At 60.7% G+C, this 57,671-nt stretch carries 48 protein-coding genes and 2 pseudogenes; 25 read left to right on the forward strand and 25 right to left on the reverse strand.

Annotation, left to right across the window (positions count from 1 at the left end; genetic code table 11):
* The first annotated feature begins 98 nt into the window (after nt 1-98).
* On the forward strand, nt 99-1,763 hold the full coding sequence (locus tag QQL24_RS18305) for a flavin monoamine oxidase family protein (RefSeq protein WP_284313733.1): 1,665 nt from the start codon (nt 99-101) through the stop codon (nt 1,761-1,763).
* Nucleotides 1,764-2,014: 251 nt separating this feature from the next.
* On the forward strand, nt 2,015-3,448 hold the full coding sequence (locus tag QQL24_RS18310) for a DHA2 family efflux MFS transporter permease subunit (protein ID WP_348536468.1): 1,434 nt from the start codon (nt 2,015-2,017) through the stop codon (nt 3,446-3,448).
* A gap of 92 nt (nt 3,449-3,540) precedes the next feature.
* Here the strand turns inward: QQL24_RS18310 and QQL24_RS18315 are convergent, their stop codons facing one another.
* Both QQL24_RS18315 and QQL24_RS18320 read right to left on the reverse strand, forming a co-directional pair.
* Nucleotides 3,541-4,437 (reverse strand): hypothetical protein, encoded by an 897-nt coding sequence (locus QQL24_RS18315; protein WP_284313735.1) that lies wholly within the window; start codon nt 4,435-4,437, stop codon nt 3,541-3,543.
* A gap of 207 nt (nt 4,438-4,644) precedes the next feature.
* On the reverse strand, nt 4,645-5,064 hold the full coding sequence (locus QQL24_RS18320) for a DUF983 domain-containing protein (protein ID WP_284313736.1): 420 nt from the start codon (nt 5,062-5,064) through the stop codon (nt 4,645-4,647).
* 161 nt (nt 5,065-5,225) lie between these two features.
* Between QQL24_RS18320 and QQL24_RS18325 the strand changes: the two genes are divergently transcribed.
* From QQL24_RS18325 to QQL24_RS18335, 3 genes are all read left to right on the forward strand, one after another.
* On the forward strand, nt 5,226-6,650 hold the full coding sequence (locus QQL24_RS18325) for an aminotransferase-like domain-containing protein (protein WP_284313737.1): 1,425 nt from the start codon (nt 5,226-5,228) through the stop codon (nt 6,648-6,650).
* Between the two features lie 83 nt (nt 6,651-6,733).
* The gene (locus QQL24_RS18330; RefSeq protein WP_284313738.1) at nt 6,734-7,228 is read left to right on the forward strand and encodes a hypothetical protein; all 495 of its coding nucleotides are present in this window, start codon (nt 6,734-6,736) and stop codon (nt 7,226-7,228) included.
* 157 nt (nt 7,229-7,385) lie between these two features.
* On the forward strand, nt 7,386-7,691 hold the full coding sequence (locus tag QQL24_RS18335; protein WP_284313739.1) for a hypothetical protein: 306 nt from the start codon (nt 7,386-7,388) through the stop codon (nt 7,689-7,691).
* Between the two features lie 16 nt (nt 7,692-7,707).
* Here the strand turns inward: QQL24_RS18335 and QQL24_RS18340 are convergent, their stop codons facing one another.
* Nucleotides 7,708-8,550, reverse strand: a complete 843-nt coding sequence (locus QQL24_RS18340; RefSeq protein ID WP_284313740.1) for an oxidoreductase — start codon at nt 8,548-8,550, stop codon at nt 7,708-7,710.
* A gap of 136 nt (nt 8,551-8,686) precedes the next feature.
* On the opposite strand from QQL24_RS18340, the gene QQL24_RS18345 reads away from it, so the two are divergent.
* Complete coding sequence (locus QQL24_RS18345) at nt 8,687-9,589, forward strand: LysR family transcriptional regulator (RefSeq protein WP_284313741.1); 903 nt, start codon at nt 8,687-8,689, stop codon at nt 9,587-9,589.
* Between the two features lie 12 nt (nt 9,590-9,601).
* Here the strand turns inward: QQL24_RS18345 and QQL24_RS18350 are convergent, their stop codons facing one another.
* The gene (locus QQL24_RS18350) at nt 9,602-10,381 is read right to left on the reverse strand and encodes an SDR family oxidoreductase (RefSeq protein WP_284313742.1); all 780 of its coding nucleotides are present in this window, start codon (nt 10,379-10,381) and stop codon (nt 9,602-9,604) included.
* A 375-nt stretch (nt 10,382-10,756) separates the two neighbouring features.
* On the opposite strand from QQL24_RS18350, the gene QQL24_RS18355 reads away from it, so the two are divergent.
* The gene (locus QQL24_RS18355; protein ID WP_284313743.1) at nt 10,757-11,935 is read left to right on the forward strand and encodes a tlde1 domain-containing protein; all 1,179 of its coding nucleotides are present in this window, start codon (nt 10,757-10,759) and stop codon (nt 11,933-11,935) included.
* 193 nt (nt 11,936-12,128) lie between these two features.
* Here the strand turns inward: QQL24_RS18355 and QQL24_RS18360 are convergent, their stop codons facing one another.
* From QQL24_RS18360 to QQL24_RS18385, 6 genes are all read right to left on the reverse strand, one after another.
* Nucleotides 12,129-12,575: a DoxX family protein gene (locus tag QQL24_RS18360; protein WP_284313744.1), complete on the reverse strand. Its 447-nt coding sequence runs from the start codon at nt 12,573-12,575 to the stop codon at nt 12,129-12,131.
* 749 nt (nt 12,576-13,324) lie between these two features.
* The gene (locus QQL24_RS18365; RefSeq protein WP_284313745.1) at nt 13,325-16,489 is read right to left on the reverse strand and encodes an efflux RND transporter permease subunit; all 3,165 of its coding nucleotides are present in this window, start codon (nt 16,487-16,489) and stop codon (nt 13,325-13,327) included.
* Nucleotides 16,486-17,901, reverse strand: coding sequence for an efflux RND transporter periplasmic adaptor subunit (locus tag QQL24_RS18370; RefSeq protein ID WP_284313746.1), 1,416 nt, complete (start codon nt 17,899-17,901; stop codon nt 16,486-16,488). The genes QQL24_RS18365 and QQL24_RS18370 overlap by 4 nt, the downstream gene beginning before the upstream one ends.
* Entirely contained in the window at nt 17,898-18,305 is a 408-nt protein-coding gene (locus QQL24_RS18375) for a FixH family protein (RefSeq protein ID WP_284313747.1), read from the reverse strand. The genes QQL24_RS18370 and QQL24_RS18375 overlap by 4 nt, the downstream gene beginning before the upstream one ends.
* Before the next feature lie 834 nt (nt 18,306-19,139).
* Entirely contained in the window at nt 19,140-19,847 is a 708-nt protein-coding gene (locus tag QQL24_RS18380; RefSeq protein WP_284313748.1) for an IS6 family transposase, read from the reverse strand.
* A gap of 309 nt (nt 19,848-20,156) precedes the next feature.
* Entirely contained in the window at nt 20,157-20,492 is a 336-nt protein-coding gene (locus QQL24_RS18385) for a hypothetical protein (protein ID WP_284313749.1), read from the reverse strand.
* Between the two features lie 194 nt (nt 20,493-20,686).
* Between QQL24_RS18385 and QQL24_RS18390 the strand changes: the two are divergent.
* The 13 genes and pseudogenes from QQL24_RS18390 to QQL24_RS18450 all read left to right on the forward strand — a co-directional run.
* A pseudogene (locus QQL24_RS18390) lies at nt 20,687-20,878 on the forward strand (haloacid dehalogenase-like hydrolase); the annotation flags it as partial.
* Between the two features lie 72 nt (nt 20,879-20,950).
* Complete coding sequence (locus tag QQL24_RS18395; protein ID WP_284313750.1) at nt 20,951-21,310, forward strand: HdeA/HdeB family chaperone; 360 nt, start codon at nt 20,951-20,953, stop codon at nt 21,308-21,310.
* Between the two features lie 299 nt (nt 21,311-21,609).
* Nucleotides 21,610-21,957, forward strand: a complete 348-nt coding sequence (locus QQL24_RS18400) for a cysteine rich repeat-containing protein (RefSeq protein WP_284313751.1) — start codon at nt 21,610-21,612, stop codon at nt 21,955-21,957.
* Between the two features lie 35 nt (nt 21,958-21,992).
* Nucleotides 21,993-22,601, forward strand: coding sequence for an OmpA family protein (locus tag QQL24_RS18405; RefSeq protein ID WP_284313752.1), 609 nt, complete (start codon nt 21,993-21,995; stop codon nt 22,599-22,601).
* Nucleotides 22,602-22,693: 92 nt separating this feature from the next.
* A complete protein-coding gene (locus QQL24_RS18410) occupies nt 22,694-23,449 on the forward strand; it encodes a hypothetical protein (RefSeq protein WP_431310713.1) in 756 nt (251 codons plus the stop codon).
* 146 nt (nt 23,450-23,595) lie between these two features.
* Entirely contained in the window at nt 23,596-23,805 is a 210-nt protein-coding gene (locus tag QQL24_RS18415; protein WP_284313754.1) for a hypothetical protein, read from the forward strand.
* 152 nt (nt 23,806-23,957) lie between these two features.
* Entirely contained in the window at nt 23,958-24,101 is a 144-nt protein-coding gene (locus QQL24_RS18420) for a hypothetical protein (RefSeq protein ID WP_284313755.1), read from the forward strand.
* Nucleotides 24,102-24,313: 212 nt separating this feature from the next.
* Complete coding sequence (locus tag QQL24_RS18425) at nt 24,314-24,814, forward strand: hypothetical protein (RefSeq protein WP_348536469.1); 501 nt, start codon at nt 24,314-24,316, stop codon at nt 24,812-24,814.
* 95 nt (nt 24,815-24,909) lie between these two features.
* Nucleotides 24,910-26,142 (forward strand): paraquat-inducible protein A, encoded by a 1,233-nt coding sequence (locus QQL24_RS18430; protein ID WP_284313756.1) that lies wholly within the window; start codon nt 24,910-24,912, stop codon nt 26,140-26,142.
* A complete protein-coding gene (locus QQL24_RS18435) occupies nt 26,139-27,839 on the forward strand; it encodes a PqiB family protein (RefSeq protein WP_284313757.1) in 1,701 nt (566 codons plus the stop codon). The genes QQL24_RS18430 and QQL24_RS18435 overlap by 4 nt, the downstream gene beginning before the upstream one ends.
* 99 nt (nt 27,840-27,938) lie before the next feature.
* Nucleotides 27,939-28,421 (forward strand): PqiC family protein, encoded by a 483-nt coding sequence (locus QQL24_RS18440; RefSeq protein ID WP_284313758.1) that lies wholly within the window; start codon nt 27,939-27,941, stop codon nt 28,419-28,421.
* 87 nt (nt 28,422-28,508) lie between these two features.
* The gene (locus tag QQL24_RS18445) at nt 28,509-28,940 is read left to right on the forward strand and encodes a DUF2721 domain-containing protein (protein WP_284313759.1); all 432 of its coding nucleotides are present in this window, start codon (nt 28,509-28,511) and stop codon (nt 28,938-28,940) included.
* Between the two features lie 687 nt (nt 28,941-29,627).
* Entirely contained in the window at nt 29,628-31,394 is a 1,767-nt protein-coding gene (locus QQL24_RS18450; protein WP_284313792.1) for a B12-binding domain-containing radical SAM protein, read from the forward strand.
* A 303-nt stretch (nt 31,395-31,697) separates the two neighbouring features.
* On the opposite strand, the gene QQL24_RS18455 is transcribed toward QQL24_RS18450, so the two are convergent.
* The 5 genes and pseudogenes from QQL24_RS18455 to QQL24_RS18470 form a co-directional block, all read right to left on the reverse strand.
* Nucleotides 31,698-31,841: a transposase domain-containing protein gene (locus tag QQL24_RS18455; protein WP_284313760.1), complete on the reverse strand. Its 144-nt coding sequence runs from the start codon at nt 31,839-31,841 to the stop codon at nt 31,698-31,700.
* A 130-nt stretch (nt 31,842-31,971) separates the two neighbouring features.
* Nucleotides 31,972-32,325 (reverse strand): IS66 family insertion sequence element accessory protein TnpB, encoded by a 354-nt coding sequence (gene tnpB / locus QQL24_RS18460; protein ID WP_284313761.1) that lies wholly within the window; start codon nt 32,323-32,325, stop codon nt 31,972-31,974.
* Nucleotides 32,322-32,735, reverse strand: a complete 414-nt coding sequence (locus QQL24_RS18465; RefSeq protein WP_284313762.1) for a transposase — start codon at nt 32,733-32,735, stop codon at nt 32,322-32,324. Before QQL24_RS18465 ends, tnpB begins: the two co-directional genes overlap by 4 nt.
* A 709-nt stretch (nt 32,736-33,444) precedes the next feature.
* Nucleotides 33,445-33,528 (reverse strand): annotated as a pseudogene (locus tag QQL24_RS36710) (hypothetical protein); the annotation flags it as partial.
* A gap of 80 nt (nt 33,529-33,608) precedes the next feature.
* Nucleotides 33,609-35,495: an adenylate/guanylate cyclase domain-containing protein gene (locus QQL24_RS18470; protein ID WP_348536470.1), complete on the reverse strand. Its 1,887-nt coding sequence runs from the start codon at nt 35,493-35,495 to the stop codon at nt 33,609-33,611.
* A gap of 380 nt (nt 35,496-35,875) precedes the next feature.
* Here QQL24_RS18470 and QQL24_RS18475 point away from each other — a divergent pair, with 380 nt between their 5' ends.
* The 4 genes from QQL24_RS18475 (at nt 35,876) to QQL24_RS18490 (ending at nt 38,432) form a co-directional block, all read left to right on the forward strand.
* Nucleotides 35,876-36,757 carry an NmrA family NAD(P)-binding protein gene (locus QQL24_RS18475; RefSeq protein WP_284313764.1) on the forward strand — a complete coding sequence of 294 codons (882 nt, stop codon included), beginning with the start codon at nt 35,876-35,878 and terminating at the stop codon, nt 36,755-36,757.
* Nucleotides 36,758-36,789: 32 nt separating this feature from the next.
* Nucleotides 36,790-37,164: a hypothetical protein gene (locus tag QQL24_RS18480; RefSeq protein ID WP_284313765.1), complete on the forward strand. Its 375-nt coding sequence runs from the start codon at nt 36,790-36,792 to the stop codon at nt 37,162-37,164.
* A 69-nt stretch (nt 37,165-37,233) separates the two neighbouring features.
* Nucleotides 37,234-37,950, forward strand: a complete 717-nt coding sequence (locus QQL24_RS18485; RefSeq protein WP_284313766.1) for an SDR family oxidoreductase — start codon at nt 37,234-37,236, stop codon at nt 37,948-37,950.
* A 20-nt stretch (nt 37,951-37,970) separates the two neighbouring features.
* Entirely contained in the window at nt 37,971-38,432 is a 462-nt protein-coding gene (locus tag QQL24_RS18490; RefSeq protein WP_284313767.1) for a MarR family winged helix-turn-helix transcriptional regulator, read from the forward strand.
* A 308-nt stretch (nt 38,433-38,740) separates the two neighbouring features.
* On the opposite strand, the gene QQL24_RS18495 is transcribed toward QQL24_RS18490, so the two are convergent.
* The 4 genes from QQL24_RS18495 to QQL24_RS18510 form a co-directional block, all read right to left on the reverse strand.
* Nucleotides 38,741-39,328: a hypothetical protein gene (locus QQL24_RS18495; protein ID WP_284313768.1), complete on the reverse strand. Its 588-nt coding sequence runs from the start codon at nt 39,326-39,328 to the stop codon at nt 38,741-38,743.
* Complete coding sequence (locus QQL24_RS18500) at nt 39,316-40,167, reverse strand: recombinase family protein (protein WP_284313769.1); 852 nt, start codon at nt 40,165-40,167, stop codon at nt 39,316-39,318. Before QQL24_RS18500 ends, QQL24_RS18495 begins: the two co-directional genes overlap by 13 nt.
* Nucleotides 40,168-40,184: 17 nt before the next feature.
* Nucleotides 40,185-40,694: a hypothetical protein gene (locus tag QQL24_RS18505; protein ID WP_284313770.1), complete on the reverse strand. Its 510-nt coding sequence runs from the start codon at nt 40,692-40,694 to the stop codon at nt 40,185-40,187.
* Between the two features lie 209 nt (nt 40,695-40,903).
* Nucleotides 40,904-41,641 (reverse strand): hypothetical protein, encoded by a 738-nt coding sequence (locus tag QQL24_RS18510; protein ID WP_284313771.1) that lies wholly within the window; start codon nt 41,639-41,641, stop codon nt 40,904-40,906.
* 138 nt (nt 41,642-41,779) lie between these two features.
* On the opposite strand from QQL24_RS18510, the gene QQL24_RS18515 reads away from it, so the two are divergent.
* A complete protein-coding gene (locus tag QQL24_RS18515; protein ID WP_284313772.1) occupies nt 41,780-42,031 on the forward strand; it encodes a helix-turn-helix domain-containing protein in 252 nt (83 codons plus the stop codon).
* 717 nt (nt 42,032-42,748) lie between these two features.
* Here QQL24_RS18515 and QQL24_RS18520 read toward each other — a convergent pair.
* The 6 genes from QQL24_RS18520 to QQL24_RS18545 all read right to left on the reverse strand — a co-directional run bounded on the left by QQL24_RS18520 (nt 42,749) and on the right by QQL24_RS18545 (nt 57,439).
* Complete coding sequence (locus QQL24_RS18520) at nt 42,749-43,255, reverse strand: hypothetical protein (protein ID WP_284313773.1); 507 nt, start codon at nt 43,253-43,255, stop codon at nt 42,749-42,751.
* Nucleotides 43,256-43,293: 38 nt separating this feature from the next.
* On the reverse strand, nt 43,294-44,754 hold the full coding sequence (locus QQL24_RS18525; RefSeq protein ID WP_284313774.1) for an HlyD family type I secretion periplasmic adaptor subunit: 1,461 nt from the start codon (nt 44,752-44,754) through the stop codon (nt 43,294-43,296).
* Nucleotides 44,751-46,916, reverse strand: a complete 2,166-nt coding sequence (locus QQL24_RS18530) for a type I secretion system permease/ATPase (protein WP_284313775.1) — start codon at nt 46,914-46,916, stop codon at nt 44,751-44,753. The genes QQL24_RS18525 and QQL24_RS18530 overlap by 4 nt, the downstream gene beginning before the upstream one ends.
* Nucleotides 46,917-46,967: 51 nt before the next feature.
* Nucleotides 46,968-47,372, reverse strand: a complete 405-nt coding sequence (locus QQL24_RS18535; RefSeq protein ID WP_284313776.1) for a hypothetical protein — start codon at nt 47,370-47,372, stop codon at nt 46,968-46,970.
* A gap of 107 nt (nt 47,373-47,479) precedes the next feature.
* On the reverse strand, nt 47,480-55,816 hold the full coding sequence (locus QQL24_RS18540; protein ID WP_431310711.1) for a DUF4214 domain-containing protein: 8,337 nt from the start codon (nt 55,814-55,816) through the stop codon (nt 47,480-47,482).
* A 1,416-nt stretch (nt 55,817-57,232) separates the two neighbouring features.
* Nucleotides 57,233-57,439 (reverse strand): helix-turn-helix transcriptional regulator, encoded by a 207-nt coding sequence (locus tag QQL24_RS18545; protein ID WP_284313778.1) that lies wholly within the window; start codon nt 57,437-57,439, stop codon nt 57,233-57,235.
* Nucleotides 57,440-57,671 lie beyond the last annotated feature (232 nt).

Genomic DNA, 57,671 nt, shown 5'->3' on the forward strand with positions numbered 1-57,671 from the left:
AACCCCCTCCCCCGAATCGCCGCACTTGCCTATCCCCTCCCTCACGCATGATGGTGCATGCCCCTTCGGCGCCGATCATGCCCAGCGGGGAAACAGCCATGCCCAACGACGAAAGCGATGCCATCAGCGCCTTCGGGCCGGATTTTCCGTTTGCCTATGACGATTGGCTGGCCCATCCCGCCGGGCTCGGTGCGGTGCCGGCCGAGAAGCATGGCGCGCGCGTTGCCATTATCGGCGCCGGGGCGGCCGGGCTGGTGGCGGGCTATGAGCTGATGCGGCTCGGCCTCAGGCCGGTGCTCTACGAATCGGCCCGGCTCGGCGGGCGACTGCGCTCGCAGCGCTTCGAGGGCACGGAGGGCATCGTGGCCGAGCTCGGCGGCATGCGCTTTCCGGTGTCCTCGCGCGGCTTTTATCATTATGTCGACCTGCTCGGCCTGGAAACGCGGCCCTTTCCCAATCCACTCACACCGGCCGCCGGCTCTACGGTGATCGATCTCGAGGGCGAGACCCTCTACGCCCGCACGCTGGACGACCTGCCGCCGCTCTACCGGGAGGTCGCCGCCGCCTATCACCAGGCCCTGGAGGACGGCGCTCAGTTCTCCGCCCTGCAAGCGGCGATGCGGGCGCGCGACGCCCAGCGCATCAAGGCGATCTGGGATCCGATCGTCCAGGCGTGGGACGAGCGCACCTTCTATGATTTCGTGGTGTCCTCGCAGGCTTTCCGCAAGCTCTCCTTCCGCCATCGCGAGGTGTTCGGGCAGGTGGGCTTCGGCACCGGCGGCTGGGATTCCGATTTCCCCAATTCGATGCTTGAGATTCTCCGGGTCAATCTCGGCGGCTTCGACGATGAGCAGCGCTATGTGGTCGGCGGCGTCGAGCAGGTCGCCCAGGGCATCTGGCGACAAGCGCCAGAGAAGCTGACGTATTGGCCCGCCGGCACCACGCTGGCCGGGCTCAATGCCGGTGCCACCAGGGGCCGGGCGCAGGCGATCGCCCATAACGGCAAGGGCGGCTTTGCGGTGATGGACCAGTGGGGGAACCGCGACGACTATGAAGCCGTGGTCGTCACCTGCCAGAGCCATCTGCTCACCACCTCGATCGACGCCGAGGAGAGCCTGTTCGATCAGAAGCTCTGGATGGCGCTCGACCGCACGCGCTACATGCAGGCCGCCAAGACCTTCGTGATGGTCGACCGTCCCTTCTGGAAGGACAAGGATCCGGATACCGGCCGCGACCGGATGTCGATGACGCTAACCGACCGCATCACGCGGGGCACCTATCTGTTCGACAATGGCGACGACAGGCCGGGCGTGATCTGCCTGTCCTATTCCTGGATGACCGACGCGCTGAAGGTGCTGCCACTGCCGGCCGAGCGGCGGGTGGAGCTCGCCCTCTCGGCCTTGTCGAAGATCTATCCGGGGCTGGACATCGCCGGCCACATCATCGGAAGCCCGATCTGCGTAAGCTGGGAGGCGGACGAGAATTTCCTCGGCGCCTTCAAGGGCGCGCTGCCGGGGCATTACCGCTACAACCACCGCATGTACGGCCATTTCATGCAGGCCGACCTGCCGGAAAGCCAGCGTGGTATCTTCATGGCCGGTGACGGCGTGAGCTGGACGCCGGCCTGGGTAGAGGGCGCGGTGCAGACCGCGCTCAACGCGGTATGGGGCGTGATGACCCATCTCGGCGGACGCTCGCCCGACGGCAATCCCGGTCCAGGTGACCTCTATCCCGCGCTGAAGCCGGTCGATCTGGTGGATTGAGCGGGAAGCGCTGCGGGCGTCTTTATGTTTCAGCTTTTGCGGAAGGGTGTGCGGTGCTGACCTGCCCGTCAGTCACTTCCCAATTTTTTGTCTGCCACCCTAATTTCGCCATTTCCTCAGGCCAAAAGCGGGCCTATAACGATTTATCCATCCTTCCCGAACTAGAATCGGACCGTTTCCTTCAAGGCCTGCCGCTTGGGCAGGTCGCTGCACGAATTGTCATTTCCATGTCGGAGTTAGCCTTCGGTGCCATGCCTCAGATGGCTCGGCCCAATTTCAGAACAACCGCGCTGATCATTGCCAGCGCCATGTTCATGGAGCAGCTAGACGCCACGGTCCTGGCGACCGCGCTGCCCACCATGGCAAAATCCTTTCAGGTCTCGCCGGCGCATATGAGCATTGCGCTGACCTCCTATCTCCTCAGCCTCGCCGTGCTCATCCCCGCCAGCGGCAAGATTGCGGACCGTTATGGCGCGCGCACGGTGTTTGCCTCGTCCGTCGTCATCTTCATGCTCGGCTCGATCCTCTGCGCCCTGGCGCCGAGCCTCTCGATGCTGGTGGCGGCGCGCGTGCTGCAGGGCGCAGGCGGGGCGATGATGGTGCCGGTGGGGCGCCTCATCCTGCTGCGCACGGTGGACAAGCGCGACCTCGTCTCCGCCATGAGCTGGTTGCTGGTGCCGGCCCTGATCGGCCCGATCCTCGGGCCGCCGGTGGGCGGCTTCATCGTCAGCTATTTCGACTGGCGCTGGATCTTCTACATCAACATCCCGATTGGCTTCATCGGCCTGATCTTCATCCAGCTCTTCATCCCCAACACCAAAGAGGGCCGGCGCGAGCGCTTCGACATGGCCGGCTTCGTGCTCTCGGGCCTGTCGCTCGCCTGCCTCCTGTTCGGCTTCGAGATGACCAGCCGCGGCACGCTGGAGGAAGCGCCGATGGCGGTGGCGCTGCTCCTCATCGGCGTTGTGAGCGGGGCTGGTTATATCGTCTATGCTCGCCGACCGCACCGGTTTGAGCCGATCCTCGACCTCACGCTCATGCGGATCCGGAGCTTCCGCATCTCGGTGGTGGCGGGCTCGCTCTCCCGCATCACCCAGGGTGCACAGCCCTTCCTGCTGCCGCTGATGCTGCAGATCGGCTTCGGCCTGTCGCCGGTGGCGAGCGGGCTGATGACCTTCGCGACCGCCTGCGGCTCGATGCTGATGAAGGCCGCCGCCAGGCCCATCCTGAAGCGCTGGGGCTTTCGCGCCACGCTGATCTGGAATTCGGTGTTCTCCAGCCTGCTCTATGCCACTTGCGCCCTGTTCCGGCCGGATTGGCCGCATTGGGGCATCTTCGTGGTGCTGATGGTCTGCGGCTTCTCGATGTCGCTGCAGTTCACCGCCTACAACACCATCGCCTATGACGACATCCCGCCGAACCGCACCTCGTCGGCCAATAGCTTCTACACCACCTTCCAGCAACTGATGCTCTCCTTCGGTATCTGCACCGGCGCGCTGGTACTCACGGGCTCGCGCCTCGCCTTCGGCCATGCCGGCACCACGCTCGCCGATTTCTCGGTGGCGTTCCTGGTGGTGACGGCGGTCTCGCTGCTGGCGGCACCCGTCTCGGCCAGGCTGCCACAGGGGGCAGGGGATGCGATGAGCGGGCATCGGGCGCGGCGCGAGGCGACGGGAGAGGCGTAGGACCGCTTGTCAACGGGCGCTTTTGGTGTGCCGGTCTTCAGACCGGCATGGAAACGAGACAACGGCGGAAAAAGCGCCAGCCCCTCCTCCCCTCACCCCCGCCGATACGGCTCCAACTCCCTCCACCCCAGCAGCGCCGTCAGCTTCTCGCCGTCACTGGCGCGGCGGAACAGGCCGGGTGCCATCCACGGCGCGTGGCCGTCGACATTCGGCGCGCCGCGGCCCGCTCGCACATCTTCGATCCAGAGCGTGCGCGTCTCCAGCGAGATGCGCGTCAGGCCGGTGGTGTTGCCGACGCCGGCATGGGCATGGGCGGAGGAGAAGGCGATGACCTCGCCGGGCTCGATCACCACCGGTTCCACCCGGCCGACATCGACAGCCTCGGCGAGATGTGGAATGGCGTCGTCGGCGCCCAGCGAATGGCGCCCTTCCGTCCTGGCACGCGCCAGCAGGGCCTCGAGGTCGAAGCTTGCGCTGGTGTTGGGCACGGCCTGCGTCCACAGGTCCGGATAGAGCGCGAAAGTGCGCCCTTCGGTGATCGGATAGACCGGCGTCCACCAATTGGTCTGGGCGTACAGGTTGGAGCCCCAGGTGTCACGATGGAAGGCGACGGTCGAGGTGTTGCGCGAGCGCGGCAGCCCGGCGGCGGGATCCTGATGCGGCTGGAAGCGCAGATGCAGGCGGTCGCGTACGAGCAGCGTGGGGTCGAGCCCGGCAGCCTCGAACACCCCGGCCCACAGCCGCTTCACCGTATCGGAGCGCGCGAAGTTCTTCTCGATCTCGGCGAAGACTTCGACCTGCCTGTCGTGTGGGAGATGGCGGTGGATCTCCACGGGCGCATGCGGCGCGAAGACCTCCTCCAGCATGCCGCGCGTAAAGGCCACCAGATCGCGCATCGGCGCGAGATCCGCAAAGCGGGCCACCTTGCCCTGGTAGATCCGGTCATGGAAATCGCGCGGGGAGACCGGCACGGCAGGGGACGAATACATGAGTCGGACCAGCCTGAAACGCAGGACGAAAAGATCGCGCGAGCCTATGAGCCCAGACTAAAATTCGCAACACAGTGGAAGGAGTCGCAGATTTTGTCCTGCCCGGGCTTGACCCGGGCATCCAGCCGTCGCGCCTCCCTGGATCGCCGGGACAAGCCCGGCGATGACAAGAAGTCGAGGTTCTCATAACTTCTCGATCGAGTCTGGTCAGCTTCGTCCCGCCAGTTGAACCCGCGCGGGCGGCGTCTCGTCCGGCTGGACAAGGCGCCCCTCCTCCGCCTTGTTGATATATTGGCTTGCGACCAGCACGCCCTTGATCGGCCGGAGGATGGGGATGCAGGAAAGCAGCAGGAAGGGCAATGTGGTGACGAAATGCACCCAGAGCGGAGGGTCGTAGCTCAGCTCGATCCACATGCCGAAGCCGGTGGCCGGGAAGGCCATGGTCATCATCACGAAGAAGGCCGGGCCGTCGGCCGGATCGGCGAAGGAATAGTCGAGCCCGCAGGCATTGCATTTCGGCGCGAGCTTGAGAAATCCGTTGAAGAGCTTGCCGCGGCCACAACGGGGACAGCGGCCGCGAATGCCGACGCGCCAGATGGATTGTTCGGCTGCTGATTGTTCGGTCATGGCGAGGCTCCCTTGCCCTGCACGCGTCAAATGTATGGATTGATATTCCATACAAATACCACTATCTTGCATTGAGATTCGTTTGTTGGTGTCAGAAACGGCTTGATTGCCCGCCGACCGCCACCAATCGATGCCACTTATGTATTATTGTAGGCATACAAATGCAAGACAATTCTGTTGCGGCATTCTGGCTGCCCTCTGCCCTCGCCCGCGACGCACCGAAATATCTCGCCATCGCGCAGGCATTGTCCGCGGACATAAAGGCCGGCCGTCTCGCGCCCGGCACGCAGTTGCCGCCGCAGCGCCAGCTCGCCAAGGCGCTCGGCGTCGACCTCACCACGGTGACGCGCGCCTTCAACGAGATTCGCCGCGAGGGCCTGGTGGAGGGCAACACCAAGCGCGGCACCTTCGTCAGCGCCCCGAGAGCGCCGCGCCATGAACCTCCGGCGCGCTATGAGCCGCCAGGCCCCGACGCCTCGCCCCTCATCGATCTCAGCATGAACATGCCGCCCCAGCCAGCAGACGCTCTGCTGCGCGAGGCCATCCGCGACGGTATCGGCACCGTGCTGGCCTCCCCGCATGCCCTGCTGCAGCTGCATTACCAGGACAATGCCGGCGCCCCGGCCGACAGGGCCGCCGGCGCACTCTTCCTCGAGCCACGTCTCGGCCTCGTCGATCTCAATCGGCTGGTCGTTACCTCGGGGTCGCAGGCGGCCCTGTTCGCGGTGGTCTCCACCCTGATGGCGCCCGGCGCCGTGCTGGCGGCCCCGACGGTGACCTATCCCGGCCTGCGCTCGGTCGCCGCGCGCTGCGGCGTGCGCCTGGTGCCGGTGGCTGCGGACGAGGACGGGCTGATCCCCGACGAGTTCGAACGCCTGTGCCGGATCGTACCGCCCGCGGCACTTTATTGCGTGCCGACGCTCGACAATCCCACCACGGCAACCCTGCCCCGCGAGCGCCGCGAGGCCCTCGCCGCCATCGTCAGGCGCTACGACGTCGCCCTCATCGAGGACGATGCCTATGGCGCCCTGCCCGAGGCGGCGCCGGCGCCGATTGCCGCGATCGCGCCCGAGCGCACCTGGCACATCGCCACCCTCTCGAAATGCGCCACGCCGGCCCTGCGCCTCGCTTATGTCATGGCTCCGAGCCTGGCCGGCGCCCTGCAGGTAACGGCGCAGACCCGCGTCACCAATTTGATGGCGCCGCCCTTGATGGCCGGCCTCGCCTCCATCTGGATCAAGGACGGTACCATGGCGCGGCTCACCGCCTCGATCCGCCGCGAGAACCGGGCACGCCAGGCCATCGCCGCCGAAGCCTTGCGCGGCTTCAGTTTTCGCGCCGATCCCAACGCCCACCATCTCTGGCTCAGCCTGCCCAGGGCCTGGGCCGAGGCCGATTTCAGTGCCGACGCCCGCAAGGCGGGCCTTGCCATCGTCGGCAGCGAAGCCTTCGCCGTGGCCGCGCCGCCGCCGGCCCTGCGCATCTCCCTCGGCGCCGCCCCCAGCCAGGAAGCTCTGCGCCAGGGCCTCAACACCCTCGCCGCCATCCTCTCGGTGCCACCGCGCGGGGTGCCGGCGATCGTTTGAAAGAGTCTCACGTCGGCGTATCGATATCAGGAAAGCAGCGAATATCTATTTCGCAAGCATGACCGCCAGCCTACAATCCTCCCATGGTCGATGAGGCGCAGCTTATCCGCATTGCCGGCGCGGTCCGGCGGTTTCTGGAGCCGGCCTGGCTGGAATGGCACAGGGCCTGGGGCGAGATGCCGGCGGTGCCCTCGCGCTGGACCGACACGCGCTCGAGCGTCTTCCTGCAGAAGGTGATGCGGGAGGATTTCGGGCTGCCGGCGACGTGGCGCTCCGGCACGCCGCGGCTGCTGCCCGACGGACCCGATGACTGCCCCTATGGCTTCCAGACCACGCAAGGCTGGGAAGCGCATGCCTGGGTCGAGGTTGGCGGCTGGATCGTCGATGTGACGCTGGACCAGCATGGCGGTGCGCCTGTGGTCGTCGCGCCGGCTTCCGATCCGCGCTACAGCGCGGGCGAAGGCCCCTCCGCCCTTCCCGAGTTCAGCGCCGGCCGCAGCCAGGCGATCGAGGAACTCTGGCCGAAATGGCAGGCCTCCGAGGAGAGGCAAGATCTCATCGGTGCGCCCGCGCGTTGAACGCACGCACCAGCGCCACGAAGACCCCGCCGCGAGATAATGGAAGAGGCCTATATCGTCTTCATGCGAGCGCATTTCGTGCAAAATCCGTAAGCTGACTGGACAAGACAGCCCTTTCGCGGCTAATCGGCGTTACCTGCCGATAGGGAATCGTGTCTTGCCAGCCATTTCAGGCTCCAAACGCCTCATCCTGGGACGCGAGCACGACGAAGCCCTGAGAGCCGGGGTCCTCGCAGTGCTGCGCGGGCACAAGGCGCAGACGCGCGCCAGCTCCTGGGACATCGGCGGCTGCCAGGAGGTCTCCACCCTCCGCTTCACGATCGAGGGACAGGAGGTTACCCTCACCTCCGGCACCAATGCGGGTCTGGCCCTCGAAGGCCCGGCCGCCTTGGTCGACAGGATCCGGATGGAGGTCGGAGCGTCGCTGTCTCTGGACATGATGCCTGACAGCCGACAGCCCTGAACGCGGTATCAGGAACTCAGTTGGAGGAGTCAGGATCGAAATCGGTGGAGAGACTAAGAGACCGCCAGGCCTCGTCCGCCTCGCGGCGCGTGCGCTCGGCTTCCGTCACCGCGCGATAGGCATCGCTGCCGAGAAGCAGGCGCAGGGGCGGCTCGTCCAAGGCAGCGATCTCGATGATCGCCCGGGCGGCCTTGGCGGGATCGCCCGGCTGGGCGCCGTTGAAGCTGCGCTGGAAGCGGACGGCAGCGCCGACGGTTGTGTCGTAATCGGGATGGCCTTCATGGAGCTGCGTCGATGCACCGGCAAAGTCGGTGCGGAAGCCGCCGGGCTCGATGATCGTGACCTTCACGCCAAGTGGGCCAGCCTCCTTGGCGAGCACTTCCGAGAAGCCCTCGACGGCCCATTTGGCGGCGGAATAGGGGGCGCGGCCCACGGCGCCGATACGCCCGCCCACGGAGGAAAATTGGATGATATGCCCCGCTCTCTGCCGGCGCATGATAGGGAGCGCGGCCTTGGTCATGATGATGGTGCCAAAAAGATTGGTCTCGATCTGGGTGCGGAACTCGGCAAGGCTGGTGTCCTCGGTGGGCGCGACATTGCCGTAGCCGGCGTTGTTGACGAGGACATCGAGCCGGCCGAAGCTTTCGAGCGCCAGTGCAACTGCTTTTGCTGCGCCCTGCTCGTCGGTGACGTCGAGCGCCGCGAGACGGACACGGTCGCCATGGCGTTCGGCGAGATCGTGAAGCTGGCCGGGATCGCGTGCCGTCGCGACGAGCCGGTCGCCAGCGGCCAGAACTGCTTCGGCGAGGGCACGCCCGAGGCCGCGGGAACTGCCGGTTATCAGCCAGACCGTCGACATGATGGACTCCTAAGCTGCGGGATTTGCCCCGCGATTGGCGCGCCGACCTCGGGGCCGGCATGCCGCTGATCTAAGCTTCTAGGATTAATCCGATAAGCGGGATAAACCTGCATTGCGTCATGCAGGAATCGGGACAATGCACAAAAGCGGCTTGGTGGAGCTTGAGGCCGTTGCGGCGGTGGCCCGTTACGGCAATTTCCGGGCCGCGGCCGAGGAACTCGGCATGTCCGCCTCCGCCCTCAGCCACGCCGTGGCCGGCCTGGAGGCCCGGCTCGGCGTGCGCCTGTTCAACCGGACCACGCGCAGCGTCTCGCTCTCGGCGGCAGGCGAGCAGTTCGTCGAGACCATCATGCCCGCGCTGGCCGAAATCCGCCGCGCGATGGAAGGCGTCAACACGCACCGCGCCAAGCCGATGGGTATTCTGCGCCTCAACAGCTCCGTGAACGCGGCGCGCCAGATCCTCACGCCGATTGTGCTCGAATATCTGAAGCGTTATCCGGATATGACGGTCGATATCGTCACCGAAGCCCGGCTGGTCGACATCGTCGGCAGCGGCTTCGACGCCGGTATCCGCATGGCCGATTCCGTTCCCGGCGACATGATCGCCGTCCCGCTCGGCGGCAACCTCAACTTCGCCGTGGTGGCTTCGCCCAATTATTTCAGGAACAGGCCCAAGCCCACGGTCCCTCCCGACCTGCTGGGCCATCGCTGCATCCGTGCGCGCTGGCCAAGCGGAGTCCTCTATCGCTGGGAGTTCGAACGGCAGGGCGAGAGCTACACGCTCGACGTGCCGGGTTCCCTCATCCTCGACGAATCCGGCCTGATGCGGGAAGCCGCGCTCACCGGTGCCGGCCTTGCTTATCTGTCGGAATGGTCGGTGAAGGACGACCTGGCCGCTGGCCGCCTCATACAGGTGCTGGCGGAGTGGACCCCGGCGGGGCCCGGCCTCAGCCTCTACTTCCCAGGCCGCCGCCTCGTGCCGGCAGGCCTGCGCGCCTTCATCGATCTCATTCGCGAGGTAAATGGGCGTCGGGGGTAGCGCCTAGCGTGCTCACAGCGATTCCACATTGCCGTCCACGCCTAGCGACTGGCCGGAGATGTTGATGCCGGCCGGCGAGAGCAGGAAGAGCACCATGGCGGCGACATCCTCGGGCCCGGTCATGCGGCGCAGCGAGATGCGGTTGAGATATTCCTGTTCCATCGCCTCATAGCTCTCGCCGACCTGCCCGGCGCGAGCCCGGATGACGCCCACCATGCGCGGCCCGCGGATGACGCCGGGCAGGATGGCGTTGACGCGGATGCCGGAAGGTCCCAGTTCCTTGGCCAAGCTCTGGGTGAAGCCGATCACGCCCCATTTCGCCGCCGAATAGGGTGTGCGGAAGGCATAGCCATGGCGCCCCGCCGCCGAGGACAGGTTGACGATGGCGCCATTGCCGGCCTGCTTGAGCAGGGGCACGGCGTGGTGCGTGCAGAGGAACTGCCCGGTGAGGCAGACATCGATGGTGCGGCGCCAGTCGGCTGGCGCGATGTCCTCGACACCGCCCGTCGGCCCGGCGATGCCGGCATTGTTGATGAGGGCGTCGAGGCCGCCGAGCCCCTTGCGCACCTCGTCGAACAGCTTCCCCACGGCCGCCTCATCGGAGACGTCGCAGATGCTGGCGCCGTGCCCGGGATGAGCGGCGCGGAAATCGGCGAGGTGATGTTCGGCGACATCGCAGACATGCACCCTCGTCCCGTTCTCGATCAGGAGATCGGCGATCGAACGGCCGATGCCGGAGGCACCCGCTGTGACGAGAACGCGCAGGCCTGGGTTCAAGGCGATGCCGGGCATGAAATTTCCTCGAATGGTTAATTCTGTCGTTTGGGCAAGGAAGGATTAGCCAAACCTTGCGCCATCCAGCCCTCCTGTCCAGCGTCCGCGGCGAGAGGTTACCGGGATATTGCCCTCGCGCCCCAAACTCGCACGCAACGTAAAGGGTTTGGTTACCAAGATTGGGCACACTTCCCCAAGTCGGCTAAGGGCCGATCGTGACTGGAATTTCGCTGGCCGCGCGCAAAACCGCCTTTCGCAGCAGCCGACCTTGACGCTCAGCCGATGGTTTCACGGGGCGAACACCCTCGTGAGACTGTCCCGGAAATCAGTTCTATGACCTATGTTCGTGCGTCCCGCCACGTCGCTTCTTCTGATGGTCGTGTGCCGCGCCGAATGAGGTTCCGCTGGCTGCTCATCGGCGGCATTAGCTTTGGCGCAGTTGCGACGGCCTGGACGACGATCACGTTGGTTGCCCCCTCCGTGGTGGCCACCTCGCTGTCTGCAAGCCCGAACCTGCGTGTCGCCGACCCCTTCGCACCCAAGATGGTGATGGTGTCCAACCGGCTGCCGGAGTCAGCACTGGTGGCCGACGATCCCGCCCGCATCATCGCCGAGGAGACCGTGGCGGCGAACCAGAACGACAATGCCGCCACGCCCGGCCCGATGGCGAGCGCCGATGGCAGCATGCCGGCCGTGGTCCGAAACGGCATGGAGATCGCGCCCGGCGTACCCGTGCGGCGGGCCGACGAGCTCACGCCTTCGCTGGGACCGGTGCTGGCGAGCCTGACGCCTTATGCCAATGACTCCGACCTGGCAACGCCCACCATCCAAACGGTGACGGCGGTAAACGCCAATCCGGCGCCCCCGGAGACACAGGCGCCTCAAGCGCCGGCGGACGCCGAAGCTGATGATCCCACCGTAACAGGCAGCCTTCCCGATACCATTCCCCTGCCCCCAGTGCGCGATGTGACGCTGGCGGAGGCCGAACCGCCGGCAGCCCCGGTGCCGTTGCCGCCGGCGAGCCCGGTCCGGCGTCCCGGCCCCGTACTCGCCTCGCTGGATCCAGCCGAGAGGCGCCAGGCGCCGGCCCCGCCTTCCGCACCCGCCATCTCCCTGCCGAGCTTCGGCAACCGCACGGCTGTCTATGACATCGCCGCCCATACGGTCTACCTGCCGAATGGCGAGAAGCTGGAAGCCCATTCGGGGCTGGGCGGCCTGCTGGACGACCCCGGCTCCGTCCATATGAAGAATCGCGGCGCGACACCGCCACACACCTATGATCTCTCGCCGCGCGAGCAACTGTTCCATGGCGTCGCGGCGCTGCGGCTGACACCTGCGGACGGGGCTAATGTCTATGGCCGCGTCGGCCTGCTCGCCCATACCTATATGCTTGGGCCGCGCGGCGATTCGAATGGCTGCGTCTCCTTCAAGGACTACAGCCGCTTTCTGCGCGCCTACCGCAACGGCGAGGTCAACAAGCTCGCCGTGGTGCCGAGCCTGTCGCGCTCAGGAAGCCAACTTGCCTCGCGCAGCAAGCGCAGTTGGTGGTGGTTCGCCTCCAGCACGGATTGAGCGCATCGGCCCCGGCTTCCAATCCGGGACCTACGCCACCGAGTTCTAGAGCAAAATGCGTTCAGGTAGGAGCAAATTTCGAAATTAACTTGCTGGTATCAAGCGCATTTTGCGAATCTTGGTGATTCGATCTGAAAGTAAAACGCTCTATCGCTTTTTTTGAAGGCGAACGCCTGTTCCGCCTGATGCCTCTTCAGGCCGTCTGCTCCTCGTCGCCCCTGCCGATCAGGCCAAACCGCAGAGCGAGCACACGTCCCGGCCCATGCACGGCGGCGAAAAGCAGGCCGGCGATGAAAGTGAAGTGATCGACGAAGAAGCCGAACTCCGCCTGATTACCCGCCCAGCGACCAGGACCATGGAAGGAGAAGGCGAGGAAGAGCACATAGACGGCCGCGAGCAGTGCGGTCTCCGTAAAGAAAGCGCCGGTGAGGAAGCCGAGGATCAGCAGGCATTCGAACAACGCCGCGCACCAGGCCAGGAAGAGCGAGGCCGGAAAGCCGGCTGCCGCGATGAAAGCGGCGGTGCCTTCGATATTGGAGAATTTGAAGGCGGCGGCCATAATGAAAAGCGCCGCGAAGATCAGGCGGGCGAGCAGGGTGGCGGCGGTCTTCCAGGGGGCTCGGGTAGCAGCGGCGGTCATGGATCTGTCTCCGGTCAGGGTGCTTGACGTCAGCGGTTGGATCGCGGGCCTCGGACCGGACGTTACAACCGCCGTTTGCTCCAAGGACGATCCGCCAGCCAGGGAACCGACAGGAAGACCCGCCTTTTTCTCGGATTGGATACCGGCACGGGATGGGAGAGCCGGCTGAACCTTTTTGAGCAGTTTGAACCCGCAGATAGGTAAGTTTCAGCCTTTGTCTTCCTGACTCGTCTCGATTGACATGGCGGCTACGAGCGCAAAGGCCTGCTGGTGGACCCCTGGGTCTTGATGGATGTGGAACACGAGCTCAATGAGCAGGGGCGCGTAAGCGATCAAACGGATCCAACGTAGGGCGAAAGGCCCCGTGCGGTTGGGGCCGCCCGGGGGCTTTCACGTTGTGTATATGGTTGCGGGGGCTCACCACCACCGAGACCGGCATTCGCCGATGAGCTCCATTTAACCAACTCAATCGGCAATGAAATCTATCGTGACGACATCTCCCGGAGCCTGAACATCAGGGATATTCTCGCGTTTACTGGGTGCCTGCCCCTAGGACAGGCATATTGGATCATTCATGCCTGGTAGGGCATTTTACTTTCAGATCGAATCACCAAGAATCGCAAAATGCATTTGCTACCAGTGAGTTGATCCGAAACTCCGCTCCTGCCTGAATGCATCTTGCTCTAATAGATCATTGGCAGCGCAACGGGGGAAACGCGTTTCATCGGCTGCGATGTCATTTGTTGTCGTCATTCAGCTGCGATGAAATTTGGGACATCTCCAGTCGCAGATTCAGGAGCACTTGATCGCAGCCCCCATCCCTTGACCAGGCTATAAATTGCTGGAATCACGATGAGCGTCAGCAAGGTGGAGGAGACCATGCCGCCGATCATCGGCACCGCGATGCGCTGCATGATCTCGGATCCCGTACCGGTGCTCCACAGGATCGGCACGAGACCCGCCATGATAGCGACAACGGTCATCATCTTCGGCCGCACGCGCTCGACGGCGCCCAGCATGATCGCTTCGTTAAGATCAGAGCGCGTGAAGACGCGGCCGGCGGCCTGCCGCTCCGCCCGGATCTCGTTCAGTGCCTGGTCGAGATACATCAGCATGACGACGCCGGTCTCGGCGGCGACGCCTGACAGGGCGATGAAGCCAACGACGACCGCAACCGACAGGTTGAAGCCGAGCCACCACATCAGCCAGAGCCCGCCCACCAGCGCGAAGGGGAGCGACAGCATGACGATCAGGGTTTCGGTGAGCCGCCCGAAGTTCAGATAGAGCAGCAGGAAGATGATCATCAGCGTCACGGGCACAACGATCTTCAGCTTGGCCTCGGCGCGCTGCAGATATTCGAACTGCCCGCTCCACTGCACATAAGTGCCCGGCGGAAAGTGAACGTTGTCGGCCACCGCCTTCTGCGCATCGGCGATATAGCTGCCGAGATCGCGGTCGTGCATGTCGACATAGATATAGAGGGCGAGCTGGCCGTTCTCTGTCCGGATCGAGGTCGGGCCGCGTGCGAGTTCCACCTTGGCGACTTCGCCGAGGGGTACGGTGCCGCCGTTCGGCATCGAAATCAGCACGTCGCGGGCGATGGATTGCGGATCGCTGCGCAGGTCGCGCGGATAGCGAACATTGATGGTATAGCGTTCGCGACCCTCCACTGTGGTGGTGACGGCGTCGCCGCCGAGCGCCATCGAGATCGTGTCCTGCAGGTTGCCGACCATCAAACCGTAGCGGGCAAGCGCATCTCGATCCGGCACGATATCGAGATAATAGCCCCCGACCACGCGTTCGGCATAGGCGCTGGAGGTGCCGGGCACGTTGCGCATCACGGTTTCGATCTCGCGCGCGACCTTCTCCATCTCGCCAAGGTCCCTGCCAAGGACCTTGATGCCGACCGGTGTGCGAATGCCGGTGGCGAGCATGTCGGTGCGCGCCTTGATCGGCATGGTCCACGCATTGGAGACGCCCGGGAATTGGAGAGCCTTGTCCATCTCGGCGGTCAGGCTGTCGGTCGTCACCCCGGGCGGCCATTGATCCTTGGGCTTGAGGTTGATCACCGTCTCGAACATCTCGCTCGGCGCGGGATCGGTCGAGGTGTCGGCCCGCCCGGCCTTGCCGTAGACGGAGGCGACCTCAGGGAAGCCCTTGATGATGCGGTCCTGCGTCTGCAGCAGTTGGGCCGCCGACGTCACCGAGATGCCCGGCAAGGTCGTCGGCATGTAGAGCAGCGTACCCTCGTTCAGCGCTGGCATGAACTCGGTGCCGATCCTGCCGAGAGGCCAGACGCTGACGCCAAGCGCGGCGATTGCCAGCACAATAGTCAGCGTCTTGGCCTTGAGCACGCCGCGGATCAGCGGCCGGTAGACCCAGATCAGCGCACGGTTGATCGGATTCATGTGTTCGGGAATGATCTTGCCGCGCACGAACAGGATCATAAGCACCGGCACCAGCGTGATGGACAGGATGGCGGCCGCCGCCATCGAGAACGTCTTGGTGAAGGCCAGTGGCCCGAACAAGCGCCCTTCCTGCGATTCAAGCGTGAAGATCGGCATGAACGACACGGTGATGACCAGCAGGCTGAAGAACAGCGATGGGCCGACCTCGCGCGCCGCCTCGATCAGCACCTCGGCCCGGGATCTATCCGGCGCTGCTCGCTCCAGATGCTTATGGGCGTTCTCGATCATCACGATGGCGCCGTCGATCATGGCGCCGATGGCGATGGCAATGCCGCCCAGGCTCATGATGTTGGCGCCGAGGCCGAGCAGCCGCATGGCGCCGAAGGCCATCAGGATGCCGACAGGCAGCATGAGGATGGCGACAAGGGCGCTCCGGATATGCAGGAGGAAGACGATGCAGACGATCGCCACGATGATGCTTTCCTCGAGCAGCGTATGCTTGAGCGTCTCGATGGCTGACAGGATCAGGTTGGAGCGGTCATAGACCGGCACGATCCTGGTGCCCTCCGGCAGACTCGGCATCAGGGCGGCGATGCGCTCCTTGATGTTGTCGATGACGTCGAGCGCATTGGAGCCGGAGCGCTGGAGGGCGATGCCGCTGGCGACCTCCCCCTCGCCGTTGAGCTCGGTGATGCCCTGTCGTTCGTCTGGCCCGAGCTCGATCCGCGCTACATCCTTGAGCAGCACGGGCGTGCCGTTGTCGACCTTGAGCACGATCTTGCCGATATCGTCGACGCCGCGCAGATAGCCCTTGCCGCGCACGATGAACTCGAAGCCCGACAGTTCGAGGGTGCGCCCGCCGACATCGGTGTTGCTGCCGCGGATGACCTCGCGGACCTTGTCGAGCGTGATGCCGAGATCGCGCATCTTCTGGGGATCGACGACCACGTTGTATTGCTTGACGAAGCCTCCGACGCTGGCGATCTCCGCCACGCCGTCGGCCTTGGCAAGGCCGTAGCGCAGCGCATAGTCCTGCGTGCTGCGCGTCTCCGCCAGGCTCTGGTTCTCGGCGGTGACCGCATATTGATAAACCCAGCCGACGCCGGTGGCGTCGGGGCCCAGCGTCGGCGAGACGCCCGCCGGCAGGCGCGTGGCCGCCGCGTTGAGATATTCGAGCACCCGCGAGCGGGCCCAGTAGATATCGGTGCCGTCCTCGAAGATGATGTAGACGAAGGAGACGCCGAAGAAGGAAAAGCCGCGCACCGCCTTGGACTTGGGTACGGTGAGCATCGCGGTGGTGAGCGGATAGGTGACCTGATCCTCGACCACCTGCGGGGCCTGGCCGGGATCTTCGGTATAGACGATCACCTGCGTATCGGACAGATCGGGGATGGCGTCGAGCGGCAGATGGGCCAGCGAATAGGCACCGCCGGCGACCGCAAACAGGCCGGCGATCAGCACCAGCATGATATTGCGGGCCGACCAGGTAATGAGGGACGCAATCATTTGCCGTCTCCCGACGCAGCCAAGCCCTGCAAGGCGGCCTTGAGGTTGCTTTCCGCATCGATGAGGAAGTTCGCGGCGACGACGACCTTGTCGCCTGGCGCCACACCGTCCTTGATCTCCGCGAAATCCGAATTGCGTTGACCAAGCGTAACGGCGCGCGGCTCAAAACGGCCTTCGCCCTTGTCGACGATCACGACCTGCTTCGAGCCGCTGTCGATGACGGCGCTCACCGGCACGGTGGTGACCGGCGTCTGGATGCCGGTGGCGATCTCGGCGTCGACATACATGTCGGGTCGCAGGATGCCCTCCGGGTTGACCAGTTCGACCCGCACTCGCGTGGTCCGCGTCTCCTTGTTGACCTGTGGATAGATGACCGCGACCTTGCCCGCGAAGCTCCGATCGACGAAGCTTCGCGCGCGAACCGTCACCGCCTGCCCGACCGCAATCATCGGCAGGTCGCGCTCCGTGACATCGATGAGCGCCCATACCGTCGATATATCGGCGAGCCGGAATAACACATCACCGGGGGAGGCCTTCATGCCCTCCACAACGTTGCGCTGGGTGACGATGCCGTTGCGTGGCGCCGTCCAGACGATCGAGGTCGCGGCTTTGTGGCTGCGCTCGATCTCGTCGATGACCTCGGCGGGAACGTTGAGGTTCTCCAGGCGCTGCCGCGAGCCCTGGGCCCCGAGGCTGGACAGATATTGTGCCGATGCGGCGGCGATATCGGGCGAATAGAGGCGCAGCAGGGGTTGGCCCTTGCTGACGCGGTCGCCTGTCGTGACGTCCTCGACATGGTCGATGAAGGCGTCGGAGCGTGTCGCCACCACCGAGATGCGCCGCTCGTCCAGCTGGATCGTGCCGGAGGCGCGCACGGGCAGCGACAGGACGCGGCTCTGTGCCGTTTCGGTGCGGACGCCTGTGCGCTGCAGCTTGCGGGGGCTGACCTTGACGGTATCGCCGTCATCGCTGTCGCCTTCGAAGACGGGGATATAATCCATCCCCATCGAATCCTTCTTGGGCGTCTGCGAAGTATCGGGCAGGCCCATCGGGTTGCGATAATAGAGGATGCGCCTGGCACCCGCCGAGCTTGCCGCCTTCGTGATGGCTACCGCTGGCGCCACCACCTCACCCGACGCCTCGTCGAAGCTGATGTCTTGGTCGGCATGAACCGGCACATAATCGTGGCCGTCCGCGGTCTTGCGTGGTCCGGCGGAATAGGCTGGTTTGCCGTCGGGATCCCGATAATAGACCGCCGGTCCGGATGCGGCAGCCGCCGCCTGGGTAGCCTGGGCAGCGGAGATCGTCACATCCGGCCACCGCAGGCCGTTCTGGCCCACATAATATCCTCCAGCCCCCGCCGCGGTAATCGCGGCGAAGGTGAGGATCGTCGAAGCGATCCGATAGCTCATGGCGTGGCCTTGAAGGTCAGCTGGCTTTGGACCGTCTCCGCCTCACCCTGGAGCTTGGCGGCCAGCGAGAGACGCCAGTCCCCCACCATCGCCAGGCGGGCCTTGTAGCGATAGATGCCGGGTTCGGTGGAGGGAATTGCCTCGATCGGCGCGGCCATCCCCGCCATGCCGGCCGGCGCCATGTCGATGCGCGAGGCAAAGATCACGGCATCGGAAACCGGCTTGCCGGAGCGCCTGTCGACGAGCCGGACGGCGACGACGGCATCGTTGCCCGCCTGCGTTTCGGGCTGGAGGAGCTGGAACTCGTAATCACCCGCTCCCGCCAGGGCGGATGAGAAGGAGGAACTCAACGACAGCGCGACGAGCGCGACGCTGAGGGCGCGCGTGGAAGGAAAATCAAACATGCAAATACCTGGATTCGGGTGTCAGCTCCGCCCGATGGGCGGAGCAAGGCCGTGGCGGCGCCAAGCCGCGCACAGAACGACGACGAGAATCTAGGTTCTTGGAGGTCTTATCAGCGGAGGCGGCGCCAGACCCGTCAGCTGGGCTTGGGCCGACAGTCCGATCAATCGCGTCCTATGCGACGGCGCGGGAAGCGGCGCGACGGTAACCGCACCGCTCGCGAAGCACTTGGCCATGCAGATAGCCACGTCCGGGCACATCGTCCTCCCGCAATCCGGCATGTGCTTCTGATGAGTGTCAGCACAGCAGGGCATGTCGCCCGACATCGCCATCCCTGGTGAGGCCACAGCCATCCCCGCCACCAGCACGCCAGCACCGGCGGGTGCAGCGAGGGGCGCAAGAACCATGCCCACAATCGCAAGGATGGGCAGCAGATGGCGGAACCAGGAACGGATCATCGATCGAAGAAATCTCACATTGCCGCCCGGATTGGAAGACACATGCCGTTCACGGTCTCGCTATCGATCGGTGAGCGGTCGTCACCAAATGCATCCGGCAACTTTCTAATCTTGGGTGCATTGACGGTTCTGGCCTGTCATGGCTCGCAACAAGTATCATGGCTTGGTTGCTGACGATTTGAGCCCAAAACTCAATTATTGATTTTATTGAGGCAGAGTTTTTTGCCTCCGGTGAAGAAAAAGAAAACCCCAAGCAACTCGCCGAGTTTGCTTGGGGTTTTCTGTGTATTGGTTGCGGGGGCCCGCACCCCCTTGGTGCTGTCAGGCTAACTCCAAGTGGTCTCGGCCAGGTGCAAGAGGGCCAAAACGGACCTCGGTTTAGGCCGCAATAGCCCGCCACTCGGCCAGGGCAGCCGAGCGTCTCTGTTTGTAGATTTCCCGGCTGACGAGGTGACGCTCCGAATTAAAGTGGTTGTGGATCTGACTGTGGACGACGACGAATTTCTGAAGCGTCGTCGTCCTGCGGAATTGGAGCATCGCCGCCTCTCGTCGTCGAAAGGGTTGGTGGGAATTCTCGACCCGATTGTTCTCCCAGCGACCGATTTCGCGGCGTTCGAGGTTGCCGATCTCCCGCATGGCCGCACCATAGGAGTGCAACCCGTCGGTGACGATGATCTCGGGACGGCCGTAGCGCTTCATGGCTTTCTTGAGGAATTTCAAAGCGGCGGCCTTGTCCCGCGTCTTGCTGACGAAGAACGCCAACACCTCGCCCTCGTGATCGACGGCCCGCCAGAGATAGTGGGGCTTACCGTTGACCTTCACGAAAACCTCATCGACGTGCCAGCGCCAGCGGCTGAAATTTCCAGCCCTCACCCGCCTTTTGCGGATTTCGCCAGCGAACAACGGACCAAAGCGGTCCCACCAAAATCTCACGGTGTCATGGCAGATGTCGATGCCCCGTTCATGCAGCAGGTCCTCCACATTCCTCCATGACAAGGGGTAGCGAACGTACATCATTACCGCGAGGCGGATCACGTCTGGCGACGAATTGAAATAGCGAAACGGATTGAGTTTGGGGCGCGCCATCCTCGCTCCCTACCCGACGCCGCCACCTTCGGCAATTTGCTCTGACAGGGCCCGCAAGCAATTTATTTTATAATCTTGGCCGAAATTAACAATGACACTCATCCTTTTTGATGTCATAAACACATACCTGCCTTAAAATTGACCAAAATACGAAGTCGCAAAGCTCACTCCGACGCCGATGACTGTCATTGGCGCCGTTCGTATTTTTGAATTGACTAACTCAAGCGTAGATTCTTTGGGATGTCGTAATGTTTACGACGCCATGGCGCTTGTCTTCTTCAATAGTCTCCAGGTCTTCACTTGCCCGCATCAGAGAGGAGAAATTATGCCGAAGCGTTTTATCCCCGGAAAGTCGCTAGGAGTGCTCGCGATTGGGCTGACCCTGACATGCCGGTTCTGACCGATCTTCGTCATAATCCGTTCGAACGCATGAACTGGCCGGGCAATGGTTTCGCGCAGGGCTCGGTTGGCTACTGGGACTCCTTCAAGCACGAGATGTAGCGATTCCAGATCCCGGCCCAGATCACCGCCAAGTACCTTCCCTCCTTCATCGAATATCCGCCGATGCAGGCCGGTGCGAGGTTCAGCGTGGGCGATCTGAAGGCGAAGATCGAACAGGCGCAGCAGGCGGCACACGGAAATCACGAATAGCGGTTTCCCGAGACCCTAGTGGCGAGGGCCAACGGTCCCCGCCCTTCTTTTGGAAATATCTCCGAACCAGTTGCGCCCGATCCTCTTGGCCGCTTTCGAAGGCCGCAGGGCTCGGTCGCCTCGGATTACAAACCGGAGCTCGACATGCTTGCCTTGTCTCCCCTGCTTGCCCGTCGCATGTTTCTCGGACCGCGGCCGGCGATGGCGCCCGCTTTGCGGCCCTGGTCCACCACACCGATGCCGAGCGCGAATGGGCCTATGACCGCAACTCCAAGATCGGCACGCTCGACAAGGCGCTGGACGAGGCAACGGCGAAGGGCTGGACAGTCGTCGACATGAAAAATAACTGGAAGGTAATCTTTCCGGCCTCGTATAAATAAATCCCACTTGCATCCCTCATCGCAACTTCACAGGTCTTAAAACGTCTTTCAATCCTCAAATGTAGGTGAACCATGCTCAAGACTTTACTAGCTGCAACCGCACTTGTCGGATTCTTCTCAACAAGCGCTTTCGCGCAGACTCCCAAACCTCTGACAGACTACGTCGATGCGAATGGCTTCCTAGACGTTCAGACGCTGACTTGCGCTCAGCTTGCCGGCACCTATCAGGAAGACGCTGACGCGCTGACAGCCTGGTATAGCGGTTGGTACAACGGTCTTGCCCATAAGCACTTTCTGGATTTCAAGAAGGGCCGCGAGGTCGAACATCAGGTGATCGTCTACTGCAAGGCTAATCCCGAAAAGAAAATTATCGAAGCAATGGCTATAATATTTAAGGATGATCGCATTAAGTTAGGTATTGAATTGAAGTGAGTCGTAGCACTGGGATTAAAAATGGCAGGCTCGTTTTAAAGTTTAACTGCGTGTTCGGGCCACCACATAGTTATGTTTGCTTGCGTCAGAGACCGTCGTGGCAAGCTTTCTATTCTGCATGATCTTTCCAGCCATCCCGTGAACTATGTTCAAGATTTAGCTCGCCCCAGAACGAATATGAATTGGCATAGGCCTAGGCAGATCAAATCAAGTAAGGACAGGCGATGAAATTGATAGGGATCGCGCTCGCCGGGGCGCTGATAGCGGCTGGAGGCCCGGGGGTCGCTTCGGCCCAAACGATGAGCTATTCAGAGGCTGGCGCCCTGATTGCCCGCAGCTGCGGCAAGGACATAACGAGGTTCTGCGCGAAGGTGAATATGGGCGGAGGCGCGCTCCGCGATTGCCTCATGAAGACCCAGGCCAAGCTCAATCCGCAATGCGTCGCCGACTATAAGGCGGTTTCGGATTCGCTCGCCAAACGTGCCGCCGCCCAAGCGGCTGTCCCGCAGGTCTGCAAAGCTGACGCACGCCAATACTGCAACGGCGTCGCCTATGGCAATGGGCATTTCCTGAGCTGCCTGAATGCCTCCACACGCGTTGTCAGCACCAGCTGTAAGCAGGCGTTGGCAGACGCCGGTTGGAACTAAACGCGATGTCACATGACAATAGGAAAGCCAAGATCATGACGCCCGTTCTCAGCCGTTTTGCCATCGCCTTCTTCGTCCTTGTGTCAGTTTCGGGTGCGTTCGCGACCGCAGCTTCGGCTCAGAGCACGATCAGCGGCGATCAGATGCTAGAGAATCTGACGAAGGCTGCGGATGCCGCTCCTCGTGGGCTGAGCGGAGCAATCATCCAGCAGGCCGCGCTCCAGCATATGAAGGACAATCCCGGTATTCCGCAGAGCTGGCAACCCATGGGCGTTCGTCTGGATAACCTGTCGCAGATCAACGTGCAGATTCAGTTCGCATTGAACTCCGCGATCATCAGGCCCGAATCCTACGCGACCATTGGCGCGATCGCGGATGCTCTGCACCATCCCCTCCTCGGCGGCTATAAGTTCGTCGTCACCGGCAATACGGACACTACCGGCAATCGAGCGGACAACATGAAGCTCAGCCAAGCGCGGGCCGATGCCGTCGTCGGGGCCCTGGTCACGACTTTTCAGGTGGATCAAGCCAGGCTCGAAGCCGTCGGCCTCGGCGAAGAGGCACTTCAGGACAGTAAGAACCCCAAAAATCCTATCAATCGTCGCGTTCAGGTCATCAATATCGGAAAATATCTTCCGAAATGAATATTCGTACACCGTAGAGGTCTTTGACGGATCATCCTGTCGCTCCGTTTGGCCATAGCGCTTTCTTCGCATTCCCGCGTAGTAACAAGGACATGGCAATGACAAACCTCGCAATTAAGTTGTTACTTATAGGCGGAAGTCTCGCACTCTCAAGCCTGGGCGCCCGCGCCGAGGACGTCGTCAAGAAGCCGCATATTCCTTTGCAAAAGACAATCGGAGAAGTCACCGCCACGGCTCCTGTGCCCTCGCTTGCGGTCATCAACTCCAACGGGGCGAAACTGGAGGGCGGCAAGCTGATCCTGACGGGCGTTTCGACCAACGCGATCGTGTTTGCCGATCGGCCAGTGCGGGCGGCTGGCCATGTGACCACCGAGCAGTTCATCATGCAGTGGGACGAAGGCAAGAACAACTTCGCCATCGATCCGCCCAACGCGACTGTGTCGGTTCTCGGCGGCGATGGCTCGGATGTCGATGATGCGGTCGTGACGCTTAAGAAGCCCACCCTTCAGGGAACCACTCTCACATTCGACGTTGACGTCTTGGAAGGCCAGTTGTCCGGAGGTTCCGGCCCGACAGCCGTGTTTATTGACGCCTTCGCAGTCCGCGGACGGTACGGCGGGGGCTTCGCGCATGTGGGCGGCTATGGCGATGCCTGGCGCGGCGGAGGCGCTTGGCACGGTGGCGGCGCTTACTGGCATGCACCGGTCTATCATGGCGCATGGTATGGCGCCGGCGCCGTGGCTGGCGCGGCTGTCGTGGGCGCGGCTGTCGGAGCGGCCGTCGCCGATCCCTATTATGCCCCCCCACCACCGGCCTGTGGCTACTACCCCTATCCTCCTTGCTATTGAGGCGAAGCGAGGCCACAATTTCAAGCTGCCGTGGGGTCCTGCTTTCCGAGCGAGAAAGCGGCTCGGGGAATTTCGATTCCAAGACTTACTTCGCCATAACGGCAGTCCTTGCAGTCTTATTCCTTTCAAACCTAAGGATCTCAATCATGAGATATATCCTGATCACCTTGTGCCTTGCCGCATCTGCGGCGACGTTCGCGCCTACATCGGCTAATGCCGTGGTGTGCGCGCGCGGCGTTGTCAGAGCAGGGTGCGCGGGTCCGCGCGGTGCGGTTGTCGTCCGCAAGCCAGTCGCCGTGGCCCCGGTTGTTCGTCCAAGATGTGCAATCGTTAACGGGCGCCGCGTCTGCCGTTGAACGACAAGGGTATGGCCAACCTGAAAGATTAGTCTTTTATGGGAGATACGGAATGCATAAACTAATCTCGACCGGTATTACTAGGCGATCAATGCTAGGGGCCGTCCGCGCGTCATGAGATCTTCTATCTCGGCGAAAGCACCGTCGGCGCGGTGCGCATCGACGACTATAAATTCCGCTTCATCGATCAGCCCGATGGCTGGGTCGGCGAAAAGACCCATCCCGACGTGCCCTACGTCACCAATCTGCGACTCGATCCGTTCGAAAGAACAGGCTGGCCAAACAACGGGACGTAGGATGGCGCTCAGCAATATTTCGACTGGTTCAAGTATCAATTCTGGCGCTTCGTTTTCGTCCAGGAGGTGGTTGGGAAGGAACTCCAGACCTTTATCGACTACCCGCCCATGCAGAAAGGCGCGAGCTTCAATCTTGACGCCGTGAAAGCCGAGATGGATAAGCGGATGGAAGAAGCCCAGGCTGCGGCAAAGGGTAGGGGTAACTAATCAAGGTGAGCTTCGAGACGGACGGCTTCACAACTTGCTGCCCGTCTCGTGATGCACGGCTTCGGATTGAAGCCGGCCTCGCCGCCCATGAAAAGCCGTTGCTCTGTGCCGTGTCCTTCACTCAGTCCGACCCCCTACCGTCATGGAGCGAAGGTGCGACAAAAACGTCTATCATCAGCTTCGTCGCTAGAGTGACGAAAGAGGGCGGCCCAGACTTCGTCGCCCCGGAGGCGCGCATTGCGACCTTCGACAATGATGGCACACATTGGGTCGAACAGCCGCCTTATATCCAGCTTATGTTTGCTCTCGAAGAGATCAAGCGCTTGGCGCCGAAGCACCCGGAGTGGGCGAACAAGGAGCCGTTCAGGTCCGTGATTGCGGGCGACATGAAGGGTGTCATGGCCGGCATTGTCAACTTAATCGCCAGACAGATCGAACGGGCCAATTTTCTTTCTGAACCTAGCTTCACTACGATCAAGAAGGCCCCTGCGAGGCATTCCACATGAACTGAAATTGCCAAGATCCTGGACAAGAAGGACTTAAGTTGACAATACCATCGTCCGCTGCACTCTTGGCGCCTCCTCGCAACACGCCGCAAGTCATGGAGTGTCATGATTGCGGCCTCCTGCATGAAGTGCCGATTTTGGAGGACGGCACCACTGCGCACTGCAGCCGTTGTCACGCGACCTTGCACAAGTTTCGTATCACCTCGCTCAATAATGCATTCGCTTACACTTGCGCCGGATTGGTCTTCTTCCTGATGGCCAACTTCCTGCCCTTCATCTCCCTGGAGATATCCGGCCAGTTCCACGCGGCCAGCTTGGTCACCGGAATCTTCGCGCTCTACAATCAAGGTCTGTGGGAATTGGCTGCAGTTGTAGCCCTCACTATGTTCGTTGCGCCTGGATTGCGGCTCGGGTCCTTGTTCATTGTCCTGGGTTGCCTGACATTCAAACGCCCCCCGCGCTGGCTACCGGATCTCTACCGCTTTGCGACCCTGCTTGCCCACTGGGCGATGATCGAGGTCTATATGCTCGGGGTCTTCGTCGCCTATACGAAGCTGATCGACCTGGCCAGCGTGACCGTTGGAGCTGGGCTGCTTTCGCTGGGTGCCTTGATGCTCACAATGATCGCCGCCGGCGGCGCCCTCGACAACGAAACAGTCTGGCGGGCCTTCGAAAGACGGGGACTGGTACCCTCACCACTTAAGACCGACAGCCGCCGCCCCACTTGCCAGTGCCATACCTGCGGTTTGGTGTCGAATGTAGAACCTGGTGCCCACGACGACTGTCCACGATGTGGCATGGCGCTGCATTATCGCAAACCCAACAGCGTATCTCGGACGTGGGCCTTGGTCGCTTCAGCGATCATTCTCTACCTGCCAGCGAATATCTTTCCGGTCATGACGGTCATATCGCTCGGACGGGGCGCGCCCGACACGATCATCAGCGGGGTCATCGAACTTGCCGACGCAGGAATGTGGCCACTCGCGGCGCTGGTATTCTTCGCATCGATCCTGGTGCCTGTCCTTAAGCTGATCGGCCTGATCATCCTTTTAATCACCACCCAGCGCGGCATGGCTCGCCGCTTGCATGATCGCACAGTGCTGTACCGCATCGTTGAGGCCGTAGGCCGCTGGTCGATGATCGATATTTTCATGATCTCGATCCTCGTGGCGCTGGTGCAGCTCGGCCAGATCGCGACTATCGAACCCGGGATAGGAGCGGTTGCCTTCGCAAGCGTGGTGGTCATCACAATGATCGCCGCGATGAATTTCGACCCGCGGTTGATGTGGGACGCAGCTGGAGCAAATCGCGGAAGGCGCAGTCAATGACTGAAACAGAGCCTGGCCCAGCCTCCTCTCAAGGAGATGCCATCCACGCTGCCAAACCCTCCATCGAGCGCAAGCGTCGCCTGTCGCCAGTCTGGATCATCCCGATCGTTGCAGCGGTGATCGCGCTTTATCTTGGCTGGGTGACGCTTTCCCAAAGGGGCCCAACGATCACCATCACCTTCCGTACGGCCGACGGCTTGGAGGCCGGCAAGACGCTGATCAAGCACAAGGCCGTCGTATTTGGTACCGTCAAATCGATCGCCTTGTCCGAAGACCTGACCCACGTCGAGGTCACGGCCGAAATGACAAAAGAAGCTGCGCGGCTGCTCCACCAGGATACTCACTTTTGGGTGGTGCGGCCGCGCCTTTCGGCGAGCAATGGCTTGAGCGGCCTGTCTACGATCGTCTCCGGCGTTTATATCGATTTCGACCCTGGAGAAGGAGAGAAGCAGCTCAACTTTACCGGGCTTGAAGAGCCGCCCGTGATCCGGGCGGACGTTCCAGGAACGGAATTCATTCTGAAGGCCGATCAGATTGGCTCGGTTGGACCAGGCTCGCCGATCTATTTTCGTGACGTCGAAGTGGGCCAGATCATGGGTTTCGATTCCTCCAATCTGTCTGCCGGCGTGACGATCCGGGCCTTTGTTCGGGCTCCCTTTGACGTACAAGTGTACGGCGGGACGCGCTTTTGGAATGCCTCAGGGATTTCGATCGAGACAGGCGCTCAGGGCTTCAAGATTCAGCTGGAATCCTTGCAGGCCGTCCTGGCTGGTGGCATTGCCTTCGACACTCCAGATAGCGCCCATTTTGGCAGGCCGGCGAAAGCCGGCAGCTCCTTCAAATTGTTCACAGACCACGCGAGTGCCGATGAGGCGCAGTACAGCATCCGGCTGCCCTATGTGGTTTATTTCGACGGCTCTGTGGGCGGCCTGGCCGTGGGCGCCTCAGTCGAATGGCATGGTATGAAGGTGGGTCAGGTCACCGATGTTCACTTGGAGTATAATGTTTCGAAAAACGCCCTACGCGCTCCTGTGGTGATCGAACTAGAGCCGGAACGGATCCAACTCGTGGGCGAGGACAAGAACTTCGGCACCGGCAATCTCGTCGGCGCGCTGGTGCGCCGCGGACTTCGAGCGCAAGTGAAAAGCGGGAACCTTATTACCGGGCAGGCCGTGGTCTCACTCGACATCGATCCAAAGGCGCCATACGCGGAGCTTGGCACCGGCGAGCGCTACCCTGTAATCCCTTCCATCCCCAACCAATTTGACAGTGTACTGAACTCGATCAACGGCATCCTGGACCGGATCTCTAAACTGCCTCTCGACAAGCTGGTCGACCAAGCCGATTCAACACTCCAATCCTTCCAGACTGTAGTTGCGTCGCCGGAAATCAAAGAATCTCTGCGCTCCCTTTCGGGCGCTCTAACCTCGGCCCAGAACCTGTTGGATCACGCCAATACCAATTTGTCTCCAGCGATGGAAAAGATATCGCCGTTCATTGTCGCGGCCGAGCAGGCCGTCAAGCGCGTCAACGGGACCATTAGCTCGCTCGATCAAGGCTATGGCAACAATTCGGGCTTCAAGCGTGATTTAACCCGTCTCATGGCGCAGATAGAGGACGCAACACGCTCGGTCAGGGTCCTGTCCGATTATCTCGAACAGCATCCTGAGGCTTTGATCCAGGGCAAGAAAGATTGAGCAATGAGAAGATCCGCACTCCCCCGCGGCTTTGCCCTGCGCGTTCTTTGCGCCATCTGCTTGACGTCATGTGCCTCCCAGAATGCGAAGATTTACACCATGACTGCGCTCGATAGGGGCGCTCCCGTGGCCGGACGTTCTGTTGCCATTTCAGTGGCGACGGTCGGGATACCCAAATATCTCGACCGACCTCAGATTGTGCGCCGAGCAAGCGCCGTCGAACTCGGCGTCGCAGAGTTTGAGCGATGGGGCGAGCCTCTGGGAGACATGGTGCAAAGGGTGCTAGCTCAGGATCTCACCCAACGCTTGCCGCGCGGGTCGATCGTGACGACTAGCCGCACGCTGACGGGAGACGAGACATCGAGCATCGAGCTCGACCTTTCCCGCTTCGACGCGGACGCTGACGGCACTATTGTACTCGATGTGCAGTGGCGCATTCGCCGGAACGGTCGAGCATTGTCGTCGCTTCAGTCAGTGCACATAACGCGGCGTCCGGCCGACGCAACTACGCCTGCAACCGTGAAGGCAATGAGCGATGCGCTTGGCGATCTCGCGGCCCGGATCGCTGCTAAATTGAGGTGACGCCAGCCGAGCAGTCAAGAACAGCAAAGCCGCATCCAACGCTGGTGCCGTGACCGAAGTCTCCTCCTTGCCGCGAGGTTTCACCACATGCCGCTCGATGCACCTTCCGCCAGTCAGATTTCCCAAGTGATCGCACAATCAACGGCTCCTGCGTTTCTACGGGGCGCTGTAGCGGGACTGATCTCGGTTCTCGTCAGTCGGCTGGAGCGGATACTAGATCGCTCTCGGGCCATAAACACCATGCAAGGTGAGACATCGGCCATCCTCACCTTAAAGGCGGATATTCCACGCCTGGAGGAACGGGCAAGACTGGTCAACCTGGCGGTGTTTCCGGCGATCTCATCCGGGATCGTCACCACGATGCTGATCATGGTCGCGTTTGCATTGGCCTTCTTCGAACTACCTCACGAAAAGGGAGTCGCAGCGCTGTTGGTGGTGGCCGTTCTCCTCTTCACAATAGCCCCTGCGCACGTTCTCCGCGAAATTCGCATTTCGTTACGAAAGTCCGATCACTTGTGAGGTTTCTTTGCGGCCTATGTTGAGCCCGGTGAAGACCTCCGTTTTTCCCTGGCGTGCAGGAAGAGACTTCAAACTCACGATCTTGCACGCAGCTCGTGAAAACATGCAGCAAGCGCGGGTAAGACATAAATGACGTTGCACTAAACCGCTCGCGCGGTAGTGGCCGCGCGCCTTAGCGGACGGTAGTAGCCCCCCTTCCCGGGCGCTGGCTGACCCCGTCGGATTGGCACGTTCACGTGTCCAATGACGGGAGTTTAGCAATGACTAGGCGAGCCGCTCGTTCTTGTACACGCATGCAAAGGCGTCACGAAACCTCTTAAATTATGCGAATCCGGCCCATGGGAGGCACAACGAAGAGCCTCCAGTACCTCGGATCTTTCTGAGCAATTTCCTAAATGGCCCGTTGACGAGGTTAGAAAATAGCCGGAGCCGCGACGTGCTTAACCGATAATCGAAGCTCAATTCACGGCTGCGGCATCCAAAGCAAAAATGGGCCTACAGTTCTTTGCTAGGCGCTGGTGTCAGCGCAAATATCACAGTATTTCTCGATAACTAAAGTGTATTATTGCCCAGTGGTTTTGTTTTCCCGACACAAGGAGCTTTTTAATATAATGTGACTCATATATCTGTATATAATCGATTTGTTCGCGAAATCGACACCGGAGACAGATCGTGCTTCAGTCGACCATGACCGTGAACCGGCGCTTCCAACTCATCCTGGTTAAACCATCGCACTACGATGATGACGGGTACGTCATTCGTTGGTGGCGTGCGATGATTCCGTCGAATTCGCTGGCCGCAGTATACGGCATCGCCGCCGATTGTGCTGAGCGACGGGTGCTCGGGGCGGATGTGGACTTTGAAATCGAGGCGATCGACGAGACGAACACAAGGGTAGATGTCGCTGGGATCATCGGGCGTATTCGGCAACGGGGCGGTTTTGGGCTGGTTGCCATCGTCGGCGTTCAGTCGAATCAATATCCCCGCGCGCTCGACATCGCCAGGCCGCTTCGTTCCGCGGGTATTCAGGTCGCCATCGGTGGGTTCCACGTGTCGGGCTGTCTGTCGATGCTCGATGGCCATGCGGTTGAGCTCGATGTTTGCCGGGAGATGGGGATCGCGATATTTGCCGGTGAGGCAGAGGGCCGGCTCGACCAGGTGTTACGCGACGCTGCGGCGGGCGAGCTCGCGCCGCTTTATGATTTCAGAACGGATCTGCCAGCAATCGAAGGCACACCAGTGCCGTTCCTGCCAAAGCGATATGTGGCGCGCACCCTTGGGCTCAGCTCAAGTTTCGACGCGGGCCGCGGCTGCCCATATCAATGTTCTTTCTGCACGATCATCAACGTGCAGGGGCGCAAATCGCGTTACCGCTCTGCGGACGACGTTGAAGAGCTGGTGCGCCTCAACTGGACGCACGGCATCCACAAGTTCTTCATTACCGATGATAATTTCGCGCGGAACCGCCAGTGGGAGGCGATCTTCGATCGCCTCATCGAACTGCGTGAAGGCAACTCGATCCCACTAGGCTTGATGATCCAGGTAGATACTCTTTGCCATAAGATCCCACACTTCATCGAGAAAGCGAAGCGGGCCGGGGTCACGCGAGTCTTCATTGGATTGGAGAACGTCAACCCGGACAATCTCATTGCGGCAAAGAAGCGCCAGAACAAGATCACCGAATACCGCACGATGCTGCTGGCATGGAAGGCGCAGGGCATCATGACGATTGCCGGGTATATCCTCGGCTTTCCGGCCGATACGCCCGAAACCATTCGTCGGGACATTGAAATCATCAAGAAGGAATTGCCGCTCGACATTCTGGAGTTCTTCAACCTGACACCGTTGCCCGGTTCGGAGGATCATCAGATCCTCTGGAAGAGTGGTGTGGCAATGGATCGGGATCTCAACAACTATGACCTCGAACATGTTTGCGCCGCTCATCAGAAGATGAGCAAGGTTGAGTGGGAGGCTGTTTATCGCGAAGCCTGGGCGCTTTATTACACGCCGGAGCACATGGAGACGCTGCTGCGCCGGGCTGCAGCGACCGGGCAATCACTCGGGAGCCTTGTAAAAATACTCGTCCGATTTAGCACGACGGTTCGCATCGAAAAAGTGCATCCCCTACAGGACGGCATCTTGCGGCTGAAGCATCCATCGGAGCGGAGGCCTAGTCTGCCGCGGGCAAATCCCTGGACGTTCTGGCCGCGCTTCGTGTGGGAGACTATAGCAAAGCAGGCAATGACGCTGCGCACGGTCGTCAAACTGATGCTGCTGATGAAAGCGATCCAGCGTGATCCCAATGCGCAATCCTATATGGATCAGGCGCTCACCGCGGTCGGCGAAGATGGAGACGACACGCTAGACTTGCTGACCAAGACGACCGGCGCGCGCGCCGCTGTGGCTCATACCAGGAAAATCGCAGAACTGACAGGCGGCATTCCGAGAACTTGATCCAGCCGGCAGCTTCGAATAGCAGCTCCGTGATGATCAAGATGCGTTTTTTGGCGACTGAGGTTTAAAGTCGTCCGTGAAGAACGTCTAAATTGCTGATATTGCTTGAATATATTTGATATTGAGGCATTCTGTTTTTCAGGTTTCCACCCGCATGTGCGGGGACTTCCGGCAAAATGGGCGGGGATTTGGATGCGTCCGAAGGAACGGCGGGACGGTGGGCAGCGTGACCTGTTCACGTCCAGGCTCGATCAGATCGTCAATCAGAAGCACGAGCTGGTGAGTAAGCGCCTCGCCGATCACCTATGGATTTGGGCTTGACGTTTTCCGGAATCGCCGGGGCATGAGTTCCTCGATCTTGCTCTGGGGATGGCCGTTGATGATGGCGTCGAAGGTTTCGGCGAGGTAGGCGACCGGGTTGACGTCGTTGAGCCTACAGGTGGCCACGACAGAAGAGAGCAACGCCCAATTTTCGGCCCCGATTTCGTGGCCTGCAAATCAGATTCATATGCTAAATCAAGCACATGAGTTCCGAGAATGCCATCCCGGGCAACGTGTCTGAGTCACTGTGCCGCATTCATCCGGCCAGTTGCGGACGTCGGGGACCCTGGGGGCGAACCAGCCGCCAATCCAGCCCTTCGAACAAAGCCGCGAACATCGCCGGCGACATTCGCATCACGCCGTCGCGAAGCTGCGGCCAGACGAACTTCGAACTCTCGAGCCTCTTGTGCACCAGCACCGGTCCGGTGCGATCCCAGACCAAAATCTTGATCTTGTCAGCCCTCTTGGCCCGGAAGACGAAGGCCGACCCACAATACGGGTCGAGGCCGAGGATCTCCTGCACCGCCGCGGCCAACCCGTCGAGGCCGCAACGCAAGTCGACCGGACGGGTTGCCATGTAGATCTTCAGATCGCTGCCCGGCACAATCATCGCGAGGCCCGTACCGCACGGATCACCTGCGGAAGATGCTCAAGATCAACCGCCGTTCGAATGACCATATCGTCGATCACGATTTCCACCTTAGCCGGCGTCGATCTCGCTGGCCTCATCGTTCGCTCGGGCACCGATGGTTCTTCCACCATCAGCGGCGCGAACATCGGCGCCATGCTTTCCGGCAGTGCCAGTTGCCCCTGACGAAGGCGGCGACGCCAATCGTAGACCTGCCAGCGCGTCGCGCCATGCTTGCGAGCGACAGCCGCCACCTGCACCCCCGGCATCAGGCTCTCGGCCGCAATCCGCGTTCTGTCGGCCTCCGAACGAACCCGCCCTCCCGTCGGACCTTCCAGAACCTCAAGCCGGCCTGCGTAGCCAACTGTCGAGACGTCCAAATGGGCGTCCATTTTGCCGTCTGCTCCCACGGGGGTCCTCCGTCTCTCGCGTTCGCAGGTTTCTTGGCACATTCACATCATGCGCCGCACGAGGGGGACGACGTAGCGCTTACCCGCAACTCGCGGCGCGTCCACTTGCACAGGCCTCGCCGACGTGGCCGCAGCGGTAAACGCAGAACGCCATCCAGGTGATCAGACCTGGATGGCGAGTGAGTTATGACAGAAGTGGTTGCGGGGGCCCGCAACACCCGATACTTGCGCCTGGTTCAAGACACTATAATTCGGGTTGCAGCATAGCGGCTTCTGATCGACAGGGGACCGGTCATAACAACCGTTATGCGAATTCATTGTCGAGCTGGTCCTTGCCAAAAACACGATGGCGGCGTTGGACTATCGAAACCCAAAATTGACCGCGGCTTTCACCTCCGTCGACGTCTCAAGTTGACCCTGAGCGGAACTTCGAAGCGTCCGCTCCCGGGCAATCGGAACGACCCACGGAAAGGGCAGAAGTAGGGCCGTTAACGGATGGTCCGCCATAGAACGATTGAAGTGCGAGAGCAGACTTAAGAACGGAAACATTCGCGCGGTCGGTTTCGACCGGGGCTGTGCGAAACACCGTTGCCACTTGGGTCGGCGATGTGGCTGGGTGCCATTGTCGTCTCCGCAATTCCCCCCTGATCGAGCAAGCTCAACATCCGTTCAGCCGAGCACCTGCCTCATTTTATCTTGCCGCGATCTCGCGCAGGAGCTTTTTCGTGATGGCTCGTACAAAATCATGGGCACCGTTGACAACGACCAAGAAAGCGCCAGGGCCGCCTGCCCACGGATGCCGTCAAGCCGCGCTGTCCAGACATGGCAACACCCTTTCGGGCCTGGAATTCCTCGCTATGGCTTGGCTTGTACGGCGCACTCCGGCAGGCGAAACGGATTTGTGAAGCCGTTGAGTTGATCCGGCTTGGCGCAGGCGGGGAAGCCTGCGAGGCGCATTGCCTCGAGGTGGCGTTGCCGTATGGCGTCGTCGGGGCCGACCCGGTTGACGGATTCCTCGATCGATAGGGTGGGATAGCGCTTCAGAGCTTCTTGGACTGTTGCCTTTGCCTCGTCGGTCCGTCCCAATTCGGCCAAGCATCCGGCCCGTTGAACCCACGCCCATTGGGTGTAGTTATCCGGTGTCTGGCGTTCCATCACATGTAGAGCGTCTGCGCAGCGGTGAGCCATGAAATAGACAAAGCGAAACGTGCCGCTCGCCCACGGCTTGTAGTTGGGGTTGCGTTGAATGGCTTGGTCGGCCAATTGAGCCCCGCGTTCTATCTCCCCAAAGTCGGGAGCGAATGAGATGTAGTAGGTGAGGATAGCAAAGGATCCGGGATTGAGGCGCAGCGCGATGTCGAACTCGGACTTCGCGCGACCCAGGTCGTTGAGGTTGCCGACCACGCTGGCCAGAACCGCATGGGCTTCGGCATCGTTAAAGTCGAGGCTGACGGCGCGCTCGGCCGCGGCCAGCGCGGCCTTGTTTGCTGCCGTCGGGTCGGCGCCGTAGTTTGCAGACACCATGTTGGCCCAGGCAAGATTGATCCAGGCCCGCGCATAGGTCGGATCGGCCGCGATCGCCTTGTTCAGGATCGCGATCGACTCGTCGATGCTCTCGCGCGTCGGGCTCAGCTGCTTTTCGACCCCCAGGAGATTGAGTTCATAGGCCGTCAAGCTCGTCGGGCGCTTTCGACGCGCCGCGAGGAGATTGGCACTCTTGACCGGTCCATTCGTCATCTCGAACTGGCCGACGATATGGTCGGCGATCTCGGTCTGGATGGCGAACACGTCGCCAGCCGGCCGGTCCCAACGCTGCGACCAGACGTGAGCACCATTCGCGACATCTATCAATTGCGCCGTGACCCGAATTTGATCGCCGTCGCGCTGGAGTGACCCTTCCATCACATAAGCGACATCGAGGTCGTGACCGACTTTTCGCACGTCTACAGCCGTGCCCTTATAGACCTCGGTCGAATTGCGCGCGATCACCTTGAGGTCGGCAACATGGGACAAGTCGGTGATGATGTCCTCGGTAAGACCATCGGCCAACCTGCCGGTCGCCGCGTCGCCTTCAAGATTGCTGAAAGGCAGCACCGCAATCGATGGCTGGGCGAGCGCAGGCTCCCCTGGCTGCAGCCACCAGCCGACGCCCAAAAGCAGGGCAACCGTCATCAGGCCTGCTGTTCCCTCGCGCCATCGGGCGCGACCTCGCATCGCCCACCGGTGCCAGGACGGCCCCACCTTGCCCATCCTCACACGATAGGCTCGAATGGGCCGAGAGATGTTCTTAACGTGTTGCTCGCCAGCGAAGTCGAGCGGCACATCGATCTTGCCCTGCAGATTGTCGAAAGCGGTGCCCGAGATCAGCACGCTGCCCGGCTCCGCAAGCTGTTCCAGACGCGCCGCGACATTGACGCCGTCGCCGAAAAGCTTCCCGTCCTCCACCATCACGTCGCCGACATTGATGCCGATTCGGAACCGCATCCTCTCGCCCGCCGGCACATCGGCGTCAAGATCCTCAGCCCGCCGCTGAATGGCAATTGCTGCTTCCGTCGCCCTGACAGCGCTGGGGAACTCAGCGAGGATACCGTCGCCGGCGGTGTCGATAACCCGCCCGCCATAATCGGCGATGATTGGGAGAACTGCATCGAGATGCTCTCTGAGAGCACCGACGGCACGCTCTTCGTCGTGATCCACGAGGCGACCATAGCCTGCGACATCGGCCGCCAGGATGGCTGACAATTTGCGTTGCGATCGGTCTGTCATCGGAAGGCGAGCTCCGAATGCACCGTCCGTTGACTCTACTCCAAAGGGATCGCAGGTCCAGCACTGAAGGCGCACTGGCGAGGGAACAGGGAGTGCAAGAACAGGCCTATGCTGCTCACGAACATCGTGGTGCATCCGGCGAGCGGCAAGGACATAACCCTCCATGAGCTGCAGACCAGCGTCCACGGCTGCACCGCCCTACAGCGCTGACCTCAATCCCATCGCGCAGGTGTTTGCCGGGGAAGCGAGCTTGACGATCGTCGGGCACGGCATGATCACGGCCCCTTGACAATAAGAGCATATGCTCCTATTTGCGGCCTATGAGCATATGCTCTCATATGGAAAGGACCAAGGCCGTGAGCGAAGCAGATATTCTGATCAGTGGCGCGACTGGGCGGACCGGGGGTGGAGCGATCGACGAGTTGCTCAAGATGGGCAAGCGCGTGCGGGCGTATGTCCGCACCGATGATGAGCGGGCGGCGGCCCTGAGACAGCGCGGGGTCGATGTCGCCATCGGCGATTTCACCGACATCGATGATATTCGCGCTGCCATGGATGGCACCAAAGCCGCATATTTCCTGCATCCGATCGCGCCCGGGATCATCGGCGCAGCGGCGTACTTCGCGCAAGCGGCGAAGGAAGCCGGTGTCACCGCGATCGTCAACATGTCGCAGATCTCGGCGCGGCGAGAGTCCGCCAGCCATGCCGCCCAGGACCACTGGGTCTCCGAGCGGGTGTTCGACTGGTCAGATGTTCCGACAACACATCTCCGCCCGACCTTCTTTGCGGACTGGCTCGTCTACCCGCATTTCGCGAAGGAGATCTGGGCAAGGAAGACGATCGAATTTCCGTTCGCGAACGGTCGTCACGCGCCCATCGCATCCGATGACCAGGGACGGGTCATCGCCCATATCCTGACCAATCCGGAAGGCCATACGGGCAAGACGTACACGCTCACCGGCCCGGTCGAAATGAACCACACCGAGATCGCCGCCACCATGAGCGAGGTTCTTGGCGCAAAGATCGAATACGCGCCGATCTCCATCGAAGAATTCCGGAGCAAGATGGAGACTCTCTACAAATTCCCGCCGTTCCTGATCCAGCACCTTGTCGAGGTCGCCCAGAATTACCGTAACGGTATTTTCTCGGGCGCCAATGACGCGGTCGAGAAGATCAGCGGAACGCCGGCCCTCACCGTTCAGCAATTTATCGCTCAGAATCGAGCCGCATTTGCCTGAGCACGGGCCTGGACGAGCAAGGGAGCTGTACAATGTCAAACGATCAAGGCGAACGCCACCCATTCCTGGACGATCTCACTGTTGACGCGGAGCTGACCAGCTCGGTGTTGAGAGGGCCTGTGATCGGACGCGATCAGATCCGGCGCGCCGTCGACGCTGTGGGAACCTTCTACGCCTCACAGACCCCTACGTTTCTCCAGACGGTCGGTTCGCGCCTTTTTCTGGAGTACGAGGCCGTTCTGACGAACGGAGAACGCCTGAACGCCCTGGTTGTCGTCGATCACAACCCGGACGGCTCCGTGCCACGGGTGAGCGTTCGCATGAGCCCGCTCGGCTCAGTTCTCTCGCTAGCCGCGTCTCTGCGGGGGGCGCTTTCCCAGCAACTCCCCGAGAGCCTCTTTCTTTGAACCACGCACGCTCGGGCTGACGACAGCAGTTGGATGCCCGCAGCCAAGATTTTGGAAAGGCAACTCGTCATGGATCTCACCAACGCCACAGTCTTCATTACCGGCGCCAATCGCGGCCTGGGTTTGGCCTTCGCACGAGAAGCCCGTCGCCGCGGTGCCGCGAAGGTCTACGCTGGCATGCGCAACACAAGTGGTTTCGAAGAGCCCGGCATTGTTCCTGTCAGGATCGATGTCACGGATAAGGCCTCGATCGCCGCAGCCGCCGAATTGGCGGCGGATACGACTCTACTGATCAACAACGCGGGCATCGCTGCTCTGATCGACGGGCCCTTGGCGGCCGACGTCGAAGTGCAGTCGGCCCGCATGTTCGATACCAACTATTATGGCGTGGTGCGCGTCACACAGGCCTTTGAGCAAGTTCTGTCGGCCAAGCCGCAGGCGGCCATCATCAACGTGCTTTCCGACATCGTTTGGCTTCCGCGGCCCTATCTGACACCCTATGCCGCGTCGAAGACGGCTGCCTGGAGCTTCACGAACCAGCTTCGCTTTCACCTGCGAAAGCGTGGCATCCAGGTTCTTGGCCTGCATGTCGGGTTCGTGGATACCGACCTCACCAACGGCATCGATATGCCGAAAGCCAGCCCCGAGGACGTGGTGCGCCAGGCCTATGACGCCCTCATTGCCGGCAAGAGCGAGATCATGGCCGACAAGGGGACGGCGGAGTTGAAGAGTACGCTTGCCGCTGAGGTGCCCGGCTACATCAGCCCGCCGGCGGGGCTTCAATAGAAATCGAAAGGGCAAGAAAGATGCAGTCGGTCAGCCAACCGCTTGGAATCGATCAATGCAACTGCTTCGCCATGAGGAAGGCGAACCGGCAGATCTCGCGCTTTTACGACGCACACCTTGAGCCTGCGGGTCTGCGCCTTACGCAGTTCCTCACCTTGGCAGCCCTGAACGAGGTGGGGCGCACTCCTGTCAACGCCCTTGCCGGGCGGCTCGACATCGAACGGACGGCGATGGGCAAGATGGTTGGCTTTCTGGAACGTGACGGCTTGGTCAGAATCCAACCCTCGCCCACCGATGGCCGAAGCCGCGTGATCGAACTCACCGAAGCGGGGCGCCGTCTTAACGACGAAGCGGCCCCTCTTTGGAATGAAGCTCAACGACAGTTCGCGCAATTGAATGGTGCAGATAATGTCGCTGCGCTGCGAGCAGCCTTGAGCAGCATGGTCGTCGGCGTGACAAGGGCGAGCTCATCTGATGACTGAATCTCCAGACCGAGCGCTGCCTCGGAACTCAGCGCCTCTACCCTGGACCAAGCGACATGTCGTTGCGCAGTTCCGCGGCCATGAAGTCGGTGAAGGCGCATGCCGCCATACGGGTAGTTCGCCCTATTGGGAAGTAGGCGTGAACCGGAAGCTCCCCCAACCGCCAGTCGGGAAGAACCCGCACGAGCTCGCCGTTCTGCAACTCCCTGCGACACGCCCATGAGGTAGTGTGCGTACCTCTCGCCCGCGGGCGCTATGGTGCCGCAGTCCGACTTTCTGTCGAAGCGCCCCCGAACCGACCCAAAACTTCATGGGACAGGGGACGAGGCAGTCGTAGCACAGCGCATTGTGGAGTGGTTGCGGGGGCCCGCAACCCCTTTTGTCATAACTTCTCCAGCCCTTTGATTTCGTTCCGGATCGACGAATTCAAGGATGCCAAACAGCTCGCCGCGTAGCTCGGCGTGCACCTCGCCGCGCCTGTCGCCCGGCGTGAGCACGATCTCGCCGATCAGCGAGCACAATGCCTCGGCAGCCTGGCGGCCGCCCTCGTGGTCAGCAAGCGTCAGCGTGAACTGCTCCACACGCTTGCGGTAGAGGGTGGCGATGTTGGGATGCAGGTCGGGAACATCGGTGGGAGCCTTTGCCAAGCGTTCAATGACCTCAGCCTTCTGTCGCTCCAAATCTTCCATGCGGGCCTTCATGGTCGGCTGATACAGGCCATCTTCGATCGCTGACATCATGCCTGCGATGGCGCGCTCTATCTTGTCGAGCGCCTTGCGATCTTGTTCGCTCCGAGCGCGGCGCTCGTGGTTGAGCCGGTTGGTTTCCTGGGCATAGGCCCGCACCGCCTCGGCCACGGCATCGGCCGAGACCAGCCTTTCCTTCAGGCCCGCCACAGCTCGTCCTCGACGATCCTGAGATGCGGCACTTCGGTGCGGATCCATTTGCTCGGCGGATTGGCTCGTGAGACGCGCCTGCCGGTGGCAGGATCCTTGATGAAGCGCTGGCGGTTCCACACCAGCACCCCGGTGTAGAGTTCATTGTTGATGATGCCGTTGCCTCGGATCACATGCCCTCGCACGCTGGTATCGCCCCAGTGCCGGCCGAGCGGACCGGGAATGCTATCCGTGTTGAGGTCAAGGGCGATGGCCTTCGGGCTCTTGCCTTCAGTGTATTCGCGGAAGATGCGGCGCACGATGGTTGCTTCTTCCGGCACGATCTCGCGATCACCGCGGACCGGCTCGCCTTCGGCGTCGAGCTTCTTCATCACCCGGTAGCCGTAGCATAACCCTCCCCCGGCCTTGCCCCTCTCCACCCTGCCCCGCAGACCGCGATGGGTTTTCAGGGCAAGATCTTTGAGGAACAGGGCATTCATGGTGCCCTTGAGGCCGACATGCAGTTCGCTGATCTCGCCCTCGGCCAGAGTGACGATGGCGACGCCTGTGAACTTCAGATGCTTGAACAGCGTGGCGACATCGGCCTGGTCACGGCTGATACGGTCGAGCGCCTCGGCCAGCACGATCTCGAACAGGCCACGCTGGGCATCGCGCACCAATTGCTGGAAACCCGGTCGCAATACCGTGCTGGCACCGGAGATCGCCGCATCCTGATAGATTCCCGCCACGCTCCAGCCTTCGAGGTTCGCATGTTCGCGACACAGCCTGAATCGGTCCTCTATGGAGGCTTCCCGCTGGCTGTCGGAGGAGTAGCGGGCATAGAGCGCGGTACGAGTCATCTGTCTCTCCGTTCGGTTCAATCGTCTTCGGCCTCAGCCTGTGGTCGACCAGCCATACGGCATCCATTGTCATTGGCGGCGCGCCGGGCCTCGAACTGGTCCCGCGCCATCTGGCGTCCAATTAGCCTGGCGATGTCGAGCACCACCCGGTCCACTCGATCTGTCCGCTGGCAAGGTGCGGGGCCTTCATCTTCTGGTTCACCCAAGGACGGGCGATTGTCACTGGCAGGCTTGCGTCCTTCCGAGGGTGATTTTTGATCCTCTGCCATGCTGTCGCTCATTCCGTTTTTCGGGACAAGCGGATAGGAAGCGATGGCAGAAACAGATTGAAAAGCCTGAAAACAGCCTCGTCGTACCCTGGCGTTTAGATACTTGCTGTCGGCGGTTTTTGCGTGGATCCCAGATATCACCTTTTCCGATGAGGTGAAGACCGTCACGATTCCAATTCGGCGATCGGAGAATAGCGAGAAGCATTCGCGGTTCTCACCAATGGCCGCCATGAGGCGGCAGGACGTGCGCTCGTGCATATCATTACACCATTCGATCTTCCCGGCCGAACGTCCCTGCCTTCTCTTGCGTCTGCCTTGGAGCGCCATGCTCCCTATTAGCCTTATCTGCTTGGAGAGCCCCTGCCAGGCCAGTGACAGACGGTCAAGGCTGGCGCGGCACGCGCCACCGCGTAGCGGCTTGGCCTTGAGGGGCTGGCGCTGGTCCGGCTCCCTGGCGACAAGTAGGATCAGCTGGTCCTGACGGGATCCGCCATGGAATGGGTTTCGAAGCTCTCCGAGTTAAGCTCGCCTTTAAATCCTTGCCCTTCGTCCCGCACCTGCACAAAGGTGCCGGTTTGTGAAAGGCGCCGGAGATCGGCAAGCGCGGATCGGATCTGTGGCCAGGGGAACTCGGCGCATTCCTCCGACGGTTCGCCGGAGTGGATAAGGGCTGCAAGCTTGGCTCCGATCCCGGCGAGCGAAGATGCCGGCGTCGACCACAGGCGATCGGCCAATTCCTGCTCACGATCCATCGCCAGTTCTTCTTCATGAAGGGCGACAGAGTAGCCGATTGCCCTATCGGCCTCGTTCCAGCGTTCATGATGGGCCGTAAGGCGCGCCATGACTTCATTCCGCTTGGTCGCGACAGCGGGATAGGCTTTGATCAGCCTGTCGAGTTCACCAGCGGATGAAATTCGAACGAGCTTGAGCGCGTCGGGCACGACCACCACCGCATAGGGCATTCCCACTGTGCGCTGGAGTCTCGTCTCCAGGCGTTGTTGCTTGCGGCATAAGGCGAGGGTTTTCCCTTGCGCCGTCTGCCATTCCTCCCAGGCCCGGATGGCGGGATCGGCAAATGCACAGACACTCTGGGGAGTGGTCGCCCCGCACGGCAGAAGCGATGCGGCCGAGGCGGCGAAACTCGTGGAGATCATTCTCCTTCGCGAAATGAAAGGCAGAGTCGTGCTAACCTCAGAATCAGCCATGATCCGAGCTCCTGAAAGCTTGGTTGTGGTTAGGTCGGATTGCGTGGTGACACACGCATCCGGCCGCCTAGTGCGAGCGAGATGATATAGAGCACCGCGGCGATGATCAAACAAAATCACTACACTGTCGTGAAATGAATGAACGCGACACAATGCAAAATGGCGCGAGTTGCGCTGGGCTGGGGTGTTCGGGAGCTTGCGACAGCTGCTAAAGTTTCAACGCAGACGGTAACTCGTTTCGAGCGTGGCGACCATTTGAAGACCCTGACAATCAAGATCCTCCAGATCACACTCGAAGAGGCTGGTGTGGAGTTCATCGCCGAGAATGGTGGCGGAGTTGGGGTACGACTTCGGAATAAATCAGCAGGCCAACAGCGCTGGGGTGATTGAGAGCCATTGGTACATTCCAGTCGCCGAGCCTATACTCGAAGGCCTCGTTCGTCCGGCATCGGGCCCACACCCATCTCACCCCTGCTCCAGCGCATGCAGCAAGACATGCCCATGCGAGATCCAGGGGAGACCTTGAGCCTGCGCTAATAGCAGCCGAGTTGATCGACCCCTATGGGAAGGCACTCGGCCGGCACGACCTTGACCGTCCCATCCTGTAGAAGAATCGCGATGGTGTGGTCAGGCCAAGCCAACCTCGACCAGCTTGGGAAGACGATCGCTTATCCCCACAATTAACCCTCGATCGTCCTCGCCACATTCGCATGGGATTGACCGGCGCACGATGATGCCACTGATCTTATTGCCGAGAGAGTGATGCCGACCGCTGTCTTAGTGTCATCCATCGTTTCAGCTCCGGCAACGGAAAAGACTTGACGCATCGGGCTAAGTTGGCTGCGGATTGAGTCAGGCCCTGCGTGCAGTGCTGCCATTGCGGAGACTGCGTTGCAAAATGGGCATTACAAGCGGCAACAACGTCTTCCTGCTTTGGATTACTGTTGGAATCGATGCGAATGTTCTGGCAAGTTGGAGCGCAAGCTCCAAGTCCCAGCACCATGACAATAAGCACGCATTGAATTTTCGCAGCTAGCGCCTGCGATCGACTGCATACATATGGGAAACTCGCCCGACGATTGTCATCCGAGGATGGCTAATTGACGGTCAGTGGATCCTCAACATCTTCCCGGTTAGACCCTGATAAACACCTTCCGCCATGTTCCATTTATAATTGAGTTGCAACTCATCATGTTGGTTTGTGTATGTGACAGTCAGATATCTTAGTTTCCCTCCTACATTTTCATAATAGCAGTAGAGGTGCGTTTCGTACGCCGAGGGCTTATCGCGATTTATCATTGCGACAACTTTATAGGAAACCAAATTGCCGATCTTTTCCGTATAAGCGGGGTCGATTGGAAAATACCTAACAACCGAATACACGCCAGCCTCGCTGTATTCCCCAGTGCGGCCCCCTGGAAATGACGCATTTGAATACTTCACAAATCCGTTGAGGCACTGATCCAGGGCTGCCCCCGTTATGGTTTTGGGGCTGCGTGCCGCTGTCTTTTGCAGAGCATCGTTCAACTGTGCCTGCTGCTGCATCGGTGCGCAGGCCGATATGCTCAAACCTAAACCTATCAGCGCAACTATCTTCAGAGAGAAACTCTTCATTCCAGTCGTCACTCCGTTCCTTGGTCAGTTAACTCGCCCTATCTCTCCTTGAACGCCTCGGACGTCACCTCGACGATGGGCGAGAACACATATTCGAGGATCCTGCGGCTGTCGGTCTTGATCTCCACAGTTGCCGCCATGCCAGGTGTCAGCGGCACATCGTGACCATCGGCGCTCATGATGGTCTTGTCCGGGACCAGCGTGACCGGGAACACCAGGTTCTGCGTGCGCTCGGCGCCGGCGAAGGTGGCGTTGGAGATTTGCGCGGCCGGATTGCCTTCGAGCTCTTTGGCATCGGGCTCGGGGATGGCGTCGGTGGCGACGTTGGTGACCTTGGCGGTGATGGTGCCGTAGCGGGTAAAGGGGAAGGACTGGATCTTCACCACCGCCTCCTGCCCCGCCTTGACGAAGCCGATATCGGTGTTGAGCACATAGACCCGCAGCTCGAGCTTGGAATCGTCGGGCACAATGCGCATGACCTCCTGGCCGACGGTGACGACCTGGCCGACATTAGTGATCACCGATTCCTGCACCGTGCCGGAGATGGGGCTGAGGATGGTCTTGTGCTCCCGCTCAGCCGTGGCCTTGGCGAGCTTCTGGGTGAGGTCATCGATCTGGCGCTCGGCATCGCCGAGCTTCTCGGCATTGTCGCTGATGAAGCCCTGCAGCGTTTTGTCGATCTCGCGCTCCAGCACGGCCGCGCCCGCCTCCGCGTCGGCCAGTTCGCCCTGCTGGATCGCCTCTTGCGTGATCTGGTATTTGAGAGTCTCGGTCGCGTCGATGACGCTCGACTTGGTGTCAGCCTGCTTAGCTGCCGCCGTAGAGCGCATCGTTACGCGATCCTGCAAGGTTGATATCAGCGATCTCTGTGTCTCGATCGTTGTCGCGAACTTGTCGCGAGCCAGCAGTTTTTGCTCCCGCTGCGCCCTGAGGGAGGCGAGGTTCGAGGAGAGCTGGCCGATGTCGCCATTCAAGACGTTCTGCTCGCGCCTTAGCAGGACATCAGGAATGTCGTCGCTCCATTCGATCGCCGGCACAGGATCGAGCTTCTGGTCCCCCGCCGCGGCGATGGCGGTGCGCCGGCGGATCGCCTCGGCCTTAAAGGAAGCGAGTTGCCGGTCGAAAGCGATCTCGTCCGCCACCTCCTCGGTATCATCCAGCTTTAGGAGAACGTCGCCTTCTTTGACATGCCCACCGTCTGCCGGCGGCAATGTCCTGACCTTGCCGGTCTCGAGCGGCTGCACGATCTTGACCTTGCCGGTGGGCTCGAACTTGCCCTGCGCCGAGGCGATGATGTCGATGCGCCCGATATAGGCCCAGATCAGCGCCGCGGCGACGAACAGGCAGATGATGACGATCAGCGCCATGCGGATAGGGGACGGCGGCGTCTCCAGGATCTCCAGGGCCGGCGCCAGGAACTCCTGGTCCGAGCGCCGCGGCTTCAGCCGTCGCGGCGGCGGGATGGGGGTGCCGGAGGGCGGTGGGGACTGGGCGTTCATGCGGCACTCGCCTGGTCGTTCTGCAGGGCCCAGAGCCGGGCATAGACACCATCGGGACGGGCGAGCAGCTCGGCATGGCTGCCGGCCTCGACAATGCGGCCCTCCGCCATCCCGATGATGCGGTGGCAGGGGCGCACGGCCGCCAGGCGATGGGCGATGATGATCACCGTCCTTCCCTGCACGATCTCACGCATATTGGTCTGGATCACCCGCTCGCTCTCATAGTCCAGCGCCGAAGTCGCCTCGTCGAAGATCAGGATGGGCGGGTTGGTGGCAAGGGCTCTCGCGATGGCGATGCGCTGGCGCTGGCCGCCGGAGAGGTTGGCGCCGCGCTCCTCGATGATGGTGTCATAGCCCGCCGGGAGCTTGGAGATGAACTCGTCGGCGCCAGCGAGCTTTGCGATGGCGATGACATTGGCCCGCGGCAAGGCCGGATTGGCGAAGGCGATGTTGTCGTGGATGGTGCGGTTGAACAGGAGGTTCTCCTGCAGGACCACGCCGATCTGGCTGCGCAGCCAGGCCGGATCCACCTGGGAGAGATCGGCGCCGTCGAGCAGCACCTGCCCCTCCTCCGGCAGATAGAGGCGCTGGATCAGCTTGGTGAGGGTCGACTTGCCCGAGCCGGAGGCGCCGACAATGCCGATGACCTCGCCAGGCTGGATGGCGAGCGACACAGACTTGAGCACTTCCGGCGCGCCGGGCCGGTAGCGGAAGCTGACCTGCCTGAGTTCGATCAGGCCGCGCGGCGGCGGCAGCACCAGGCTGGTCTGCGGGGAACGCTCCATCGGCGTGTTGAGGATGTCGCCGAGCCGGTCCATGGAGATCTGCACCTGCTGAAAATCCTGCCAGAGCTGGGAGAGGCGCAATACCGGCGCCGTGACCTGGCCGGCGATCATGTTGAAGGCGACCAGTGCCCCGACCGAGAGCTCTCCATCGATCACCGCCTTGGCGCCGAACAGCAAGAGCAAGGCGGTGGAGAGCTTGGAGACATATTGGATGGCATTTTGGCCGCCGGCCGAGAGCATGGTGGCATCGAAGGCGGTGCGTACATAGGAGGCGAGGCGCTCGGCCCATTGGGCCTGCATCACCGGCTCGACCGCGCCGGCCTTCACCGTGTGGATGCCGACGATGGCTTCCACGAGAAATTGCTGGGAGACGGCGCCGCGGTTGAACTTCTCCTTGATCATCTCGCGCAAGGAAGGCCGCACCAATACGGCGATCAGGATATAGAGCGGGATCGAGCCGATGACGATGAGGGTGAGCTTCCAGGAATAGGCCCAGAGCACGGCGATGAAGACGAGGGTGAAGACGAGGTCGATGGCCGAGAACAGGCCCTGCCCGGTCAGGAAGGAGCGGATGGTCTCCAGTTCCCGCACCCGGGCCACGGTCTGGCCGGCCGACCTCGTCTCGAAATACCCCAGTGGCAGACGCAGGAGATGGTGGAACAGTTTTTGGCCGAGCTCGACATCGATGCGGTTGGTGGTGTGGGAGAGCGCGTAGCTGCGCAGATATTGCAGCACGACGTCGAAGATGCCTATCCCGGCAATGCCGGCGACCAGCACGAACAGGGTGGAGTAGCCCTTGTGGGTGAGCACCTTGTCGACCACGACCTGGAAGAACAGGGGTGTGACCAGCGCGAAGATCTGCACGAACAGCGAGGCCAGCAGCACATGGGCGAGCGGCTTGCGATAGCGCCAGATCGAGGGCAGGAACCAGCCGAGGCCGAAGCTGCGTGGATCCGAGCCTGCCCCGCGCAAGCGCCGGCCGATCAGCACGACCTGGCCGCCGATCTCAACCAACAGGGCTTCGAGGCTGAGCTCGCGGTCGATCCGGGTGATGGGGTCGACCAGGCGGAACTTGCCATTTGGGTTCTTGCCGCCGAAGACATGGAAGGAGCCGTCGGCCACCCGCACGATGGCCGGCACGGGGATGGTCTCGATACGCTTGGCATTGACACGCGTGACCACACGAGCCTTCAAGCCGATCATCGCGGCGGCGCGCACGAGGTCGCGCTCGGTGGCGAAACGCCCGGTGAGGGCCAGTTCCTTGGCCAGGTGCTTGGGATCGGCGGCGATGCGGTAGAAGGCCGCGATGCCGCACAGCGCATGCAAGCCGGAATCGAGCAGCTCGGGCGGGGCAGCGGCGGAGTCAGAGGTGTCCATAGCGGCTCGAACTTTGGGGGCAGACGATGGCTGCATATGTGAAGAGGGAGATCATCTGGTCCAGCCGCCATGAGTCATGGTGTCGATACCGTTGGCGGCAAGGCCATAGCCGTCGAAGGCGCTGCCCTGCGGCAACACCGTTGCCGTGCCCGCCTGGGTCCAGGGTGCCAGTGTGTTGATCCAGCTGTCGGAGACGTGAAGGGAAGCCTCGCTCGCCTGCGGTTGGCCAGACGACGAGACCTGCACCGAACTGGCTGATGTCGGTGACCAGAACGCCCTGTGATCACTGACGACTGGTGCGTAGACGAAGGGTGCCGCGGGGCCGAGTCCATGCGTCTCGGCCGTGGCATCCGGGCTTCTCCGAAAATTAAGACCAGGACTTCCGATCCATTCGTTGTCCGAGATGGAAGCTGCGGAATGAGGGGAAGCGGGCAGAAACCCGACCTGCTCGGTCATGAAGACACCAGGAAAGACAAAAATAGAGATTGCACTTGCTGTCCAACAGCAGTTGCGGGGGCGCCGGGCAGATGAACTGCCCGGCCATTGTTTGGGGTGATACCCGATCAGGTGAAGTGGAAGTTGCTCTGCTGGAGGCTGGCCACTGTCGTGTTCTTCAGGGTGATCTTGTCACTGGCATCGGCCGTGATGATCGTATCGGTGCCGGACTGTGTCGTGTGGGAGAGCAAGGTCGCCCAGTCGGCGAACACGGTGTGGTCGATGTTGATCTGATCGGCACCGGTACCCGAGGCCTGATACCCCGTGACCGTATCGAGGCCGAAGCTCGGCTTGAACACGAAGGTATCGTTCGAGCCGGTCACCGTAACCGAGCCGCCATGGCCGAAGTTGACCGTGTCGTTCGAGCCCGTCACCGAGGCAGAGATGGCGTTTGCGAGAGTGACCGTGCCGCCGGAGATCGTCGCCGTTCCGCCTGTTCCGCTCGCGAAGGTGACCGAACCGCCGGTGCCGGTCGCCGTCACATGGGCTGTATTGCCGGAGATGGTGAGTGCACCGTTGCCGGTGATCCCGACCGTATCGGTTGCGCCCGTCACCGTGGCACTGGCCCCGGCGCTGATGTTGATCGTCTCCGACGAGCCCGTGATGGTGTTGCCAGTTCCGTTCACGGTGATGGTGTTCCCGGTCCCGCTGGCCGTCAGGCTGGTATTGCTGGTCAGCGTGATTGCATTGGTGTTGTTGACGACCGTCGCCGAGGCGCCGTTCTCAAGTGTGACCTGGCCACCACCGCCCGTCACCGTGACCTTGGCCGAGGTACCCACGACATCGACCGTGTCTGTGGCGCTCGACACCGTCACCTGCGCGGCATTGCCCTTCAGGGTCACGGTATCCGAGGTGCCGGTCAGGGTCAGGACGCCGCCGCCTTCCACCGTCACTGCCGCAGACGACAGGGTCGCGGTGTTGGTGATGCCGGTCACATCCAGCGTGCCACCTGTGCCGGTGCCGGTCAGCGCGTCGCTTCCCGTCTCCTTGATGGCGTTGCCCGATCCCGTCAGCAGCACAGCTGTGCTGGTTCCCAGGTTCAGGGTGCCATTGCTCATGGTCGCCTTGCCGCCGGTTGCACCCTTCATCGTTACCGTTGCGCCGCCCCCCGTCGCTGTCACCGCATTGGTGTTTCCGGTGGTCGACACGGTGCCATCGTTCGTCACGTTCACCGTGTTCGACGCACCCGTCACCGTCGCACTGGCATCATCGGTGATATTGATAGTGGCCGAACTCACACTCAGCGCATCGCCGGTGCCGTTGACATTGAGGATGTCGCTGGTGCCGCCCGTCACGGTGAGCGTGACGTTGTTGCCGATATTGATGACGTTGCCTGTTCCGGTGATTGATGCTGTGTCCGTCCCCGTGTCCAAGGACAGGATGTTGTAGTTGCCGGTAATGGTCGCCGTGTCGTTCGAGTTGGTTGCCGTCGCCGACAATCCACTGCCCACTATGACGGCCGTAGAGGTTGCGGTTCCGCCGACCGTCGTCGACGGCGTGGTGGTGACGGTCGCCGTTTGTTGGCCATCGGCCGCGACTTTCTTGACCACGGTCTGCTTGAGCGTGCCGTCGGTCTTGTAGTCCGTCACGGTCTCTGTGATCGAACCGTCCGCATGCGTCGTAGCCGTATCGATGTGATCGATCGTGCCGTTGTTGTCCGAGTCCTCGCTGAGTGTGGTGATCAAACCGTCGGCGCTGATGGTTTCGGTACCCAGGGCCTTGACCACGCCCGTCGAATTGACGTCTTGCATCGTGCCGATCTGCGAGCCGTCGATCTGGGTCTGCCAGTTTTCGGTATGCTCATAGGTGCCATTGCCGTCGTAGTCGGCCTGGATCGTCGTGGTGAGACCGTCGGCGCTCGTGGTCGCAATGATCTTCGACGCGACGGTCTTATTGCTGGTAGCGATCACCGAATTCCACAGCACCTTTCCATCCATCGGCTTGACCGACTTGGAAGTGGCATCGTTGGTGCTCGTCGTGATCGTCGAGTTATCGATATTGTCGATCGTCTTGCTGATGGTCTGGTGAACGGCTTGTGCACCGGTGTCGCTCGTGTAGCTGGCGTGATAGACGTTAGACCCGATACTCCCTACCCCCATCGTCGAGGCAGTCGATGTCGCGTAGGTGAGTGTCGTCGTATGCGTTCTGCCGTCGGCGCTCACCGTCGTTACCGTGGTCATCAGCAGCTTCGCCGTTATCGCCGTGCCCCAGCCGGACGCGGTCTTGGTGCTGGTCTGATAGTCCTTCACGGTCTCGGTGGTGGAGCCATCGGCGTTGTTGACGCGCACGATACTGCGTGTGTTGTCAGTCACGCCGTCGCCATTGAAATCCCAGCTGTAGTTAGAGGTCAGGCCATCCGAACTGGTGGTCTCAGTGGTCTTGGAAAGCATCGTTCCACCATAGTTATAGTCGGTGGTGACATCAGAGGAGCTGCCATCGACCTGCCTGGTAATGACCTCCGTCTCGTCATTGGTGCCATCGCCATTGGCGTCGCGCTTGATGGTGGTGACGAGCCCGTCGGCACTGACCGTGGTCGTTACCGTATCCTTCAGGCTCCAATCAGCGTTCAGATCATTGACCGTGGTCTGTGTGGAACCATCGGCCAGGGTCGAGGTGTATGTGATGTGGCCTTGGGTCATGGACCCTGAGCCCGTGGTATCCTCCTGCACCCACACCGTGCGGCCGTCGGCACTGGTGGTCTTCGTCGCGCTGGACATCAGCGAGCCGTCCAGTCTGGTGTTGGTTATGGTCTGCGTGGTCGAGCCGTCGCCATTGAGCACCGTGACGTCATCGGACTCACTGCGCGTGGTCCCGGTGATCCAATGGGCGCTGACCGCCCAGTCGAGTTCGGCCGCCTGGGTATGTGATATCCCCTCCGGAGAATCGATGATCGCGAGTGCCAGGTCAGGCCGTGACATGCCACCGTCGAGGGAAGTCTGCCACTGGGCAAGCTCAGCGGTGGTCGGGGAACGTCCCAGGGCATTTTGATAGAGCAGCGTGATGTAGTCGCTGTCGCTCGGGCTGCCATAGGCTTCGTCGAATTCGCTTGAATCGAGGAAGTCGGATGCGATGTCTTCCGGCGTCGCGGTTCCCCCATCCAGTTGAGCGAGATAATCCTCATATCCGCCCCAGTCGGGATCCCGGTCGAAGAAGCCATGATAAAGGCGATAGAGTTCGCTCTGATGGCCCGAACTGTCGTTATTGCCTTCCCAGACGATCGTCTTGACGAGGCCGTCGCCGCTCGTGGTCGTCATGTAGCGGTGGGATTGCACGCCGGAATGGCTCTCCGCCAGGGACTGCGTTGTCGAGCCGTCGGCATTGTAAGTGAGCTGGCTGGTGATCACTTCCGGGAAGCTGCCGGTGCCGGTCAGGTCATACTGACTTGCCGTGGTCAAGCCATCGGCGCTGGTCGTGATGATCTCCTTGTCCTTGAGGGTTGCGGTGTAGACCGGATTGGCCGAAGTCGCGACGCCACCCGTCAGTGTCGAGTCCGTAATGGTCTCCACCTTCGAACCATCCGCATTGATCACCGTCACATCGGTGGTGAGCTGCTCGGCGAGCCCGTCGCCATTGGCATCGTAGTAGATCGTCTTCGACAGGCCATTGGCGCTGTCGGTCTCATAGCGCCCGTTGGTGCCGCCGTAACTGCGCCCGGAGGCGGATTTGACGGTGCCGTCCATCGACGAGACCAAGGTCGACGCGTCGGCATTCACCTGGGTCAGGATGGTTTGGTCGACGGTGCCATTGCCGTCGATATCCTTGGTGACCGTCGTCGTCAGTTGGTTGGCGCTGACCGTCGTGGTGGTTTTGTTCGCCTGGCTGCCGGTGTTGGTCACCACTTCGGTGATGGAGCCATCCGTATTCAGCGTCTTGGTATCGGTCCGGGTGCGATCGACGATCCCGTCGCCAGTGTCGTCCCATGTCGTGACGACCGATAGGCCGCTTGCACTGGTCGCGAGGATGACCTTGTTCTTCAGCGTCGTTGTGCCGGTATACTCCGCCAGCGTCTCCGTCTTGGAACCATCCGCGTTGACCACCGTGACATTGCTGGTCGAGAGGTCGATCGTACCGTTGCCGTCGAGATCGGTCTGCGTCGTGGTCGACAGCCCATTTGCGCTCACGATCTTGGTCGATGTCGAAGTCAGCGTGCCCGACGCGTTGTAGGTCGAGACAGTCGTTGTGGTCGAGCCGTCGGCATTGACCACGGCAGTCGAGGTAATGTCGTTCACGCCATTACCGTCGAGATCGCTGGCGACTGTTGCCGTCTTCCGATCGGCGCTGGTCGTCGTCACCACGTTCGCAATGAGGGTGCCATTGGCATTCGTCGTGGTCTTGGTCTCTTGCTTCGAGCCATCGGCATTCAGGGCCACGGCATCGCTGATAGTGAGGTCCACCGTGCCGTCGCCATCAAGGTCCTCGGTGGTCACCTCGGACAGCCCGTTACCGGATGTCGTGGTGACAATCTTGCTGATCAGAGCTGATCCAGCTCCATTGTACTTCGACACGGTCTCGGTCTTGGAACCATTGGCATTCAGCACAGTCACATCGGTGCTGTCGCTATCGAAGACGCCATCGCCATTGGCGTCCCCTTGCCTTGTGATGGACAGCCCATTGCCGCTGGTCGTGAGGACACTCTTGCTCAGCAGGGCCCCGCCGCCGCTCAGGCTGCTCTTCGTCTCGGTCCTCGAACCATCGGCGTTGAGCACCACGACATCGCTGCTCGAACCATCATAGACACCGTCGCCATCCACATCGGTCTGCGTCGTCGTGCTCAAGCCGTTCGCAGTGGTTGTGGTGACGGTCTTGGAGACCAGCGCTCCGTTGATCGCCGTGTTGGTCACGGTCTTCGTGGTTGAACCGTCGGCGTTGCGCACGCCAACCTGCGTCTGGTCGACATGGCCATCGCCATTGGCGTCGCTAGTCACCGTCGTCGTCAGGCGGTCCGCGCTATCGGTCGTCACCGTCTTTGATAGCAACGTCCCGTTGTTGCTGGTCGTCGATACGGTCTCGATGCGGCTGCCATCACCATTCAGCACGATCGCGTCGACCGTCGTACGGTCGATGGTGGCATCACCGTTGAGGTCCTGCTGCCGGGTCTGTGTAAGGCCATCGGCAGTTGTCGTGGCGATTGTTTTGTCGATCAGCGTGCCATTGGCGCTGGTGTCGGACACTGTCTCCGTGCGGGAGCCATCGGCATTAGCGACGATGACGTCCGTCGTCACGGAATCATAGGTGCCATCGCCATTGATGTCGGTCTTGGTCGTGGTCGAGAGACCGTTGGCCGAGGAGGTGATCAGAGAGCGATTGATAAGCGTCCCGTTCGGGGCGAAGTTCGAGATCGTCGTGGTGGTCGACCCGTCGGCATTCACCACAATCGTCTTGGTCTGATCGACGGCGCCGTCGCCGTTGCTGTCGGTGGTCGTGGTGATCGTCTTCCTGTCGCCGCTGGTGACGGTGACAGTCTGGCTCAACAGCGTGCCATTGCCGCTCTTGTCGGTCATCGTTTCGGTGCGAGAGGCATCGCCACCGACCACGGTCACGTCCGACGAGACCTGATCAAAGCTGCCGTCCGAGTTCAAATCCTCCGACACGGACTTGGACAAGCCATCCGCGCTGATGGTGGTGACAGTCTCGTCGCGCAGCGAACCATCCGCATTTTTGTCCTGGACCGTCGTCGTGATCGAATTGTCGGCATTGACGGTAATCGAAGAGGTGGTGACGAGATCGAAGGTCCCTGAACCGCTATGATCGGTTTGCACCGTCTTGGAGCGGGCATCGGCGCTGGTCGCAATGACCGTTTTGTCGAGCACCGTACCATTGTTGCCGGTATCGGTGATGGTCTCCGTGCGGCTATTGTCGCCGTTGATCACCGTGACGTCCGTGGTGATCTGGTCGAAAGTACCTGAACCACTGTTGTCGGCCTTGGTCGTCTTGCTCAATCCGTCCGTGCTGGTGGTCACCTGCGTCTGGTTGATCACCGTGCCGTTGGCAGCCAGGTTCTTGGTGGTGGTCGAAGTCGAGCCATCGGTGTTCCTCACGAACACCTGGGACTGATCCCAGATGCCGTCGCCGTTCTGGTCGACCGTGGTCGTCACGGTTTTGGTATCAGCGCTGGTTGTCGTCGCCGTCTTGTCGCGCAACGAACTGTCCGCATTGAAGTCGCTGATCGTCTCGGTCGACGAACCATCACCGTTGGAGACGATAGTGTCGGTCTGAGAACGGTCGAATACGCCATCGCCATTGTCGTCATATTTGATGGTCTTGCTCAGGCCATTCGCGCTGACGGTGACGACATTCTCGAAGGCTTCCGAGCCATCGGCATTGTAGCCAAGGATGTCGGTGGTCACCGAACCGTCGGCATTGGTGGTCTGGCTCTGATGGATGACATAGCTGTTGCTGTCGCTCGCCAAGGTGGCATCGCCGACCTGGCCGGTGGTGCCGTCGGACTTCGTATAGGTTGTCGTGCCGGTGATAGCGGAGCCATCATTGAAGGTCTGGCCACTGCCAGTCGGTGTCAGATCGATCGAGGTGATTCCGAGTGAAGCCAGCGAGACCATCTGGCCGTTGACCATGACCTTGAAGTCAGACCAGTTCGCATCACCGGCGTCGAGCTTGCCATTGTGGTTGGTGTCGAAGACATCCTTGATCGCCTGGAGATCGGAGGTAGCCGACGGATCCCAATCCGTAAAGACGTACTCCTTCTCCTCGCTGATCTTGCCATCATGGTCGGCGTCGAAGACCAGCACACCATCGCCCGCCCCGGCCCAGGCGGTGCGGTTTTGGTAGCCATCGCCATTTTCCTCGACGAACTGTGTAGAAGAGGAAAGCGAGGTAACTTTCAGGCCATTGCCATCGAGATCGAGAATGACGGGCTTGCCGCCCATATTTTCGCCGCTCTCTGCGCTTGCACGACCTCCCATGCCGTTGCTGTTCATGCCGGGCCCAGCTGGGCCCGTGCCAGCACCGCCGCCCGTAGAGCCGCTATTTCCGCCATGACTGCCGTCGCCAGTAGTATGAGCGAGACTCTGTCCGCTTAGAATGCCACCAATAAGATTTCCTATACCTCCGACGATCCCCCCAATTAATCCCCCAACAGCGCCTAAGGCCCCCCCTATGAGGCCGCCTAGGGTTGTTCCAGTAGAAGGGGCAGCGCTTACATCATGAGGCGGGGGTGGAGAAGCCAACCCAAAGGCACTCAGAAAGGATTGAACAATATGTAAAAAAACATCCCTATCCTTTACCTGGCTTGGTGCTGGCAATGAGCTCCGAACAGCCGTAACTAAATTCTCACTCGCGTTGGCTAACTGCTCTTCAGTGGCAGATATTCGTGCAGGATCGCCACTTGCCAAGGCATTCGCCAGGTTCTGCTGCTTGTCGGCGACATTTTGGGCGTCTTCCGCGGCAATTGAGCCATTGCCCCAGGCCCCGGCCGTAGCTGCTCCGAGCCCATATCTATCTGTAATCGTTGAGAAACTGGCGGCAAGCGTAGAATTGTGCTCCAGTCCCGCGACCAATCCTACGTAGTCTGATACAGAGTCATTATGGACTCGAAATCCATCGGCTATATAAGTATGCAACTCCTCTACTTCAAAATTGTAGGTTCTCCAGCCACGAGATACTTCTACGGATAACGCAGCGGTGCCTTCAACAAATTCCTCAGATCCAAGAGCTTCCTCATAATTACTCCTAGTAAATTCATTGTATTTTAGATAAACTGCGGTAGCCCGCGTTGTCGCTCCGTGTGCGCTTACAATACTGCCACCTCTTGCTACAATCGAATCGATGCGCTCAAATTTGCCATTTTCATTTAAGAAACGATGACCGGGCGTAACTACGATTTGCGAGTTCACAATCATCCATTCAGACGTTATGCCTCTAAATATTCGCGTTACCTTTTTGAAAACAAGTGTTGAATTTGAACCGGAAAACGAGAGAACGATATCACCAGGCTTGATGTCTCGAATATAAGAAAACTGGTCGTTACCAACCTGAATTTTTGCATTACCTGGGAAACAAAAACCAGTGCCTGCACTCCACATGACATTCGGCAGTTCTATATCTTCGCGACGAACCGGCTTATTGGCCACATATCCAACATAGTAAGCGCCAATAAAGGCTCCGGCCAAGCCACCCCCAAACGCTCCAACAGGGCCTCCAAGAAATGCACCTATCTCTGCACCATCTTCGCCCCCGATAAGTGCCCCACCGAGTGCCCCGCCTAACGCCCGCGTCGCAGCCCCAAAGGCCACCGTACCTGCAGCTCCTCCAACTCCCGAGACATAGTTCTGTAGCGCCCCTGCCGCAAAGTTATTTGTAGGGGCCACTTGTGAGCCAAGTGTATTACCGATTGCACCTCCGATGCCACCTGCTCCCGCGGCACCCCCAATGTCATCCAGCCCACTCATACTTCAGCCTCTTCCTTTGATTTTCTGGAACGTGCGATACTACTTAGATGTTAGCAAAATTGCTCCGAGGAACGATAGGGCGCCGAATATAAGACATAGTACTAGAAGATTTTTTTTTCCTGTTGCTAGAAAGGCAATTACTCCAACTGTCAGCGCTCCCAGCAGCAAGAAGAATTTTTCGAAGACGATTGTAAGCATTGGTTCGAACACCCTCAGAGGTTCAGCGAGAAGCTTTATAGCTATAGCAGCGAATATAAGTTTGCAGTGATCTGGCGTCCGGTGTCATTCTATCACGAAATGAGCACTTAAGTTACGACGTTGCACCGTTATTTTACGAGATCGTATATTGTTTCTAAACAAAAGCAAAGTAATGTTGATACTATCTGTGAATTCTAGAATATAGCCGCCCACTCCTCCAGATATTATTAAATTTTTCACGAGTGTTGCATCCTTTAGTAATTAAATCGTTGGATATCGGCGGGTCGTTAGCTGCGGTGATTAAGATGTTACTTATCCCATTTTTTTCCACAATGTAATTAGTTCACTGTGTGGAATACTGAAACATTTATTGGTTAACGAGTAGTCGCTTGGCTACTATTAAGCAAGACGACCCCCATGACACCTCAACTCGTAGACACCGATGATCCGGTCTTTACAATTCTAGAATTGCTGAATATGCTTGGCGTACGCTATAGTTGTGAGCTCGATAACATCTGCCATAGGTAATTGTAGTCCTACAATTTTAGTTCAGGAACTCGTATAAAATATTTATATACCCGAGAGATAAGGCTTTGTGATCATTTTATATTTGGAAAAATATTGTCTTGCTAGCGTCGTTGATTTTGGAAGTCATCCAGTGACGGCTCGCAAAACTTGTAGCGACCTGCTACTTCGCCTTAGCCGCCAGAGCCGTGCCTTCGTTGCGTAAACACTCAAATCACGCTGGAGTCACGCGGCTTCACGCATTGGCATTGCATATTAAATAATACAACCTATGAGAGCATTGCCGACTTACCGGGGTGCATGAAAAAACCGGAGGTGCCGCGCCGCCATTTTGGCCGCTTTCTGTGAAGGTCGCCATCCTTTACTCCGGCGCTTGAAGTCGGTGTCCGGTGTGCCGTCGAGCACGCGGGTTTCGCAGTTGCTGTTGATTAGCAGTTCATGGCGATACGGGTCTTCGTCACTGTTGGTGCTGATAGCAGTTCAAGTGGGAGCATGCGCGCTCGCAAAAGCTCGAGGCCGGAACGGCCATACATGGAGCGCTTGAGCGTCTTGTTCACCTGGGTACTCAAGCGAGCACGGCTACGAGCGCCTCTATACGAACCAGCATACCGAATAATCACAGGAGCGCCTTTGCGGTCAGCGACTGTCTCAAGGGTTATGCTAATTGGACCTCCAGCGTCGTTCCCTACTCAACTAATCGCCCACGCCTTTCGGACGCCACGACACAGGATCGCTAATCCAGCGACTGACGTCGGATTCATGCCAACCCGCGCCGTGGACACTGATCTTGATCTGGTGTGGAAACGTGCCTTCGGCGATCTTGCGATAGAGGGTGGAGCGGGACAGCCCAGTCCGGGACAGCACGGTTTTCAAGCGGATGATACGGTCTGGTTCACGCATCGCCGCCCTGCCTCCTGCCCGCTTCTTCTGGCTGCTCCTGATGTGAGACAGGACAGACCATTGCGGGCGCGCAAGAGGATTTTGAGCGTGGTCTGTCGCATTGCCTCAATGAAAATGTTACCGAGCGGGCGTCGTTGCCTCACCTAAAATGTTACCGGCGAACACCCATGCCGTCATGATGCCCTCACCACTAGGGAGGCATCGTGAGGACGAAGATGGCGCATGCCATGCG

It is taken from the genome of Labrys miyagiensis (assembly GCF_030160835.1).
Classification (GTDB): Bacteria; Pseudomonadota; Alphaproteobacteria; order Rhizobiales; family Labraceae; genus Labrys; species Labrys miyagiensis.

Bases quoted from the DNA above. Each gene is read 5' to 3' on its own strand.
- QQL24_RS18450 (WP_284313792.1), top strand. From the start codon at position 29,628: ATGACCGTGAACCGGCGCTTCCAACTCATCCTGGTTAAACCATCGCAC.
- QQL24_RS18415 (WP_284313754.1), top strand. From the start codon at position 23,596: ATGAGATATATCCTGATCACCTTGTGCCTTGCCGCATCTGCGGCGACG.
- QQL24_RS18545 (WP_284313778.1), bottom strand. From the start codon at position 57,439: ATGCGTGAACCAGACCGTATCATCCGCTTGAAAACCGTGCTGTCCCGG.
- QQL24_RS18345 (WP_284313741.1), top strand. From the start codon at position 8,687: ATGCACAAAAGCGGCTTGGTGGAGCTTGAGGCCGTTGCGGCGGTGGCC.
- QQL24_RS18375 (WP_284313747.1), bottom strand. From the start codon at position 18,305: ATGTTTGATTTTCCTTCCACGCGCGCCCTCAGCGTCGCGCTCGTCGCG.
- QQL24_RS18500 (WP_284313769.1), bottom strand. From the start codon at position 40,167: ATGACTCGTACCGCGCTCTATGCCCGCTACTCCTCCGACAGCCAGCGG.
- QQL24_RS18350 (WP_284313742.1), bottom strand. From the start codon at position 10,381: ATGCCCGGCATCGCCTTGAACCCAGGCCTGCGCGTTCTCGTCACAGCG.
- QQL24_RS18440 (WP_284313758.1), top strand. From the start codon at position 27,939: ATGACTGCGCTCGATAGGGGCGCTCCCGTGGCCGGACGTTCTGTTGCC.
- QQL24_RS18510 (WP_284313771.1), bottom strand. From the start codon at position 41,641: ATGGCTGATTCTGAGGTTAGCACGACTCTGCCTTTCATTTCGCGAAGG.
- QQL24_RS18485 (WP_284313766.1), top strand. From the start codon at position 37,234: ATGGATCTCACCAACGCCACAGTCTTCATTACCGGCGCCAATCGCGGC.
- QQL24_RS18480 (WP_284313765.1), top strand. From the start codon at position 36,790: ATGTCAAACGATCAAGGCGAACGCCACCCATTCCTGGACGATCTCACT.
- QQL24_RS18535 (WP_284313776.1), bottom strand. From the start codon at position 47,372: ATGACCGAGCAGGTCGGGTTTCTGCCCGCTTCCCCTCATTCCGCAGCT.
- QQL24_RS18465 (WP_284313762.1), bottom strand. From the start codon at position 32,735: ATGGACGCCCATTTGGACGTCTCGACAGTTGGCTACGCAGGCCGGCTT.
- QQL24_RS18515 (WP_284313772.1), top strand. From the start codon at position 41,780: ATGAACGCGACACAATGCAAAATGGCGCGAGTTGCGCTGGGCTGGGGT.
- tnpB (WP_284313761.1), bottom strand. From the start codon at position 32,325: ATGATTGTGCCGGGCAGCGATCTGAAGATCTACATGGCAACCCGTCCG.
- QQL24_RS18315 (WP_284313735.1), bottom strand. From the start codon at position 4,437: ATGTATTCGTCCCCTGCCGTGCCGGTCTCCCCGCGCGATTTCCATGAC.
- QQL24_RS18305 (WP_284313733.1), top strand. From the start codon at position 99: ATGCCCAACGACGAAAGCGATGCCATCAGCGCCTTCGGGCCGGATTTT.
- QQL24_RS18395 (WP_284313750.1), top strand. From the start codon at position 20,951: ATGCTCAAGACTTTACTAGCTGCAACCGCACTTGTCGGATTCTTCTCA.
- QQL24_RS18410 (WP_431310713.1), top strand. From the start codon at position 22,694: ATGGCAATGACAAACCTCGCAATTAAGTTGTTACTTATAGGCGGAAGT.
- QQL24_RS18320 (WP_284313736.1), bottom strand. From the start codon at position 5,064: ATGACCGAACAATCAGCAGCCGAACAATCCATCTGGCGCGTCGGCATT.
- QQL24_RS18430 (WP_284313756.1), top strand. From the start codon at position 24,910: ATGGAGTGTCATGATTGCGGCCTCCTGCATGAAGTGCCGATTTTGGAG.
- QQL24_RS18380 (WP_284313748.1), bottom strand. From the start codon at position 19,847: ATGGCGCGCCCCAAACTCAATCCGTTTCGCTATTTCAATTCGTCGCCA.
- QQL24_RS18405 (WP_284313752.1), top strand. From the start codon at position 21,993: ATGACGCCCGTTCTCAGCCGTTTTGCCATCGCCTTCTTCGTCCTTGTG.
- QQL24_RS18340 (WP_284313740.1), bottom strand. From the start codon at position 8,550: ATGTCGACGGTCTGGCTGATAACCGGCAGTTCCCGCGGCCTCGGGCGT.
- QQL24_RS18525 (WP_284313774.1), bottom strand. From the start codon at position 44,754: ATGAACGCCCAGTCCCCACCGCCCTCCGGCACCCCCATCCCGCCGCCG.
- QQL24_RS18360 (WP_284313744.1), bottom strand. From the start codon at position 12,575: ATGACCGCCGCTGCTACCCGAGCCCCCTGGAAGACCGCCGCCACCCTG.
- QQL24_RS18530 (WP_284313775.1), bottom strand. From the start codon at position 46,916: ATGGACACCTCTGACTCCGCCGCTGCCCCGCCCGAGCTGCTCGATTCC.
- QQL24_RS18435 (WP_284313757.1), top strand. From the start codon at position 26,139: ATGACTGAAACAGAGCCTGGCCCAGCCTCCTCTCAAGGAGATGCCATC.
- QQL24_RS18520 (WP_284313773.1), bottom strand. From the start codon at position 43,255: ATGAAGAGTTTCTCTCTGAAGATAGTTGCGCTGATAGGTTTAGGTTTG.
- QQL24_RS18355 (WP_284313743.1), top strand. From the start codon at position 10,757: ATGAGGTTCCGCTGGCTGCTCATCGGCGGCATTAGCTTTGGCGCAGTT.
- QQL24_RS18445 (WP_284313759.1), top strand. From the start codon at position 28,509: ATGCCGCTCGATGCACCTTCCGCCAGTCAGATTTCCCAAGTGATCGCA.
- QQL24_RS18365 (WP_284313745.1), bottom strand. From the start codon at position 16,489: ATGATTGCGTCCCTCATTACCTGGTCGGCCCGCAATATCATGCTGGTG.
- QQL24_RS18400 (WP_284313751.1), top strand. From the start codon at position 21,610: ATGAGCTATTCAGAGGCTGGCGCCCTGATTGCCCGCAGCTGCGGCAAG.
- QQL24_RS18490 (WP_284313767.1), top strand. From the start codon at position 37,971: ATGCAGTCGGTCAGCCAACCGCTTGGAATCGATCAATGCAACTGCTTC.
- QQL24_RS18540 (WP_431310711.1), bottom strand. From the start codon at position 55,816: ATGAGTGGGCTGGATGACATTGGGGGTGCCGCGGGAGCAGGTGGCATC.
- QQL24_RS18370 (WP_284313746.1), bottom strand. From the start codon at position 17,901: ATGAGCTATCGGATCGCTTCGACGATCCTCACCTTCGCCGCGATTACC.
- QQL24_RS18310 (WP_348536468.1), top strand. From the start codon at position 2,015: ATGCCTCAGATGGCTCGGCCCAATTTCAGAACAACCGCGCTGATCATT.
- QQL24_RS18325 (WP_284313737.1), top strand. From the start codon at position 5,226: ATGCAAGACAATTCTGTTGCGGCATTCTGGCTGCCCTCTGCCCTCGCC.
- QQL24_RS18505 (WP_284313770.1), bottom strand. From the start codon at position 40,694: ATGCACGAGCGCACGTCCTGCCGCCTCATGGCGGCCATTGGTGAGAAC.
- QQL24_RS18330 (WP_284313738.1), top strand. From the start codon at position 6,734: ATGGTCGATGAGGCGCAGCTTATCCGCATTGCCGGCGCGGTCCGGCGG.